Annotated in this window: 31 protein-coding genes; 18 read left to right on the top strand and 13 right to left on the bottom strand. The window is 74.9% G+C overall.

Features of this window, described 5'->3' with window-relative positions; genetic code table 11:
• Positions 1–67 precede the first annotated feature (67 nt).
• From mnmA to ACSNOB_RS18075, 4 genes are all read left to right on the top strand, one after another.
• Complete coding sequence (gene mnmA / locus ACSNOB_RS18060; protein ID WP_436687718.1) at positions 68–1141, top strand: tRNA 2-thiouridine(34) synthase MnmA; 1074 nt, start codon at positions 68–70, stop codon at positions 1139–1141.
• Between the two features lie 37 nt (positions 1142–1178).
• Positions 1179–2183, top strand: coding sequence for a methionine synthase (locus ACSNOB_RS18065; RefSeq protein WP_436687719.1), 1005 nt, complete (start codon positions 1179–1181; stop codon positions 2181–2183).
• Between the two features lie 36 nt (positions 2184–2219).
• The gene (locus tag ACSNOB_RS18070) at positions 2220–2579 is read left to right on the top strand and encodes a VOC family protein (RefSeq protein ID WP_436687720.1); all 360 of its coding nucleotides are present in this window, start codon (positions 2220–2222) and stop codon (positions 2577–2579) included.
• A 153-nt stretch (positions 2580–2732) separates the two neighbouring features.
• Complete coding sequence (locus ACSNOB_RS18075; protein WP_436687721.1) at positions 2733–3734, top strand: ADP-ribosylglycohydrolase family protein; 1002 nt, start codon at positions 2733–2735, stop codon at positions 3732–3734.
• A 118-nt stretch (positions 3735–3852) separates the two neighbouring features.
• Here ACSNOB_RS18075 and ACSNOB_RS18080 read toward each other — a convergent pair whose 3' ends face one another.
• Entirely contained in the window at positions 3853–4386 is a 534-nt protein-coding gene (locus tag ACSNOB_RS18080; RefSeq protein ID WP_436687722.1) for a type II toxin-antitoxin system PemK/MazF family toxin, read from the bottom strand.
• A gap of 200 nt (positions 4387–4586) precedes the next feature.
• Here ACSNOB_RS18080 and ligA point away from each other — a divergent pair, with 200 nt between their 5' ends.
• The 6 genes from ligA to ACSNOB_RS18110 all read left to right on the top strand — a co-directional run bounded on the left by ligA (position 4587) and on the right by ACSNOB_RS18110 (position 15836).
• Positions 4587–6722, top strand: a complete 2136-nt coding sequence (gene ligA / locus ACSNOB_RS18085; RefSeq protein ID WP_436687723.1) for an NAD-dependent DNA ligase LigA — start codon at positions 4587–4589, stop codon at positions 6720–6722.
• 262 nt (positions 6723–6984) lie between these two features.
• Positions 6985–9786, top strand: coding sequence for an EAL domain-containing protein (locus tag ACSNOB_RS18090; protein WP_436687724.1), 2802 nt, complete (start codon positions 6985–6987; stop codon positions 9784–9786).
• Between the two features lie 230 nt (positions 9787–10016).
• Entirely contained in the window at positions 10017–10322 is a 306-nt protein-coding gene (gene gatC, locus ACSNOB_RS18095; RefSeq protein WP_091096942.1) for an Asp-tRNA(Asn)/Glu-tRNA(Gln) amidotransferase subunit GatC, read from the top strand.
• On the top strand, positions 10319–11800 hold the full coding sequence (gene gatA, locus ACSNOB_RS18100) for an Asp-tRNA(Asn)/Glu-tRNA(Gln) amidotransferase subunit GatA (RefSeq protein ID WP_436687725.1): 1482 nt from the start codon (positions 10319–10321) through the stop codon (positions 11798–11800). The genes gatC and gatA overlap by 4 nt, the downstream gene beginning before the upstream one ends.
• A gap of 13 nt (positions 11801–11813) precedes the next feature.
• Positions 11814–13313, top strand: a complete 1500-nt coding sequence (gene gatB / locus ACSNOB_RS18105) for an Asp-tRNA(Asn)/Glu-tRNA(Gln) amidotransferase subunit GatB (protein WP_393105166.1) — start codon at positions 11814–11816, stop codon at positions 13311–13313.
• Positions 13314–13466: 153 nt separating this feature from the next.
• Positions 13467–15836 carry a transketolase-like TK C-terminal-containing protein gene (locus tag ACSNOB_RS18110; protein WP_436687726.1) on the top strand — a complete coding sequence of 790 codons (2370 nt, stop codon included), beginning with the start codon at positions 13467–13469 and terminating at the stop codon, positions 15834–15836.
• Positions 15837–15933: 97 nt separating this feature from the next.
• On the opposite strand, the gene ACSNOB_RS18115 is transcribed toward ACSNOB_RS18110, so the two are convergent.
• From ACSNOB_RS18115 to ACSNOB_RS18125, 3 genes are all read right to left on the bottom strand, one after another.
• Entirely contained in the window at positions 15934–17502 is a 1569-nt protein-coding gene (locus tag ACSNOB_RS18115) for a metallophosphoesterase (protein ID WP_436687727.1), read from the bottom strand.
• A gap of 58 nt (positions 17503–17560) precedes the next feature.
• Positions 17561–18736 carry a PQQ-dependent sugar dehydrogenase gene (locus tag ACSNOB_RS18120; protein WP_436687728.1) on the bottom strand — a complete coding sequence of 392 codons (1176 nt, stop codon included), beginning with the start codon at positions 18734–18736 and terminating at the stop codon, positions 17561–17563.
• Positions 18737–18804: 68 nt separating this feature from the next.
• A complete protein-coding gene (locus tag ACSNOB_RS18125; protein WP_436687729.1) occupies positions 18805–20619 on the bottom strand; it encodes a GAF domain-containing SpoIIE family protein phosphatase in 1815 nt (604 codons plus the stop codon).
• Between the two features lie 195 nt (positions 20620–20814).
• On the opposite strand from ACSNOB_RS18125, the gene ACSNOB_RS18130 reads away from it, so the two are divergent.
• Complete coding sequence (locus tag ACSNOB_RS18130) at positions 20815–21741, top strand: 2-hydroxyacid dehydrogenase (RefSeq protein WP_436687730.1); 927 nt, start codon at positions 20815–20817, stop codon at positions 21739–21741.
• A gap of 15 nt (positions 21742–21756) precedes the next feature.
• On the opposite strand, the gene ACSNOB_RS18135 is transcribed toward ACSNOB_RS18130, so the two are convergent.
• The gene (locus tag ACSNOB_RS18135) at positions 21757–22134 is read right to left on the bottom strand and encodes a PH domain-containing protein (protein ID WP_436687731.1); all 378 of its coding nucleotides are present in this window, start codon (positions 22132–22134) and stop codon (positions 21757–21759) included.
• Between the two features lie 204 nt (positions 22135–22338).
• Here ACSNOB_RS18135 and ACSNOB_RS18140 point away from each other — a divergent pair, with 204 nt between their 5' ends.
• Positions 22339–24666 (top strand): EAL domain-containing protein, encoded by a 2328-nt coding sequence (locus ACSNOB_RS18140; RefSeq protein ID WP_436687732.1) that lies wholly within the window; start codon positions 22339–22341, stop codon positions 24664–24666.
• A 28-nt stretch (positions 24667–24694) separates the two neighbouring features.
• On the opposite strand, the gene ACSNOB_RS18145 is transcribed toward ACSNOB_RS18140, so the two are convergent.
• Positions 24695–25714, bottom strand: a complete 1020-nt coding sequence (locus ACSNOB_RS18145; protein ID WP_436687733.1) for a LacI family DNA-binding transcriptional regulator — start codon at positions 25712–25714, stop codon at positions 24695–24697.
• Positions 25715–26087: 373 nt separating this feature from the next.
• On the opposite strand from ACSNOB_RS18145, the gene ACSNOB_RS18150 reads away from it, so the two are divergent.
• The 4 genes from ACSNOB_RS18150 (at position 26088) to ACSNOB_RS18165 (ending at position 31926) form a co-directional block, all read left to right on the top strand.
• A complete protein-coding gene (locus ACSNOB_RS18150) occupies positions 26088–27377 on the top strand; it encodes an ABC transporter substrate-binding protein (protein WP_436687734.1) in 1290 nt (429 codons plus the stop codon).
• Between the two features lie 88 nt (positions 27378–27465).
• Positions 27466–28482 (top strand): carbohydrate ABC transporter permease, encoded by a 1017-nt coding sequence (locus ACSNOB_RS18155; RefSeq protein WP_436687735.1) that lies wholly within the window; start codon positions 27466–27468, stop codon positions 28480–28482.
• Positions 28483–28624: 142 nt separating this feature from the next.
• Positions 28625–29479: a carbohydrate ABC transporter permease gene (locus ACSNOB_RS18160; RefSeq protein WP_436687743.1), complete on the top strand. Its 855-nt coding sequence runs from the start codon at positions 28625–28627 to the stop codon at positions 29477–29479.
• Positions 29476–31926, top strand: a complete 2451-nt coding sequence (locus tag ACSNOB_RS18165) for a glycoside hydrolase family 2 protein (RefSeq protein ID WP_436687736.1) — start codon at positions 29476–29478, stop codon at positions 31924–31926. Before ACSNOB_RS18160 ends, ACSNOB_RS18165 begins: the two co-directional genes overlap by 4 nt.
• A gap of 160 nt (positions 31927–32086) precedes the next feature.
• Here ACSNOB_RS18165 and ACSNOB_RS18170 read toward each other — a convergent pair whose 3' ends face one another.
• Genes ACSNOB_RS18170 through ACSNOB_RS18195 form a run of 6 tightly spaced genes read right to left on the bottom strand, consistent with a single transcriptional unit; the run spans position 32087 to position 37072 of the window.
• The gene (locus tag ACSNOB_RS18170; protein ID WP_436687737.1) at positions 32087–32830 is read right to left on the bottom strand and encodes a copper homeostasis protein CutC; all 744 of its coding nucleotides are present in this window, start codon (positions 32828–32830) and stop codon (positions 32087–32089) included.
• The gene (locus ACSNOB_RS18175) at positions 32830–33852 is read right to left on the bottom strand and encodes an asparaginase (protein WP_436687738.1); all 1023 of its coding nucleotides are present in this window, start codon (positions 33850–33852) and stop codon (positions 32830–32832) included. Before ACSNOB_RS18175 ends, ACSNOB_RS18170 begins: the two co-directional genes overlap by 1 nt.
• On the bottom strand, positions 33849–34721 hold the full coding sequence (locus ACSNOB_RS18180) for an amino acid ABC transporter permease (RefSeq protein WP_436687739.1): 873 nt from the start codon (positions 34719–34721) through the stop codon (positions 33849–33851). The genes ACSNOB_RS18175 and ACSNOB_RS18180 overlap by 4 nt, the downstream gene beginning before the upstream one ends.
• The gene (locus ACSNOB_RS18185; RefSeq protein WP_393105139.1) at positions 34718–35362 is read right to left on the bottom strand and encodes an amino acid ABC transporter permease; all 645 of its coding nucleotides are present in this window, start codon (positions 35360–35362) and stop codon (positions 34718–34720) included. The genes ACSNOB_RS18180 and ACSNOB_RS18185 overlap by 4 nt, the downstream gene beginning before the upstream one ends.
• Positions 35363–35377: 15 nt before the next feature.
• Entirely contained in the window at positions 35378–36325 is a 948-nt protein-coding gene (locus ACSNOB_RS18190) for a glutamate ABC transporter substrate-binding protein (protein ID WP_436687740.1), read from the bottom strand.
• An 18-nt stretch (positions 36326–36343) separates the two neighbouring features.
• The gene (locus tag ACSNOB_RS18195; RefSeq protein ID WP_436687741.1) at positions 36344–37072 is read right to left on the bottom strand and encodes an amino acid ABC transporter ATP-binding protein; all 729 of its coding nucleotides are present in this window, start codon (positions 37070–37072) and stop codon (positions 36344–36346) included.
• A gap of 190 nt (positions 37073–37262) precedes the next feature.
• Between ACSNOB_RS18195 and ACSNOB_RS18200 the strand changes: the two genes are divergently transcribed.
• Positions 37263–38453, top strand: a complete 1191-nt coding sequence (locus ACSNOB_RS18200) for an ROK family transcriptional regulator (protein WP_393105134.1) — start codon at positions 37263–37265, stop codon at positions 38451–38453.
• A gap of 33 nt (positions 38454–38486) precedes the next feature.
• Here ACSNOB_RS18200 and ilvD read toward each other — a convergent pair whose 3' ends face one another.
• Entirely contained in the window at positions 38487–40334 is a 1848-nt protein-coding gene (gene ilvD, locus ACSNOB_RS18205; RefSeq protein ID WP_436687742.1) for a dihydroxy-acid dehydratase, read from the bottom strand.
• A gap of 129 nt (positions 40335–40463) precedes the next feature.
• Between ilvD and ACSNOB_RS18210 the strand changes: the two genes are divergently transcribed.
• Positions 40464–42560, top strand: a 2097-nt coding sequence (locus ACSNOB_RS18210; RefSeq protein ID WP_436687744.1) for a putative bifunctional diguanylate cyclase/phosphodiesterase, incomplete at its 3' end; no start/stop codon positions are given.

Genomic DNA, 42560 nt, shown 5'->3' on the forward strand with positions numbered 1-42560 from the left:
GGGTGGGCGGGGAGGTCGGGTGGGGGCGGGGCGCGGATAGGCTCGGTGGGATGAAGGGAGTGGGCCGGTGAGGGTGTTGGCGGCGATGTCCGGTGGGGTCGACTCCGCCGTGGCGGCGGCGCGGGCCGTGGAGGCGGGGCACGACGTGACCGGCGTGCACCTGGCGCTGGCCCGCAACCCGCAGACGTACCGGACGGGCGCGCGCGGCTGCTGCACGCTGGAGGACTCCCGCGACGCCCGGCGGGCCGCCGACGTGATCGGCATCCCGTTCTACGTCTGGGACATGGCCGACCGGTTCCACGAAGACGTGGTCGACGACTTCGTCGCCGAGTACGCGGCCGGCCGTACGCCGAACCCCTGCCTGCGCTGCAACGAGAAGATCAAGTTCGCCGCGGTGCTGGACCGGGCCGTGGCCCTGGGCTTCGACGCCGTGGTCACCGGCCACCACGCCCGGCTCGGCGCGGACGGGCTGCTGCGCCGCAGCGTCGACGAGGCCAAGGACCAGTCGTACGTGCTCGCGGTGCTCACCCGCGAGCAGCTGGATCGGTCCATCTTCCCGCTCGGCGACTCGACGAAGGCACAGGTCCGCGAGGAGGCCGCCCGGCGAGGGCTGGCGGTGGCCGACAAGCCCGACTCGCACGACATCTGCTTCATCGCCGACGGCGACACCCGCGGCTTCCTGGCCCAGCGGCTCGGCGAGTCCCCCGGCGACGTGGTGGACGCGACCACCGGGGCCGTGGTGGGCAGCCACACCGGCGCGTACGCGTACACCGTCGGGCAGCGGCGCGGCCTGCACCTGGACCGCCCGGCGCCGGACGGGCGCCCACGGTACGTGCTCTCGATCACGCCGAAGACCAACACGGTGACGGTCGGCCCGGCCGAGGCGCTGGAGGTCTCCCGGGTGCGCGCCGAGCGTCCCGTGTGGACGGGCGGGCCGAGGCCGGACGCGCCGCTGGAGTGCGAGGTGCAGCTGCGCGCGCACGGCGACGTGGTGCCGGCGACCGTCGAGCTGACCACCGACGGTCTCCGCGCCGAGCTGCGCCGCCCGGTGCGCGGGGTCGCCGCCGGCCAGGCGATCGTCGCCTACCGGCCGGACCCGGCCGGCGACGTCGTGCTCGGCTCCGCCACCATCGCCGGCTGAGCGGTCCGACCGCCCGGCGGCCGGATAGTCTTCGCCCGTGACAGATCAGGCGTGGCCCTGGCCGGCCGGCGCGGCGACCGGCATCGGTTCGCTTCCCGGCACCGACATCGCGGAGGCGCAGCGGATCGCCCTCGGCGAGCTTCCCGCGCTGCCCCACCTGCCGGAACTGCCGGCCCGGGGTCCCGGCGCCGACCTGATCGGCCGGACCGCCGGCCTGCTGGTCGAGCTGCCGGTGGAGCTGTACGCCGCCCGTTGGCGGATCGCGCCGCGCCCGGGGCGGGACCTGCGCCGCGCCCGCGACCTGATGGAACGCGATCTCGACCAGCTCGCCGAGCAGGCCGAGGAGTACGCCGGACCGGTCAAGATCCAGGCCGGCGGCCCGCTCACCCTGGCCGCCGCCCTGGAGCTGCCGATCGGGGGTCGGATGCTGCGCGACCCCGGCGCGGTCCGGGACCTCACCGCCTCGCTCGCCGACGGGCTCCGGGCGCATGTCGCGGCGGTCGCCCGCCGGCTGCCGCGGGCCACCGTGCTGCTCCAGCTCGACGAGCCGTCGCTGCCGACGGTGCTCGCCGGACGGGTGCCCACCGAGAGCGGGCTCGGCGCGTACCGCGCCGTGGAGCCGGGCGTCGCCGCGTCGCTGCTGCGCACGGTCGTCGAGGCGGCCGGGGTGCCGACCCTGGTGCACTGCTGCGCGCCGGACGTGCCGCTGGAGCTGATCCGCTCGACCGGCGCCGTCGGCGTGGCTCTCGACCTCGGCCTCGTCACCGACCTGGACCCGCTGGGCGAGGCGATCGACGCCGGGCTCGGCCTGCTCGCCGGCGCCGCGCCGACCCGGCCGCCGGCCGCCGGCCGCGCGCCCACCTCGGCCGAGGTCGCCGACCGGGTACGCCAGCTCTGGGACCGCCTCGGTTTCCCGCGCCGGCAACTGGCCGAGCAGGTCGTGGTCACCCCGGCCTGCGGCCTCGCCAACGCCACCGGACAGTACGCCCGCGCGGTGCTCGCCGCCTGCCGGGACGCCGGGCGGCGGCTCGCCGAGGACTGAGGTTTCCCGTCGTACGGGCGGGGCAGGATGGTCGGCATGATTGGACAGCTGCGCACCGTGGTCATCGACTGCCCCGACCCCCGGGCACTGGCCGACTTCTACGCCGAGCTGCTGGGCCTCTCGCTGGACGCCGACGCCAGTGACGACGGCTGGGTGGTCATCTCCGGCTCCGGGCACCGGCTCGCCTTCCAGAAGGCGCTCGACCTGCGCCCGCCGGCGTGGCCCGACCCGGCGCGCCCCCAGCAGTTCCACCTCGACGTGCAGGTCGAGGACGTCGAGGTGGCCGAGAAGCGGGTGCTGGCCCTCGGCGCCCGACGGTTGCCGGGGCAGGGCGACGACTTCCGGGTCTACGCCGACCCCGCCGGCCACCCGTTCTGCCTGGTCTTCTCCGACTGAGCCGCCCGCCGGCCGCCGGGGACGTTCGGCAGGAGAGCCTCGCCCAGCCGCCCGCCGGTGACCGGGGACGCCCAGCAGGAGAGCCTCGCCCGGCGAAGGCCGGTGCGGGCGCCGCGGTGGTGCGGGTTGCGGTCGGGCGGCATGATCGCGGGAATGATCGACACCTCGCTCCGGCGGGCCGCCGGCTCCCTCTTCGGCCTCGCCTACGGTGACGCGCTGGGCAAGCCGACCGAGTTCCTGACCGTCGCCGAGATCGTCCGCCGCTACGGCCCGGCCGGGCCGCGCGAGCTCGACGGCGATCCCGCACCGGTGACCGACGACACCCAGATGGCGCTGGCCGTCGGCTGGGCGCTGCACGACGCCACGGCGCTGACGCCCGAGGTCGTCGAGCCGTTGCTGCGGCGACGCTTCCTCGACTGGGCGACCAGCCCCGAGAACAACCGGGCGCCGGGCATGACCTGCCTGCGCGCCTGCGCGGAACTGGGGCGCGGCGTCCGCTGGCAGGAGGCGACGGTGGCCGGCTCCAAGGGCTGCGGGGCCAACATGCGGGTCACCCCGGTCGGCCTGGTCGACGTCGATCTGGACACCCTCGCCGGGCTGGCCCAGCTCCAGGCGGGGCTCACCCACGGGCACCCGACCGGCCTGGCGGCCAGCGAGCTGACCGCGTACGCCGTGCGGCTGCTGCGCACCGGGGCGGCGCTGGCGGAGCTGCCCCGGCTGCTCGCGGACCGGGCCCGCGAGCAGCGGCGGGTCTACCGCGCCGACTGGCTCGGTGATCTCTGGCAGCGCCCGGGCGTGGACACCCCGCACGACTTCATCGCGCGGGGCTGGGACGAGTGCCTGGCGGTCCTCGGTCGCCTCGACGCCGCGCTCGCCGGCCCGGACGACGGCGGCGACCCGTGCCGGCACACCGGCGAGGGCTGGGTCGCCGAGGAGGCGCTGGCCACCGCCCTGTTCTGCGCGATCCGGCACGCCGACGACCCGGTCGCCGCGCTGGCCCGGGGCGCCACCACCGCCGGTGACTCCGACTCGATCGCCGCGCTGGCGGGGGCCTTCGTCGGCGCGGCCCTGGGCATGCCGGCCTGGCCCGCCGCCTGGTCCACCCGCATCGAGTACGCCGACCAGCTCGGCACCCTCGCCCGGGCCTGGGACTGACCGGCGCGCCCGCCCGGAGGGGTATCCCCGGCCGGCGACCCGACCCACGGCGCCCCTCCGCGCGGGCGGGGGAGGCGGCCGACTCGCGGCGCTCCCTGTCGCGCGGGCGCCGGGCGGGTCAGGCGCCGGGGAGGTGGGGCAGGCGGCGGATGCGCCGCCACAGGGCGGGGTCGCAGGCCCCGGCGCGGCGGGAGAAGTCCGTCAGCGGGACCCGGACCGGCTCGGCCAGGTCGACGAAGCTGTCGTGGTCCGCGTCGGGGTCCCACTCCCGGGTCGGGATGCGCACGTGGTCGTCCCGGGCGCTCTTGTCCTGGCTGGTGATCTTCAAGACGTCGGCGCCCCGGGCGTCGGCCCGCAGCACCAGGCAGGGCCGCACCTTCGAGCCGGTGCCGTCGGCGTACGGGACGTCGGCCCACCAGACCTCGCCCGGGCGCGGCGCGTCGGCGGGCGCCCGCTCGCCGACCCGCGGCCGGGGCGGCGCGGTGGACCGGCCCGGGCCGCCCGGGGGCGCCGTGCCGCGGCCGGGCCGGGTGCGCGGGCGCTCCGGTCGGCGCACCGTGCCACCACGGGCACCGCGCCGCCACTCGCTCCACGTCCAGCCGGCCGCCACGGCCAGCACGACCGCCGCCGCCCAGAGCAGCCATTCGGGCATTCGTACCCCCGCCTCGCCAGTGGGTGCGGCGCGGACGCCGCGGGTCTCGACGGCGCGGCGGGCCACCCGGCCCCGCCCCGCCGTCCGGCGATCCTCGCACGTCAGCGGCCCTGCCGCCGCTCGGGCGCGGCGGGTGGCCGGCGGAGTGTCCCACCGGCCCGATACGGTGCCGGGGTAGCGGAATCACGGGAGGTCGCACGGTGTCCGAGGAAGCCATCCCCCAGCAGGTCACTCCGGCGCAGGAGAAGGCGGCGGGCGCCGAGCCGACCCCGGAGGCGCGGGAGCGGCACGCCACGCTCAGCCAGGAGCTGACGGAGCACCAGTACCGCTACTACGTGCTGGACGCGCCGACCATCTCCGACGGCGAGTTCGACCGGCAGCTGCGGGAGCTGGAGGCGCTGGAGGAGCAGTTCCCCGCGCTGCGCACCCCCGAGTCGCCGACCCAGCGGGTCGGCGGCACGTTCTCCACCGACTTCACCCCGGTCGCCCACGCCGAGCGGATGTTCTCGCTGGACAACGCCTTCGCCGACGAGGAGCTGGCGGCCTGGGCCGAGCGGGTCGAGCGCGACGCGGGCGGGCCCGTGCCCTACCTCTGCGAGCTGAAGGTCGACGGGCTCGCCATCAACCTCACCTACGAGCGCGGGCGGCTGGTCCGGGCGGCGACCCGAGGCGACGGCCGCACCGGCGAGGACGTCACCGCCAACGTGCGCAGCATCCGTGACGTGCCGGGCCAGCTGACCCCGTCGGCGGAGTTCCCCGACGTGCCGGAGTTCGTCGAGGTCCGCGGCGAGATCTACTTCCCGGTGGCGGCCTTCGCCGACCTCAACGCGGGGCTGGTCGAGCAGGGCAAGGCCCCCTTCGCCAACCCGCGCAACGCCGCCGCCGGCAGCCTGCGCCAGAAGGACCCGCGGATCACCGCGTCCCGCCCGCTGCGGCTGGTGGTGCACGGCATCGGCGCCCGCCGCGGCTTCCAGCCGACGGCGCAGTCCGAGTCCTACGCGGCCCTCAAGGCGTGGGGGCTGCCGACCAGCGACCGCTGGCGGGTGGTGCCCGACCTGGCCGGCGTCGCGGAGTTCATCGCCTACTACGCCGAGCACCGCCACGACGTCGAGCACGAGATCGACGGCGTGGTGGTCAAGGTGGACCCGGTCGCCATCCAGGGCCGGCTCGGCTCGACCAGCCGGGCGCCGCGCTGGGCGATCGCCTTCAAGTACCCGCCGGAGGAGGTGACCACGAAGCTGCTCGACATCGACGTCAACGTCGGGCGGACGGGCCGGGTCACCCCGTTCGCCGTGCTGGAGCCGGTCCGGGTGGCGGGCTCCACCGTCGCCCTGGCCACCCTGCACAACGCGCGGGAGGTGGAGCGCAAGGGCGTCCTGATCGGCGACACCGTGGTGCTGCGCAAGGCCGGCGACGTCATCCCCGAGGTGCTCGGCCCGGTGGTCGACCTGCGCCCCGCCGACGCCCGGCCGTTCGTCATGCCCACCACCTGCCCGGCCTGCGGCTCGCCGCTGGCGCCGGCCAAGGAGGGCGACGTCGACATCCGCTGCCCCAATTCCCGCACCTGCCCCGGTCAGCTACGGGAACGGGTCTTCCACCTCGCCGGCCGCAAGGTGTTCGACATCGAGGCGCTCGGCTACAAGAGCGCCGCGGCGCTGCTCGACGCCCAGATCATCACCGACGAGGGCGACCTGTTCGCCCTCGACGCCGACCAGCTCGCCCGCTCCCCGTTCTTCGTCAACAAGGACGGCAGCCTCGGCAGCAACGCCACCAAGCTGCTGGACAACCTCGCCGTGGCCAAGGAACGTGACCTGTGGCGGGTGCTGGTGGGGCTCTCCATCCGGCACGTCGGGCCGACGGCCGCGCAGGCCCTCGCCCGGCACTTCCGCTCGGTCGAGGCGATCGACAAGGCCAGCGAGGAGGAGCTTTCCTCGGTCGACGGGGTGGGGCCGACGATCGCGGCGAGCATCCGGGAGTGGTTCGCCGTCGACTGGCACCGCGAGGTGGTCCGCAAGTGGGCCGAGGCCGGCGTACGGATGGCCGAGGAGGCGGTCGACGAGGGGCCGCGCCCGCTGGAGGGGGTCACCGTGGTGGTGACCGGGACGCTCGCCGGGTTCAGCCGCGACCAGGCCGCCGAGGCGATCCAGAGCCGGGGCGGCAAGGTCAGCGGCTCGGTCTCCAAGAAGACCTCTTTCGTCGTGGTGGGCGACAACCCCGGCTCCAAGGCGGACAAGGCGGCCAGCCTCAAGCTCCCCGTCCTCGACGAGGAGGGATTCCGGGTGCTGCTCGACGCGGGCCCGGACGCGGCCCGGGAGGTCGCCCGCACCGAAGCCTGACGACCGGCCGAGCGGGGTGACCGACCCGAGGGGGTGACCGACCCGACCGTGGAGCCGACCCGGGCGGGAGCCCGGTCCGGGCGTGGGAGTGGGCGGCGCCGCCGGGAGAGGCTTGCGGGGGAGTGGCCCGGATACCAACTTAATTACGACTACGACCGATTCGCGACTGTCGTGTCGGGCATTGCGCCCTGGAGGGCGTTTCATTGACGGCACGGCGTGCCAGTGGGTCACGCCCTCGTGGACCGAGCCCTCGGGAGGTGTGATGGAGGCCGCCGACCTGCGAAACTCCGTTCCGCCCGGCCGGGGGCGGCCCTTCTTCGCCTTCGTCTGGTCGGTCGTCGCGCTGGCCGTGCTGCTCAACGTACGCCCGCTGCTCGCCCTGCCGGCCGAGCTGCCGGAGCTGCCGGCGGCGTTCTGGGTGATGGCGGCTCTCGCCGTCGGCTGCGACGCGCGCCCGTTCGTGCCGCCCGGGCGCCGGCAGACCTCGGCGGTCTTCCCGTCCACCTGCTTCACCTTCGCGATCCTGCTCGGCTGGGGGTTGGGCCCGGCGGTCGCCGTGCAGGCGGTGGCCGTCGTCGTCTCCGGCTGGCGGATGGGGCACGCCCCCTGGCGGACCGCCTTCAACGCCGGCCAGTACGCCTGCGCCCTGGCCGCCGCGTACGCCGTCACCTGGCTGGGGCCCGGCGGCATCTTCGACGGCGGCCCGCTGCGCTGGACGGACGTGGCCGCGGTGGGCGGCGCGACGGTGGCCTGGTTCGCCGTCAACTACGCGCTGGTCAGCGCGGCCGTCCGGCTGCGCTTCGGCGACCGCTGGTGGCCCAGCCTGCGGCAGGGGCTGGGCTTCGAGCTGCTGTCCACCGGCTCGCTGCTGCTCCTCGCCCCGGTGCTGGTCGCCGCGGCGCGGGCCAGCGCGGCGCTGATCCCGCTGGTGCTGGTGCCGCTGTTCGCCGTCTACCGGATGGCCCGGCTCAGCCTGGAGCAGCAGCAGCTCGCCTCCCTGGACCCGCTCACCGGCCTGCCGAACCGCAAGGCGCTGCTGGCCGAGGTCGGCGAGCAGGTGCACCTGCACGCCGAACGGGCGGCCCGCGGCGAACCGGGCGCGCACCTGGCACTGCTCCTGATCGACCTCGACCGGTTCAAGAACGTCAACGACGCCCTCGGGCACGCGGTGGGCGACCGGCTGCTGGTCGAGGTGAGCGCGCGGCTGACCACGGTCGTCGGCGACGACATGGTGGCCCGGCTGGGCGGCGACGAGTTCGCCATCGTGATGACCGGGCTGGCCGACGCCGGCGAGGCCCGGGATGTCGCCGACCGGGTGGTCCGCGCCCTGGCCGAACCGGTGTCGCTGGACGGGCTGCCGCTCGACGTGGGCGGCTCCATCGGCATCGCGATCTTCCCGGAGCACGGCGAGGACTTCGCGACCCTGATGCGCCACGCCGACGTGGCGATGTACGACGCCAAGCACCGCAACGACACCGTGGCGGTCTACGCGGCCGAGTCCGACCACAACTCGGCCGAGCGGCTCGGCCTCCTCGCGGACCTGCGCCGGGTGCTGGAGGCGGGCCGCCGGCCCGGCGCCCCGGCCCGGGCGGGCGCGGGAACCGCGCCGGACCCGGCCGGCCCGTCGGCGACGGACGCCGGGACCCCGCCGGGCGTGGTCGGCCCGGCGGGGGTGGACGCCGCCAGCGCGGCGGCCGGCGCACCCCCGGGGGACGGCGCGGTCGCCCGCGACGGGTTGCCGGGAGCGGGCGCCGGGGCCGTGGCGGGCATGGGCGGCGCCGCCGTGGCGGGCGAGCAGACCGTGGCGGCCGTGACGGGACTGGGGGCCGCGGAGGGCCTGCCGGGTGGCGCGCGGACCGGCGGCACCCGGGGCGGGGACGGTGCCGAACTCCCGGCCGACCCCGCGGCCCTGCGTCCCGACGCCGGATCCGGCCGCTGGCGGTTGCGCCGCCGCCGGCAGCGGAGCGAACCGCCGCACGCCGACGAGTTGATCAACCAGATCGTCACGGCCGCCGACCCGATCCGCCGCCGGGCGGCGGCGTACCCGGAGGCCGGCCCGGACCGGGGCGACGGCCCCGGCCGCCGCGACCGCCTGGGGCCGCCCGGCGGGGAGGCCGGCACGGGCGTACGCCGGCAGGGCACGGCGGGCGACGGCGCGGGCGGTCGCCGCGGCGACCGCGACCCGGCGGTGCGGCGGGCCGCCCGGCAGGACGCGCCACGGCGGCGGGGCGCGGACCCCGAGCCGACCCGCCGGCGCGGCGCGGACCCGGACCCGGCCGCCGACGCGGGCGAGATCACGATGTACTACCAGCCGCAGGTCGCCATCGCGACGGGCGAGGTGGTCGGCGTGGAGGCGCTGCTGCGCTGGCGGCATCCCCGCCGGGGCATGGTCGACCCGGAGGAGTTGATCCGGGTCGCCGAGCAGAGCGCGGTCATGCGGCTGCTGACCCGGCGGGTGGTGGACGACGTGGTGGAACAGCTCGCCAGGTGGTCGGCCGCCGGGATCGGCCTGCCGGCGGCGCTCAACGTCAGCGTGCGGGACCTGCACACCGGCGAGATCGCCGACCAGATCGCCGACCGCCTCGCCCGGCACGGCGTGCCGCCGCAGCGGCTGCAACTGGAGATCACCGAGGGCGCCCTGATGGCCGACCCCCGCCGCGTGCTGGCCACCATCACCCGGCTGCACCGCATCGGGGTGGGCATCGCGCTGGACGACTTCGGCACCGGGTACTCCTCCCTGCAACACCTGCGCCGGCTGCCGCTGTCCGAGGTGAAGGTGGACCGCTCCTTCGTGCTGGGGATGGCCGAGGACGCCGACGACGCCGCGATCGTGAAGTCGACGATCGAGCTGGCCAAGGCGCTCGGGCTGCGGGTGGTCGCCGAGGGCGTGGAGGACGAGCGCACCTGGCGGATGCTGTACGCCGCCGGCTGCGACGCCGCGCAGGGCTGGTTCTACGCCCGGCCGATGCCGGCCGAGGAACTCGTCGCCTGGCTGGCCCGCTACCGCCCGGTCCGCCCGACGCCCACCCCGGACGCCGAGATCCCCCGCCGGCACGCCCGCTGAGCCCACCACCCGTCCGTCGGGCCCGCACCGCCGGCCGGGACCGCCCCGGCGTGCCGGCCGCGCGGTGCGGGTGACCGGCGGAGGCCCGGCGCGCCGCGCCCGGAGGGGGAGTCGGGGACGCGCCGCCGGGACGGAACAATAGACTCGCTCCGGTCACCGCGCGTCACGCACCAACCGACCGCGCGGCGGCACCCGGCCCGACCAGCAGCACCGTCACGAAGGGGGCACCGATGGCCGCCATCTCCCGCGAGGAGGTCGCGCACCTGGCGCGACTGTCGCGGCTCGCCGTCACGGAGGAGGAGCTGGACACCTTCGCCGGCCAGCTCGACGTGATCCTCCAGGCGGTCGCGCAGGTCGGCGAGGTCGCCGCGGCGGACATCCCGCCGACCTCGCACTCGGTGCCGCTGACCAACGTCCTGCGCGACGACGTCGTGGTGCCCGGCCTGACCCCGGAGGAGGCGCTGTCGGGCGCGCCCGACGCCGAGGAGCAGCGGTTCCGCGTACCGCGGATCCTGGATGAGGATGTGGCGTCATGACCCAGACCGACCTGACCAGACTGACCGCGACGGAGATCGCGGGGCTCGTCGCCGCCGGCGAGACCTCCGCCGTCGAGGTCACCCAGGCGCACCTGGACCGGATCGCCGCGGTCGACGACCGGGTGAACGCGTTCCTGCACGTCGACGGCGAGGGCGCGCTGGCGGCCGCCCGCGCGGTGGACGCCCGCCGCGCCGCCGGCGAGGAGCTGGGCCCGCTGGCCGGCGTGCCGGTCGCGGTGAAGGACGTGCTGACCACCAAGGGCGTGCCGACGACCGTCGGGTCGAAGATCCTTCAGGGCTGGCGCCCGCCGTACGACTCGACGATCGTGCGGCGGCTGCGCGAGGCCGGCACGGTGATGCTCGGCAAGACCAACATGGACGAGTTCGCTATGGGCTCCTCCACGGAGTACTCGGCGTACGGGCCGACGCACAACCCGTGGGACCTGAGCCGCATCCCGGGCGGCTCGGGCGGCGGCAGCGCCGCGGCGCTGGCCGCGTACGAGGCGCCGCTGGCGATCGGCTCCGACACCGGCGGCTCGATCCGCCAGCCGGGCGCGGTCACCGGCACGGTCGGCGCGAAGCCCACCTACGGCGGTACCTCCCGCTACGGCCTGGTGGCGTTCTCCTCCTCGCTGGACACCCCCGGCCCGTGCGCCCGCACGGTGCTGGACGCCGCGCTGCTGCACGAGGTGATCGGCGGGCACGACCCGCGCGACTCCACCTCGATCCCGCAGCCGGTGCCGGACGTGGTGGCCGCCGCGAGGCGGGGCGCGACCGGTGACCTGACCGGCGTGAGGCTCGGCATCGTCAGCGAGTTCACCGGCGAGGGAGCCGAGCCGGGCGTGCTGGCCGCGTTCCGGGAGTCGGTCGACACGCTGACCAAGCTGGGCGCCGAGATCGTCGAGGTGTCCTGCCCGAACTTCAAGTACGCGCTGCCCGCGTACTACCTGATCGCCCCGAGCGAGTGCTCCTCAAACCTGGCCCGGTTCGACGGCGTCCGGTTCGGCCTGCGGGTCGGCGACGACGGCAACCGGTCGCTGGAGGAGGTCATGTCGCTGACCCGGGAGGCCGGCTTCGGCCCCGAGGTCAAGCGGCGCCTCATGATCGGCACGTACGCGCTCTCGTCGGGCTACTACGACGCCTACTACGGGCAGGCGCAGAAGGTGCGCACGCTGATCAGCCGCGACTTCGCCGCCGCGTTCGAGCGGGTCGACGCGCTGATCTCGCCGACCACCCCGTTCGTGGCGTTCCCGATCGGGGCGCGCACCGCCGACCCGTACCAGATGTACCTGGCCGACCTGTTCACCATCCCGACCAACCTGTACGGCGGCCCCGGCATCTCGGTGCCGTGCGGGCTCTCGGACGGGCTGCCGGTCGGTCTGCAGGTCATGGCCCCGACGATGGCCGACGACCGGATGTACCGGGTCGCCGCCGCGCTGGAGAGCGCCGTCGGCACGTTCACCCCACCGGCACTGTGAGGCAGGAGCTCAGATGACGACGACACTGCCCGCGTACGACGAGGTCGTCGCGCGCTACGAACCGGTGATCGGCCTGGAGACCCACGTCGAGCTGGGCACGAACACCAAGATGTTCTGCGGCTGCCCGACGGACTTCGGCGGCGCGCCGAACACCCGGGTCTGCCCGGTCTGCCTGGGCCTGCCCGGCTCGCTGCCGGTGGCCAACAAGGCGGCCATCGAGGCGACCATCCGGATCGGCCTGGCGCTGAACTGCTCGATCGCCGAGTGGTGCCGGTTCGCCCGGAAGAACTACTTCTACCCGGACATGCCGAAGAACTTCCAGATCAGCCAGTACGACGAGCCGCTCTGCGTGGACGGCTACCTGGACGTCGAGGTGAACGGCGAGCTGGTGCGGATCGGTATCGAGCGGGTGCACCTGGAGGAGGACACCGGCAAGACGCTGCACGTCGGCGGCGCCACCGGCCGCATCCACGGCGCGACCGAGTCGCTGGTCGACTACAACCGGGCCGGCATCCCGCTGGTGGAGATCGTCACCAAGCCGGTCGCCGGCACCGGCGCGCTCGCGCCGGAGGTGGCCCGCGCGTACGTCACCGAGCTGCGCGACGTGATCCGCTCCCTGGGCGTCTCCGACGTGCGGATGGAGGAGGGGTCGCTGCGCTGCGACGTCAACACCTCCCTGAACCTGCCCGGCCAGGAGTGGGGCACCCGCACCGAGACCAAGAACGTCAACTCGCTGCGCTCGGTCGAGCGGGCGGTCCGGTCGGAGATCATCCGGCAGGCGTCCGTGCTCGACGCGGGCGGCCGGATCACGCAGGAGACCCGGCACTTCCACGAGGACACCGGCGACACCACGCCGGGCCGGTCCAAGGAGACCGCGACCGACTACCGGTACTTCCCGGAGCCGGACCTGGTGCCGCTCGCGCCGGACACCGCCTGGGTCGCCGAGCTGAAGGCCGCCCTGCCCGAGCTGCCCCGGCTGCACCGGCGCCGCCTCCAGGAGCAGTGGGGCCTGTCGGAGGCGGACATGCAGTCGGTGCTCAACGCCGGCGCGGTCGAGCTGATCGAGCGGACCGTGGCCGCCGGCGCCTCCCCGGCCGCCGCCCGCAAGTGGTGGCTGGGCGAGCTGTCCCGGCGGGCCAACGAGACCGGCGTGGAACTGGCCGACGTCGGGGCCACCCCGGCGCAGGTCGCCGAGCTGCAGGGCCTGGTCGACGCCGGCAAGCTCAACGACAAGCTGGCCCGCACCGTCCTGGAGGGCGTGGTGGCCGGCGAGGGCTCGCCGACCGAGATCATGACCAACCGGGGCCTGGAGGTCGTCTCCGACACCGGCGCGCTCACCGCCGCCGTCGACGAGGCGATCGCCGCCAACCCGGGTATCGCCGAGAAGGTGCGCAGCGGCAAGGTCGCCGCGGCCGGTGCGCTGGTCGGCGCGGTCATGAAGACCACGCGCGGCCAGGCCGACGCGAAGACCGTCCGCGAGCTGATCCTGGAGCGCCTCGGCGCCCAGGGCTGACCACCCACCCCCGCCGGCCGGTGTGATCACGAGGTTGGCGGCAGTCCTCGATCTCCGACTGCCGCCAACCTCGTGGTCGATCCACGCGGGCCGGCGTAGCGCCACCCCCCACCCCTCGCGAGGCGTCAACGGCGACGCCTGGATGGAGCCACCGTGAACGAGCAGCCGTCCCGCACCGACCTCGAGGTCCTCGACGAGATCCAGCGGCGGGTGCTCTGGCTCGCCACCCGGATCGTGGACGCGGCCAACCACGACCGCGACACCGGCGACGGGGTGAAGGTCGGCGGGCACCAGGCCTCCAGCGCCTCGCTGGTCACGGCGATGACGGCGCTGTGGTTCGCGCACCTGGACGCCGAGGACCGGGTGGCGGTGAAGCCGCACGCCTCGCCGGTCTTCCACGCCATCCAGTACCTGCTGGGCAACCTCGACCGCTCCTACCTGACCCGGCTGCGGGCCCGGGGCGGGCTCCAGTCGTACCCGTCGCGCACCAAGGACCCGGACGAGGTGGACTTCTCCACCGGCTCCGTCGGGCTCGGCGCGGCGGCGCCGCTGTTCGCCGCCGCGACCCGGCGCTACGTCGACGCGCACTTCGGCGCCCGCCCGCACTCCCGGTTCGTCGCGCTGATCGGCGACGCCGAGCTGGACGAGGGGAACATCTGGGAGGCGGTCGCCGACCCGGCCACCACGGGTCTGGGCAACGTGATGTGGCTGGTCGACTTCAACCGGCAGTCGCTCGACCGGGTGGTGCCGGGGGTGCGGATCAACCAGTGGCGGGGCCAGTTCGAGGCCGCCGGCTGGCACGTGGTCGAGGTCAAGTACGGCCGCAAGCTCGCCGAGGCGTACGCCCGGCCGGGCGGGGAGCGGCTGCGCGACTGGATCGACGCGATGCCCAACGAGCAGTACCAGTCGCTGTTCGGGCTCGCCGGGGCGGCGCTGCGCAAGCAGTTCCTCGACGGCGCGCCCGACGGGATCGAGGCGTTCATCGCCGACATCGGCGACGACGAGCTGGGGCCGCTGGTCACCGACCTGGGCGGGCACGACATGGCGGCCATGCTCGACGCGTACGCCCAGTGCGACGCGGTCACCGACCGGCCCAGCGTCGTGTTCGCGTACACGGTGAAGGGGTGGGGGCTCCCGATCGCCGGCAACCCCCGCAACCATTCGGCGCTGCTCACCACGGAGCAGGTGGAGGCGCTGCGCGCCGCGCACGGGCTGACGCCGGAGACCGAGTGGGACCGCCTCGACCCGGCGTCCCCGGCCGGCATCCGGGCCGGCGAGCGCCGGGAGGCGCTGTCGCGCGCGCCCCGCGAGCGGGCGCTCGGGGTCACCGTCCCGGAGAGCACGCGGGTACGCGCCAACAAGCCGATCTCGACCCAGGAGATCTTCGGCCGGGTGCTGGTCGAGCTGGCCCGCAACCCGGAGGTCGGGCGCTACCTGGTGACCACCGCACCGGACGTGGCCACCTCCACCAACCTCGCCGGCTTCATCAACAAGACCGGCGTCTTCGCGCCCACCGAGCAGCGGTCCTGGACCGAGGACCGGATGCTGCGCTGGACGGAGAGCCCCGCCGGGCAGCACATCGAGCTGGGCATCTCGGAGATGAACCTGTTCCTGCTGCTCGGCCAGCTCGGCCTGGCCTGGGACCTGTCGGCCCAGCCGCTGCTGCCGGTCGGCACGGTCTACGACCCGTTCGTGCTGCGCGGGCTGGACGCGTTCCTCTACGGCACCTACTCCGGCTCCCGGTTCGTGGTCGCCGGCACCCCGTCGGGCATCACGCTCGCCCCGGAGGGCGGCGCCCACCAGTCCACCATCACCGCCTCGGTCGGCCTGGAACTGCCCGGGGTGACGTTCCTCGAACCGGCGTACGCAACCTCCCTGGACTGGCTGCTCTGCGACGCGCTGGGCCAGATCGCGGGCGGGTCCACCCCGTCGGCGACGGCGGCGCCGGCCGAGGACGGGGCGTACTACTTCCGGCTCAGCACGCGCCCGATCGACCAGGCGCCCTTCGAGGCGGCCCGGGCCCGGCTCGGCGACGCGGTGCTGCGCCGGCAGGCGGTCGCCGGGGCGTACCGGTTGGTCGACGCCCACCAGGCGTACCCGCACCTGGCCGACGCGCCGGTGGTGCAGCTCGCCGCCTCGGGCGCGGTGCTGCCGGAGGTGCTCGCCGCGGCGGCGGAACTCGCCGAGGAGGGCATCGCCGCCCACGTGGTGGACGTGACGAGCCTGGACCGGCTCTACCGGGCCTGGCAGCGCACCCTGCGGCAGGGCGTCCGTACGGCGACCGTGCCGAGCGTGCCGGGCGCGCTGCGCTCGGCGTTCGCGGACCGGGTGCCGGTGGTGACCGTGCACGACGCCGCCTCGCACGCGATGGCGTGGCTCGGCTCGGCGGTCGGCGCCCCGGCGGTGCCGCTGGGGGTGGACGAGTTCGGCCAGTCCGGCAGCGTCCACGAGCTGTACGAGCTGCACGACCTGCTGCCCGGCAGCATCGTCAACGCCGCCCTGGCGGCCCTGTCCCTGCGCTGAGCCGTCCCGGCATCGGCCGTCGGCGGACCGCCGTCCGGCGGTGTACGGCGGTCGCCCGGCCGTCGCCCGGCGCGGTGGTGCCCTGCGGGTCAGCGGGTCAGCGGGTCGGGGTGGGAGTGACGGGGGCCGGGACGCCCGCCTTCGGGTTCTCCACGACGTGCCGCTCCAGGTTGACCTGCGCCTGCCCGGTGCCACCCACGGTGATGTCGTCGTACGCCTGGAGCAGCTTGTTCTCGTCGAAGTAGAGCACGCTCATCGACAGCGGGGTGGGCTTCTCGCCCTCCAGCCCGCGCAGCCCGGCGCCGCCGGTGGACCCCTGGACCATGAGCTGGGTCGGCGTCTGGCCGGGTGCCTCCGGCAGCTTCGACACCTGCCGGTTGTGGGTGTGCCCGGCGAGCACCAGCGGGCAGGTGCCCGACAGCGGGCCGGCGGAGGCCGGGTCGTGCACCAGCGCGATGTTCACCGGCCGCGGCGAGCTGCGCACCGTGGCGGCGAGCTGGTCGCCGACGCCGATCACCTGGTCGGCGACCTGCTTGGTGAGGCCGCTGCCCGCCGGCGAGGTGTTCTTGTCGGGGGTGAAGCGCGGGTCGCCGATGCCGGCGATGGTCAGCCCGGCGACCGTGGTGGTGGTGTTGTTGAGCACGATCGCGTTCGGCTGGCGGGCCACGGCCGCCGCGGTGCGGCCGGAGTCGTGGTTGCCCCGGATGTAGACGTACGGCTTCTTGAGCAGGCCGATCGAGCCGACGTAGGAGGCCTCCGGCTCGCTGCCCCAGTCCGTGATGTCCCCGGTGTCGATCACCACGTCGATGCCGAACTGCTCCACGATGGTGCGGATGAGCTGCCAGCCGGTCGGGTTCAGGTGCATGTCGGAGACGTGCAGCACCCGGGTCGTGCCGGGGGCCGGCTCGTAGACGGGCAGGGACGACACGGTCGTGTAGAGCTGGCTGACGTTGCCGACGATGCGCTGGAGCTGCTCGGCGTATCGGGTGTAGTCGTTGGCGATCCGCCGGGCGTCGCCGACGATCGCGGGGGCGTTGACCAGCAGCCCCTCGTAGCGTGGCTCCTCGATGGCCTGCGGCCGCATGGTCGCCGCGGCGGTGCCGAGGCTGCCGGCGGTGATCACCAGCGCCAGCCCGCCGGCCCAGGCCGCCCGGCGGGCGTCGCGGAAGACCAGCAGGGCCAGTAGCAGGGTGACCAGCACGGCCGACGCGAGCGTCCGCAGGCCGAGCCGCAGCACGCCCTCGCGGACGTCCTCGACGGCCGACTGGCTGGCCCGGTTGATGCTGGCCGGGTCGTCGATGAGCGCCTCGGTGCGGCTCTGGTCCAGCGCGCCCAGCTCGACCGTCAGGTGGGTCGGGCCGTCGTGGCTGTCGAGCAGCAGCGCGCCCAGCGGCGGGACGTCGACGGTGGTGCTGCCGCTGACCGCCGGCGCCACCGTGAGGTCGGCCTGGAACGGGCCGATGTCGGTGCTCACCCGGCCGCCGGCGAGCACGCCGAGCACCACGCCGACCAGGGTGACGACCAGGACCGCCAGCGTCACCCCGGTCGCGCGGAGCACACGCCGGCCACCCCGGTCGGTGCCGCCCCGGCGGAGGCGCGGGGCACGACCGGCCGCCGGGGCGTCCTCGCCCCGGCGGCCGTGCTGCTCGTTCTCCTGCCCGTCCATGCTGAGATTCTGACCTGCCCAGTGAGGGATCTTGGGAAACCTGGGCGGACCGGCCGCGTCAGCTCCGGCCGGCCCCGCCGCCGGCGAAGACCAGACGCAGCAGCCGGTCGTCCTCGGGCGCCGGGTCGCCCCGCCCGTCGTGGTTGGAGGTGCTCACCCAGATCGAGCCGTCGGGGGCGGCGGCCACGGCGCGCAGCCGCCCGAACCGGCCGGTCAGCAGCTCGCGCGGCTGCCCGAGCACCGTGCCGGTGTCGGTCAGCTCGACCAGCCACAGCCGCTTGCCGCGCAGGCAGGCGGTGACCAGCAGCCGGTCCGTGGCGGTCAGCCCGGAGCAGGAGGCGTCCGACGTCGGCCACTGGGTGATCGGGTTGACGTAGCGCTTGTCGTCGTCGCGCCCCTCGACCTGCGGCCACCCGTAGTTGCGCCCCTTGGCGACCTGGTTGATCTCGTCCCAGGCGTTCTGGCCGAACTCGACGGCGTACATCCGCTTGCCGGCGTCCCAGGCGAGGCCCTGGACGTTGCGGTGGCCCAGGGACCACACCGGGGAGTTCGGGAACGGGTTGCCGGGCGCCGGCTTGCCGTCCCTGGTGATCCGCAGGATCTTCCCGCCGAGTCGCTTGACGTCCTGCGCCTGCGGCCGGTCGCCGGCGTCCCCGGTGCTCGCGTAGAGCAGGCCGTCCGGGCCGAAGGCGAGGCCGCCGCCGTTGTGGATGCCCGCCTTGGGGATGCCGGTGAGGATCGGGGTGGGCGTGCCGCCCAGCTCCAGCCGGGCGATCCGGTTGTCGCGCTCGGTGGTGTAGTAGACGAAGACCGACTTGTCGCGCTGGTAGTCGGGCGAGACGGCGATGCCCATCAGCCCGCCTTCGCCGGCCGCCGCCACGTCGGGGACGGTCTGCACCGGGGCGACCTTCAGCCCGTCGGGCCCCGACTCCGGGCCGACGCGCAGGATCCGGCCGCTGTCCCGCTCCGTGACCAGCGCCGCGCCGTCGGGCAGGAAGGCGATGCCCCACGGCACCCGCAGGCCCTTGGCCAGCACGGTGGTGACCACTTCCTGGCCGGCGGCGCCGGCGCTCGCCGTCGTGGAGGGGGTGGGGAAGGTGGGCGGCTCACCCGCCGGGTCCGGCTCGGGCTCGCCGAAGCTGCAACCGGCGGTCGCGAGCAGCAGCGCCGCGCACGACGCCGCCAGGGCCGCCCGGAGGCGACGGGTGCGAGGGTACGGGGGACGGGCGCTCACCCGGCCCAGGGTAGCCCGCCGAGGCGTCGTAGCGGGGCCGACGGATCGGACCGGTCGCCGTGGCGGGGTCAGCGGGCCCGGACGGCGAGCAGCGCGACGTCGTCCTCGCGGTGGCGCGCGGCGGTCAGCAGCATGTCGCACAGCTCGCCCAGCGGCAGCCGGTCCGTGCCGCCCAGCCGTCCGGCCAGCTCCGCCATCCCCTCGTCGATGCTCCGGTCCCGCCGCTCGACGAGGCCGTCGGTGTAGAGCAGCAGGGTGTCGCCCGCGGCCAGGTGGGCGTGCCGACTGGTGCGGCGCACCGGCCGGCTCAGCCCGAGCAGCGGCTCCGGCGCGCCGCCGAGCACCTGCACCGCGCCCCCGGCCCGCACCACGAGCGGCGCGGGGTGACCCGCGTTGCACCAGGTGACCTGCTGGCCGCCGGCGTCGTCGGCGCGCAGCCGCACCAGGGCGGCGGTGGCCGCGGCGGGGATGCGCAACCCCCGGATCGTCTCGTCCAGGCGGCTCATCAGCTCCCCGACCGCGTCCGGGCGGCCGTACGCGTTGCCCCGCACGAGGTTGCGCAGCTGCCCCATGATCGCGGCGGCCTCGATGTCGTGGCCGGCCACGTCGCCGATCGCCGCGATCAGGTCCCCGCCCGGCTGGCGGAAGGCGTCGTACCAGTCGCCGCCGACCTCGACCCGGTCCGCCGCCGGCTGGTAGCGCGCGGCCAGCTCCAGGTCGTCGGTGGCGGGCAGCTGCGGGAGCATGCTGTGCTGCAACACGTGCGCGACGTGCCGCTGCTCGCCGTACCTGCGGCTGTTGCCGATCGCCTGCCCGGCCCGGCGGCCGACGTCTTCGGCGATGAGCAGGTCGCTGTCGTCGAAGTGCCGCCGCGCCGGGCCGTTGATCAGGGTGATGCAGCCGAGCACCCGCCCGGCGTCGGTGATCGGCACGCTGAGGTGCGACGAGAAGCCCAGCCGGGCGGCGATCTCCGGCATCTCCGGCCCGACCGTGCCCCGCCGCACGTCGGCGAGCGTGCCCGCGCTGCCCAGCACGGGCCGGCCGGTCCGCAGCACCGCCCGGGTGATCGAGTCGCGGCTCAGCCCGGTCCGCATCAGCTCGGCGAAGCGGGCGACGTCCGTGGCGCGGGCCGGGTCGTGGTGCGCGGCGGTCACGTCCCGGGGCGATCCGTCGGGCCCGACCAGGGTGACCAGGGACCAGTCGGCCAGCAGCGGCACCATGGTGTCGCGGACGTGCCGCAGCACGGTGGTCACGTCGAGGGTCCCCGCCAGCGTCCCGGCCAGCCCGGCGAGCAGCTCCAGCCGGCCGTTGGCCTCCTCGGCGCGCCGGCGCGCCTCCTCGGCTCCGTCGAGGGCGATCCGCAGTCGCAGCTCCGACGAGCAGGCGGCGGCAAGGTCGGCGAGCGTCCGCAACTGCTCGGCGGTCCAGTCGCGCGGCTTGTCGTCGATCGCGCAGAGCGACCCGAGGACCCGGCCCTCCAGGTCGGTCAGCGGCATCCCGGCGTACGCCACCACGCCGAGGTCGGGCACGGCGAGGTTGTCCCGGAGGGTGGGGTGAAGCCGGGCGTCCGGCAGCACCATCGGCGTCCCGAGGTCGACGACGTGCTGGCAGAACGAGTGGCTCAACGGGGTCTGCCGCCGGGCTGCCCACGGCGGGGACAGGCCCACCTCGCCGGGGAAGAACTGGCGGTCGGCGTCGACGAGGGAGACCAGCGCGACCGGCACGTCGAGCAGATCCCCGACCAGCCGGGCGAACCGGTCGAACGCCTCGTCGGGGGCGGCTGCCAGCCCGGTCTCGGCGAGGGAGCGCAGCCGGTCGGGGTCGCGCAGCGCCGGGATCGGGGCGGCGCGCCCCGGGGCGTCGTCGCGGGAACCGTCGGTCATCGACCACCTGTCTGTGCCGGTCGGAGGCCGACCGGCGCTCCGGTCCCCCTTATACCCCGTCCGGGCCGGCACCGACCCGGTCCGCGGGCAGTCATCCCGGTCACGCTGCGCTGTCCGGCGGGCGGCCGCTCGTTCGGGTGCCGGGGCCCGCCCCGCCCGGCCGACCAGGCCGCCGTGGGCCTATCGTCGGCGGGCGTGAAGGTATGGATCCCGCACGAGGCCGGCCGGACGCTCCTCGGGGAGTTGCCCCCGGAGGTCACGGTCGAGGTGGCCGAGGACCCCACCCGGCTCCCCTCCGAGGTGGCCGGCGTCCGGTTCTGGGTGCCGCCCTTCCTGGCCGGCGGCGACGCCCCCGCGCTGCTGCGCGAGCTGCCCGACCTGGCGGTGGTGCAGCTCCTCTCCGCCGGGGCGGACGCGTGGACCGGCCGGGTCCCCGAGGGGGTGACGCTCTGCGACGCCCGGGGCGTGCACGACCCGTCCACCGCCGAGTGGGTGGTCGCGGCGATCCTGTCCCAGCTGCGGGCCTTCCCGGCCCTCGCCCGCGCCCAGGCCCGGCGCGAGTGGGCGTACGACGAGGTCGCCCCGACCGACGAGCTGGCCGGCAAGCGGGTGCTGATCGTCGGGGCGGGCTCGATCGGGACGGCGGTACGGGACCGGCTCGCGCCGTTCGGGGTGAGCTTCACCCTGGTGGCCCGGACCGCCCGCCCGGCGCAGGGGGTGCACGGCGTCGGGGAGCTGCCGGGGCTGCTGCCCGAGGCCGACGTGGTGGTGCTGCTGGTGCCGTTGACCGAGCAGACCCGCGGGCTGGTCGACGAGAGGTTCCTCGCCGCGATGCGGGACGGCGCGCTGCTGGTGAACGCCGCGCGCGGGCCGGTCGCCCGGACGGAGGCGCTGGTCGCCGAGCTGCGGACCGGCCGGATCTCGGCCGCGTTGGACGTCACCGACCCGGAGCCCCTGCCCGCCGACCACCCGCTCTGGACGATGCCGAACGTGCTGCTCACCCCGCACGTGGCGGGTTCGGTGCGCGGCCTGCTGCCCCGGGCGTACCGGCTGGTCGGGGACCAGGTGCGGCGGTTCGCGGCCGGCGAGCCGCTGATCAACGCGGTGGTGGACGGCTACTGAGCGCGGCCCGGCGGGTCAGCCGGCCGCGTCGGGCAGGGTCTGGCCGGTGGCTTCGACCAGGCGGGGCAGGTCGGTGCCGCGCACGGCCGGCAGCGGCACCGCCTGGCCGTCGTCGAGCCGGGCGACCGCCCGGCCGCGCGGGTCGGCGGCCAGCTCGACGACGCGGTCCCAGCTGATCCGGCGCTGTCCGAAGAGCGCCCGCAGGCGCAGTTCGCGGGCGTCCGCGTCGGTGCCGGCCCGCCACGCCCAGACCCCGACGCCGAGCGGGACGAGCAGCACCGGCAGCAGGTACCACCGGGCGCCGGCCAGCGGCAGGGCGCCGATGAAGGCGATGATCGCGGCCGCCAGGATCGCCTGGTTGTGCCGGAAGCGGACGGTGTCGGAGCTGCTCACCCCCCGATGATCCCACTCCCGCCGGCCCCGGTACGCGCCGGGCGGGGCCGGCATGGCCCCCGCTGCTGGCGGTGACGAGCGTCACTGTCGACTCGGCGTCACCGCCGTCGTGCGCGCTCGTTCCCCAGAGATGGGCAGCGGACCCACCATGTCCGGCGCCCCGCACCGCCGCACCGCCCGTGCCCCCTCACGAAGGCGACCGCCGTGCCCCTCGCGTACCCGTCCCGCGCCCGCCGTCCCGCCGTGCCGGAGGTCGTCGTCCTCGCCGCCGTCGCGCTGCTTCTGCTCGCCGGCGCGGCCGGTCGGGCGCCGACCCCGGCCGTGGTGGCGCTGGCGGGCGCCGCCGGCTCCGCGCTGGCCGGCACGCGCCTGTCCCGGCTGGCCGCCGGCCCGCCGCCCGTGCCGGCGCCCACCCGTTCCCGGGCGGCCCGCCGGCGCGCGGCGCCGCCCCGTCGCGTCGCCGTGCTGCTCGACGCCGCCGTGGTGGTGGCGGGACTGGCCGCCGCCGTCCTGCCGCTCGCCGGCCCGACCCGCCGGTCCGTCGTCGCGGTGGCGGGGCTGGCCGTCGCCGCCCCGCTCTTCGCCGCCGGCCTGCCCCCGTGGGCGCGGGCGCCGCGCCCCGCCGCCCGGGTCCGGCTGCGTCGTGCCCTCGACGCGACCGCCGCGGGCGTCGGGCTGGTCCTCACCGGTTGGCTGCTGCTGCCCCGCGACCGCCTCGACCCGCCGGCCCGGCTCGCGGCGGCGGTGGCCCTCGGCGGGCTCGCGGTCGGGGTGCTCGCCGCGCTGACCGGGCCGCACCGGCGGTCCGGCGCCGCCCGGTGCCGAGCCGGCGTCGCGCTCACCCTCCTCGGGCTGGTGGGGCTGGCCGCGCTTCCCGTCGGGACGCCGCCGGACCGGGCGGGGCTGCTGGCCGTACCTCCGCTGGTGGGCGGCGTGCTGCTGACCGCGGCGGGGGCGCGGCGGGCGGCCCGGCCGGAGCCCGACCCGCCCGGCCTGCCGACCCTGGTGTGGCCCCGGGCGGTGATCCCGGCCCTCGCGGCCGTGACGGCCACCGGCTGGCAGCTCCGTTCCGGCGGGCCGCCGGACCTCACCGCCGTGCTGCTCGCGCTCGCGGTGGCGCCGCCGCTCGTGCTCCGCGACCTGCTCCGGCCGGCCGACCCGTCCCCGGCCCCCGCCGACGCCGATCCGCGCCTCGTCGAGGCTCCCGCGACGACCCGGGCCGAGGGCCCGCCGGCCTGCGCCGAGGCGCCCCCGGTCCGGCACCGCTCGCCGGAGCCCGGCCGGTCCGGCGAGCCGGCGGACCGCGCCGGGCTGCTGCGGGCACTCGCCGCGCTGCGGACCGCGCCGTCACCCGGCGGCGCGCTGCTCGTCGTCGACCTGCACGGCCTCGGCGGTGCCGGCGACGGGGCCGGCGACGCCGCCGGGGAGAGCGTCCTGGCCGAGGTCGACCGTCGCGCCCGCGCCGTCGTCGGCCCCCGGGACCTGCTCGCCGACCTCACCGCCACCGGCTTCGCCGTGGTCACCGGAACCGGCCCGGTGCTGGCATACGCGCTGGGCACCCGGCTGCTCGCCGCCCTCACCCAGCCCTACCAGGTGCCGGACGGGGTGCTGCGGCTGCGGGCCAGCGTCGGGCTGGCGGAGGTCGCCGGCGCCGCGCCGGAGGACGTGCTGCGCCAGGCGGACCTGGCCCGGCGGCGCGCCGTCCAGCTCGGCCGGGACCGGGTCGAGTGGTACGACGCCTACCTGGAGGAGCAGCTCGTCCGCCGGCTGGACCTGGAGCGGGAGCTGCCCGGGGCGGTCGCCCGGGGCGAGCTGGACCTCGTCTACCAGCCGGTGCTCGACCTGGCCGACCGGCAGCCGGTCGGCACGGAGGCGTTGCTGCGCTGGCGCAGCCCGGTGCTCGGCACGGTGCTCCCGGCCGAGTTCCTGCCGGTGGCCGAGGACCTCGACGTCGTGGGCGAGCTGGGCTGCTGGGTGCTGGACCGGGCCTGCCGGCAGCTCGCCGCCTGGTCGCTGGGCAGCCGGCAACTGTGGATGGCGGTCAACGTCACCGTCCGGGAGTTGGCCGCGCCCGACTTCGTGCCCCGCGTGGCGGCCGTGCTGGAGGCGTACGGGGTGCCGCCGGACCGGCTGGTGGTGGAGGTGGCGGAGCCGAGGGTGGCGGCCGAGCTGTCGACCGTGGTGGCCCGGCTGGCCGGGCTCCGGTCGCTGGGCGTCCGCACTGCGCTGGACGACTTCCGGGCCGAGCACGCCTCGCTGGCGCAGCTCCGTCGCCTGCCGATAGACCTGCTCAAGGTCGGCCCCCAGCTCGTGGACCCGGCGGACCCGCGCCGCCCGCTGATCGACGTGGTGGTGAACGTGGGGGACCGGCTGGGCCTGGACATCGTCGCCGAGGAGCTGGAGTCGCCGGCCCTGGTCGAGGGCGCGCGGCGGGCCGGCTGCCGGTACGGGCAGGGCTTCGCGCTGGCCCGCCCGGCGACGGCGGAACGGGTGGAGGCGTACTTCGAGGAGTTCCCGTCAGCCTCGCGCTGACCGGCGCGGGCCGGGATCCTGAACCGGTTCACCTCTCCCGGGGCGGCGCGGTGCTGCCCCGCGGGGTGAGGTGCGCCGTCTCGTCCTGGATGCCGCCCGCCGGCCCGCCGCCGATCACCGCGAGCAACTGCCGGGCGGCGTGCGCGCCGTACGCCGGGATGTCCCGGCCGAGCGCGGTCAGCGGCGGGTGCACCAGCTGGCACAGCGGGGAGTCGTCCCACGCCACGATGGACAGGTCGCCCGGCACCGCGAGCCCCATCTCCTGGGCCACCGACAGGCCCGCTATCGCCATCACGTCGTTGTCGTAGATGACGGCGGTGGGACGGCCGGCGGAGCTGAGCAGTCGGCGGGTGGCCCGCGCGCCCTCCTCGCCGGTGTAGTCCGACGGCACGGTGACCGCGTCGGCCAGCCCGAGCCGCCGGCACACGCCGGCGAACGCCTCCGTGCGGATCTCGGTGTGCAGCAGGTCCGGCAGCCCGCCGACGCGGGCGATCCGGCGGTGGCCGAGGGCGACCAGGTACTCCACGGTCTCCACCAGGGCCGCCGCGTCGTCGGACCAGACGCTGGCCAGCCCGCCGGTGCCCCGGGGGCCGCCGATCACGACCGCGGGCAGCCCCAGCTCCTCCAGCGCCGGCACCCGCCGGTCGTCCGTGCGCAGGTCGCAGACGAGGACGCCGTCGACCCGCCGCTCGCCCCACCACCGGCGGTAGACCGCGATCTCCGCCTCCTGGTCGGCCACCATCTGGAGGGTGAGCGCGTACGACCGGGCGGAGAGTTCGGCCTCGACGCCACTGATCAGCTCCATGAAGAACGGCTCGATGCCGAGCGTGCGGGCCGGGCGGCACAGGGCCAGGCCCACCGCCTCGGCGGTGGAACCGGAGAGGGCGCGGGCGGCGCGGCTGGGGTTGAAGCCGATCTCCGCGGCGATGGCGAGGATCCGCTGCCGGGTGGCCTCGGAGACCCCGGGCTGGCCGTTCAGCGCGTAGGACACCGCGCCCTTGGACACCCCGGCACGTCGGGCGACGTCGGCGATCGTGGGCCGCTTCACCGGCGTACTCCTCCACTCTCCCGCCCGTTGGCGGGTTGCCTCGGCGCCGGGGTGACCGGCGGCGATCCACGCTACTGCACGCGCGGCCCCCGGCCGTGCCGGCGGCCGACCGTTCCCGGTCGGCGGCGGGCTTTCCCGGTTAAGCCTTGCGATCCCGGCCCCGCGTGGTCGGGTTCGGAGCTGCGCCGCAGTGTGTCAGGAAGCGCTCTACCACCCATGATCGCGCTCCCATGGCGGTCGAAGGTTACCGGATGGTTGCGGTGCTGACCGCCCGTTGACACTGCCGGGGTCGGCCCGTACGGTGGCGTCACTTATCCGGTTCAGTCAACGCTCCTCGATGTCAGGAGCGTTCCCATCTTGCGCGGAGGATGACATGGCACGGTCCTTGACGCACTGGGTCCGGGCGACCGCCGTCGGTGCGGTCAGCCTGGTCCTGGTGGCGGCGTGCAGCGGCAACAGCGGCGGTGGCGGCGGCTCGGAACCGGGCGGCCCCGTCACGCTGAAAATCAACTTCTGGGGCGACTTCGGCCTCGACGAGCTCAAGGCGAAGTACGAGGCCGCCCACCCGAACGTGAAGATCAGCCTGAACACCGGCGAGTACAACGCCCAGCACGAGGACCTGCAGAAGAAGCTCATCGCCGGCTCCGGCGCGCCGGACATCGCCGCCATCGACGAGGGCTTCGTCGTCCAGTTCCGCGGCCAGGCCGACAAGTTCGTCAACCTGCTCGACAAGGGCGCCGGCGCGTACGAGCAGAAGTACCTGCCGTGGAAGTGGAAGCAGACCCTCACGCCGGACGGCAAGACGCAGATCGGCCTCGGCACGGACGTGGGCGGCCTGGCCATGTGCTACCGCACCGACCTGTTCAAGGCCGCCGGGCTGCCCACCGAGCGCGACCAGGTCTCCGCGCTCTGGCCCACCTGGGACCGGTTCGTCCAGGTCGGCCAGCAGTACACCGCCAAGAGCGGGAAGAAGTTCATCGACTCCGGCACCAACATCTTCAACCCGGTCCTCGGCCAGCAGCCCGTCGGCTTCTACGACGAGAGCGACACGCTGAAGATGGACGGCGGCCCGAAGGTCGCGTTCGACGTGGCGGCCAAGATGATCACCGCCGACCTCTCGGCCAACCTGGCCGCGTTCTCGCCCGAGTGGAACAGCGGCTTCGTCAAGGGCAACTTCGCCGTGCTCGCCTGCCCGGCCTGGATGCAGGGGCACATCAAGAACACCGCCCCCGGCACCAGCGGCAGGTGGGACGTGGCCGCGATCCCCGGCGGCGGCGGCAACTGGGGCGGCTCGTTCCTGACCATCCCCAAGCAGGGCAAGAACGTCGACGAGGCGTACCGGTTCCTGGAGTGGCTGGTCCAGCCCGAGCAGCAGATCGAGATCTTCAAGAAGGTCGGCAACCTGCCCTCGCAGCCGGCGCTCTACCAGGACCCGGCGATCCGGGACTTCACGAACCCGTTCTTCAACAACGCCCCGGTGGGCCAGATCTTCTCCAGGACGGCCGAGAGCCTCACCCCGCAGTACCTGGGCAGGAAGAACGGCCCGACCCGGGTGGCGGTGGAGAACGTGCTCAACCGCCTGGCCACCGGCAACCTCAAGGGCAGGCCCGACCAGGCGTGGACCGAGGCGGTCAAGGAAGCCGAGAAGGCCGCCAAGTCCTGACCGCGCCGGCGAGCGGCCGGGGCGGGGTCGCGTCCCCGCCCCGGCTCGCCGACCGACCGACCCCCCTTCGGTCCCTGGAGGTCCCCCGATGTCCACCACCCGTGCCGCCCCCGCGGCGCCCCCGCCCGGTCGGCACGCCGGCGCGGCGGGCCGTGCCGCCGGCCGCCCGCCCGAGCCGCGCGGCTGGCGCGACCGGCTGTACCGCTTCGACGTGCGCTACGTCCCGTACCTGCTGATCGCCCCGTTCTTCCTGCTCTTCGCGGTCTTCGGGCTCTTCCCGATCGTCTTCAACGGCGTCGTCGCGCTGCGCCACTGGCGACTCGACGACCCGACGCTGACCGGCTGGGCCGGGCTGGAGAACTTCCGCCGCCTGTTCACCGACGACGACTTCTTCAACGCGCTCCAGAACACCTTCGGCATCTTCGTGCTCTCCACGGTGCCGCAGCTGCTGCTGGCGCTGATCGTCGCGTCGCTGCTGAACCGGAAGCTGCGGGCCCAGACCTGGTTCCGCGTCGGCGTGCTGCTGCCGTACATCACCCCGGTGACCGCCTCCACGCTGATCTTCTCGGTGGTCTTCGCGCGGGACACCGGCATCGCCAACTGGGCGCTGTCGCTGCTCGGCATCGGCGAGACCGAGCCGATCGACTGGCGGTCCGCCAAGTGGTCCTCCTGGATCGCCATCGCCACCATGGTCAACTGGAAGTGGATCGGCTACAACGCGCTGCTCTACCTGGCCGCCATGCAGTCCATCCCGCGCGACGTCTACGAGGCCGCCGCCGTCGACGGCGCCGGGCCGTGGCGCCAGCTCTGGCGGATCACCGTGCCGATGATCCGGCCGGTGGTCATCTTCACCGTCGTGCTCTCCACCATCGGCGGCCTGCAACTCTTCACCGAGCCGATGCTCTTCGACTCCAACCCGGCGTTGGGCCTCGGCGGCGACGACGGGCAGTGGCAGACCGTCGCGCAGCTCATCTACAAGGTCGGCTGGCGGGACCTGAACCTCGGCTACGCCGCCGCGATGTCCTGGGTGCTCTTCCTGATCATCCTGATCGTCGCGGCGGTCAACGCCCTGGTCACCAACCGCCTGGGCGGTGGGAAGCGGTGAGCGCGAGGAGCGGGCTTGCGAGCCCGGCGGTCGCGAACGGAAGGAGGGGCCCGGTGAGCGCGAGGAGCGAGCTTGCGAGCCCCGCAGTCGCGAACGAAAGGAGGGCCCGGTGAGCGTCCCGAATCCCCGGCGGGCGGCCCTGATGGGCCGGGCACCGCAGCACATGCCCGGCAGCGTCTGGACCTACCTGTTCCTGAGCGCGGTGATCGCGTTCTCGGCGTTCCCGCTCTACTGGATGTTCGTCATCGCCACGAACACCGACGAGGCGCTGGCGAAGATCCCGCCGCAGGTGCTGCCCGGCGGGCAACTGCTCACCAACCTGCGCGAGGTCTTCTCCATGCAGGACGTGTTCTTCCTCCAGTCCCTCGGCAACAGCGTGATCGTGTCGTCGGTGGTGACGGCGTCGGTGCTCTTCTTCTGCTCGCTGGCCGGCTTCGCCTTCGCCAAGCTGCGGTTCAGGGGGCGCAACGCGCTGATGGTGATGGTCATCCTGACCATGACGGTGCCGAACCAGCTCGGCGTCGTCGCGCTCTACATCCTGATGGGCCACATGCCGGGCGAGGGCGGCTGGAACGGCACCCTCCTCGCGGTGATCGTGCCCGGCCTGGTGAGCGCGTTCGGTGTCTTCTACATGCGCCAGTTCATCCTCGACGCGGTGCCCGACGAGCTGGTCGAGGCCGGGCGGATGGACGGCGCGAGCACCATGCGGATCTTCTGGAGCGTCGTGGTGCCGGCCGTCCGGCCCGCGATGGCGGTGCTCGGCCTGCTGACCTTCGTCGCCACCTGGAACGAGTTCCAGTGGCCGCTGATCACGCTCGGCGGCACCGACTACCCGACCTCGATGGTTGCGCTGTCCGACCTCGCCAGCGGCAACTACGTGCTGTACCGGCGGGTGCTGGCCGGCGCCCTGGTCGCCACCCTCCCACTATTGGTGATGCTCTTCATCGGCGGCCGTCAGATCGTCCGCGGAATCATGGAAGGTGCGGTGAAGTCGTGATCCGGCAAGCGTTGCACGAGGGCTGGACGCTGCGGGCGGTGCCCGGCCCGCAGGTCCCGGCGGGGATCGCCGACCGCGCGGTGCCGGCGACCGTCCCCGGCTGCGTGCACACCGACCTGCTCGCCGCCGGCCTGATCCCCGACCCCTACCTCGACGACAACGAGACGGGGCTGGCCTGGATCGGCCGGACCGACTGGGTCTACGAGACCACCTTCGACCACGAGCCGGGCGACGACGAGCGGATCGACCTGGTCTGCGCCGGCCTCGACACCGTCGCCACGCTCACCCTCAACGGCGTCGAGCTCGGCCGCACCGAGAACATGCACCGCGGCCACCGCTTCGACGTCCGGTCGCCGCTGGTCGCCGGGTCCAACACCCTGGTCGTACGCTTCGACTCCGCCTACCGCTACGCGCAGGCGCAGCGGGACCGGCTCGGGGACCGGCCGAACGCCTACCCGGAGCCGTTCCCGTTCATCCGCAAGATGGCCTGCAACTTCGGCTGGGACTGGGGGCCGACCCTGGTCACCGCCGGCATCTGGCAGGAGATCGGGCTGCACGCGTGGTCCACCGCCCGGCTGGCCGTCGTGCGTCCGCTGGTGACCGTCGCGGCCGGCGACGGCCGGGTAAGGGTGCACGTCGAGGTCGAGCGGGCCGGGGACGGGCCGCTCACCGTGCGGGCGACCGTCGCCGACGCGCGCGCCGAGGCGACGATCCCGGCCGGGCAGCGCACCGCCGTGCTGTCCCTCACCGTCCGCGACCCCGCGCTGTGGTGGCCACGGGGGTACGGCGCGCAGCCGCTCCACCCGCTGGAGGTGACCCTGTCCAGCGGGGACGGCCGGCCGCTGGACGCCTGGTCCCGACGGATCGGCTTCCGGTCCGTGCGCGTCGACACCACCCCCGACGCGCACGGCACGCCCTTCGCCCTGCGCGTCAACGAGACTCCCGTCTTCGTCCGGGGGATCAACTGGATCCCCGACGACGCGTTCCCGACCCGGATCACCCGGGACCGGCTGGCCCGGCGACTGGGCCAGGCCGCCGACGCGAACATCAACCTGCTGCGCGTGTGGGGCGGCGGCCGGTACGAGTCGGACGACTTCTACGACCTCGCCGACGAGCTGGGCCTGCTGGTGCAGCAGGACTTCCTCTTCGCGTGCGCCGCGTACCCCGAGGAGGAGCCGTTCCGCGCCGAGGTGGCCGCCGAGGCCGCCGAACAGGTGGTCCGGCTGGCACCGCACCCGTCGCTGGTGCTCTGGACCGGCAACAACGAGAACATCTGGGGCTGGCACGACTGGGACTGGCAGGAGCCCCTGGCCGGGCGCACCTGGGGGCGCGGCTACTACCTGGAGCTGCTGCCCCGCATCGTCGGCGAGCTGGACCCGACGCGGCCGTACTGGCCCGGCAGCCCCTGGTCGGGCAGCGAGGAGATCCACCCGAACGACCCGGCGCACGGCACCACGCACATCTGGGACGTCTGGAACACCGACGACTACACGAGGTACCGCGACTACGTGCCGCGCTTCGTCGCGGAGTTCGGCTACCAGGCGCCGCCCGCGTACGCCACGCTGCGCCGGGCGCTGTCGGACGACCCGCTGGCCCCCGACTCGCCCGGGATGGCGCACCACCAGAAGGCGACCGACGGGGACGCCAAGCTCCGGCGAGGGCTCGACGCGCACCTGCCGGCGCCGGCGGACTTCGACGACTGGCACTGGCTGACCCAGCTCAACCAGGCGCGGGCGATCCAGCTCGGGGTGGAGCACTTCCGCTCCCACCGCGACGTCTGCGCTGGCACCATCGTCTGGCAGCTCAACGACTGCTGGCCGGTGACCTCCTGGTCGGCCGTCGACGGCGACGGTCGCCGCAAGCCGCTGTGGTACGCGCTGCGCCGCGCGTACGCGGACCGGCTGCTCACGGTCCAGCCCCGGCGGGACGGCCTGGCCGTGGTCGCGGTCAACGACGGCCCGGTCCCGTGGCGGGCGGCAGTGTCGGTGACCCGGCTGGCCCTGACCGGGGAGCCGCGCGCGAAGACGACGCTGGAACTGGACGTCCCCGCGTACGGGAAGGTCGAGCTGGCGCTGCCGGCGGAGCTGGCGCGGCCGGCGGAGGCCCGGCGCGAGCTGCTGGTCGCGGAGGCGGGGGACACGGCGGAGCGGGCGCTCTGGTTCTTCGCCGAGGACCGCGACGTCGACTGGCCGGCGGCCGGGTACGACGCGGCGGTCGAGCCGGTCGACGGCGGGCGGCGGGTCCGGGTCACCGCCCGGACGGTCCTGCGCGACCTCGCCCTCTTCCCCGACCGGCTCGACCCGGCGGCCGAGGTCGACGAGGCGCTGGTCACCCTGCTGCCGGGGGAGTCGGTGACCTTCACGGTGCGCGCGGAGGCCCCGCTGGACCCGGCGGCGCTGACCGCCCGGCCGGTGCTGCGCTGCGTCAACGACCTCGCCGCCGGCTGACCGGCCGACCCTGCCCCGCCTCCCGCGGGGCAGGGTCCGCCGGCCGACCGCGACGACGGCGCCGGCCGCCTCCTCGGTCAGCCGGCGCCGCGCCGACCGGGCCCCGTACCGCGACAGCGGTGACAGGGCCCGGGACGACGGCGGGAACTGCGCGTGGCGGTCAGGCCCGGGCGGCGGCGAGCACCTGGCCGACCAGCTCGCCGGAGGTGCCCGAGCGCTGGTACTCCGGGCGGTGCAGCGTGCCACCCATCAGGGGCGCCGGGTTCCGGTGCACCGCCGGGCTGTCCGACGTGACCAGCGCCGCGAAGTGGTACTCCTCGGCCTTCGTCGCCTCGATGATCCGGGCGATGTTGCGCGGGGTGATGCCGCCGCCCGGCATGACCACGATCCGGCGCTGCGCCCGGCGGACCAGCTCGGCGATGAGCGGGGCCCCCTCCAGCACGCTCACCTCCTGGCCCGAGGTGAGCACCCGGTCCACCCCCAGCTCGATGAGCTGCTCCAGGGCCTGGAACGGGTCCCGGACCATGTCGAACGCCCGGTGGAAGGTGATGCTCGCGGTACCGGCCGCCTCGATCAGCTTCCGGGTGGTCGGCACGTCGACGTCGCCCTCGGCGGTCAGCGCCCCGACGACCACGCCGTGCGCCCCGGCGGCCACCGCCGCCTGCACGTCGCGCACCATGGCGTCGACCTCGGCCGGCGAGTAGATGAAGTCCCCCGCCCGCGGCCGGACGATGACGTGCACCCGGATCCGGTCGACGCTGCGCAGCGCCGTCTCGATGGTGCCGATGCTCGGCGTCAGCCCACCCTCGAAGAGCGCGGAGCAGAGCTCCACCCGGTCGGCGCCGGCCTCCTCGGCGGCGACCGCGCCCTCGACGCTGTCGATGCAGATCTCGAATGTCGTCATCAGTCTTCCCTCTCCGTGCGGGTCCGTCCCGCGGTCCAATCGATGGCGGCGGTGACGGCGCCGACCGGTTCGCCGCCGCCGAGCACCGGCACCCGGCGCAGCTCGCCGGCGCCCTCCACCGGCGCGCCGGCCGCCGCCAGGGCGCTGAGCGCGATGGCGGTGGTGGCCCGGGGGCTGCCGTCGATCACCTTCACGGCGACCGCGTACCCCTCGGGGGTCGCCACCCCGAGCACGCCCTCGGCGCCACCCTTGGCGAGCACGCCCGGCAGCGCCCGCATCAGGTCGGTGTTGGGGTGGCCGTGCCAGCCCCCGACGTGCTCGGGGTACCGGCGCATCGCCTCGGCCACCCGGGCCTCGGGGCTGCCGGGCTCCGCCCGCACCAGGGCCTGGAAGGCGCGGGCCAGGCCGGTGAGCGGCAGACCGAACAGCGGCGCGCCGCAGCCGTCCACGGCGACGGTGGCGACCGGGGTGCCGGCCAACCGGGCTACGGCGGCGGCGGTGTGCCGTTGCAGCGGATGCGCCGGGTCGAGGTAGTCGTGCGTGGACCAGGAGCGGGCGGCACAGGCGAGCAGCATCGCGGCGTGCTTGCCCGAGCAGTTCATCCGAATCCGCCGCCGTTGCTCGCCGGCGCGGATGAGCCGCTCCCGGGTGGGCTCGTCCTCGGGCCAGTCGGGAGGGCAGGCGAGCGCGTCCTCGCCCAGCCCGGCGGCGGTGAGCAGGTCGCGCACCACGGCCACGTGCCGGTCGTCGCCGGTGTGGCTGCCGGCCGCGATGGCCAGCGCGGCCCCGGTCAGCGCCCGGCCGGCCGGCGAGCCGGCGCCGGCCGCGTCCACGGCGGTCAGGCAGGCCAGCGCCTGCGCCGGCTTCAGGGTGGACCGCGGTAGCACGGGCTCGTCGGGCACGCCGGCGCGCAGCGCGACCGCGCCGGACGGGTCGAGCACCACGACGCTGCCGAGGTGTCGACTCTCCACGAAGCCGCTGCGCGTCACCCGCGCGAGTTCGGCGTACGGGACGGTGGTCACCGGGCGGTACCCCCTTGGGTGAGCAGTGGCGCCGCCGGGTCCGCGTCGGCCGACCGGCCGCGACCGGTGCGGCGACCGTTGCGGGCCTGCAGGACGCGGGCGACCTTCGACAGCGAGGCGTTGACCACCAGGTAGATCAGCGCCACCACGAGGAACGTCTGGATCAGCAGGTTGGTGTACGAGGAGAGCACCTGACCGCTGTAGAGCAGCTCGGTGTAGCTCACCACGAAGCCGAGCGAGGTGTCCTTGAGCAGGCCGACGAGCTGGCTGACCAGGGACGGGGCGAGCTGGAGCAGGGCCTGGGGCAGCACCACCAGCCGCATGACCTGGCCGCGCCGCAGGCCGACCGCCAGGCCGGCCTCCGTCTGCCCCCGGTCCAGCGCCTTGATGCCGGCCCGGAAGATCTCGGCGAAGGCCGCCGAGTTGGAGACCACCAGCGGCACCACGAGCTTCCAGAACAGCGGGAAGTTCAGGCCGTACTGGGGGAGCGCGAAGAGCGTCACGTAGATCAGCAGCAGCGCGGGCACGGTCCGGAAGACCTCCACGTACGCGCCGGCCAACCAGCGTACGGGCCGGCGCGCCGAGAGCCGGCCGAGCGCGAGCAGCAGCCCGAGCGCGGCGCTGAGCACGGCGGTCGCGGCGGCGGCGCGCAGCGTCGCCCAGAGGCCGTCGAGCAGGTAGCGCCAGATCGGCCAGGTGGTGAAGGGCTGCCACCGGTCGGCGGCCAGCTCGCCGTAGCTGGCGAAGCGGTGGACCGCCCAGACGAGTCCGCCGACCACGGCGAGCGTGCCGAGCACGGTGGCGATCCGGATCCGCCGCTTCGCGCGGGGACCGGGCTCGTCGAAGAGGATCTGCTGGGTCGGGTTCATCGGACGATCGCCAGCCTTCGTTCCAGCGTGCCGGTGACCCGGCCGATCAGCAGCGCGAGCAGCATGTAGGCGAGGCCGGCGCCGGTGAAGACGGTGATCGGCTGCGCCTCGACGAGGTTGACGTTGTTGGCGGCCTGGGTCAGCTCGACCACGCCGACGGCGGCGGCCAGCGAGGTGTTCATCAGCAACGCGATGCAGATGTTGCCCATCGGCTGGATCACCGCGCGCAGTCCCTGCGGCAGGATGACGTACCGCAGGGACTGGCTGAAGGTGAGCCCGATGGCGCGCGCCGCCTCGGCCTGCCCCACGCCCACCGTGTTGATCCCGGCCCGGATCGCCTCGGCCAGGTACGCCCCCTCGTAGGCGGCGATCACGATGGCCGCCGAGGTGAACAGCGGGAACGAGATGCCGATCGTCGGCAGCGCGAAGACGAAGAGCACCAGCAGGGCCAGCAGCGGCAGGTTCTGCAGCACCTCGACGTAGACGGTGCCGACGGTACGCAGCAGCGGTACCGGGCAGATCCGCAACGTCGCCACGACGATGCCCAGCAGCATCGCGCCGAGGGTGGTCACGACGGTCAACTGGACCGTCGTGACCAGCCCGTGCCCGAGTGCGCCGAGGTGAGCGGTGAGGGCGTCCATGTCGGGGAGGGATCCTCAGGAGCCTTCGACGGAACCGATCGCCGGCGGCGTCGGCGCGTCGCCCTCCACCACCGAGCCGAGGGTGCTCTTCCAGACCTTGCCCCAGGTGCCGTCGGCCTGGATCTTCCTGAGCCAGTTGTTGACGAACTCCTTGAACTGGGCGTCCTCGCGGTTGAGCCCGATGCCGTACGCCTCCGTGGTGAACGGCTCGCCGACGACCTTCATGCCCGGGTTGGCCTTGGCGCCCGAGGCGAGCAGGGTGAAGTCCTGCACGTACGCGTCACCGCGGTTCTGCAGCAGCGCCTGCACCGCCTGGGGGTCGGTGGCGAAGGCGACCTGCTTCGAGCCGGGGGCGGCGGTGGGCAGCGCGGTGACCGCCGGGGTGTTCGCGCCCACGATGACGGTCTTGCCGGCCAGGTCCTTGACGCTCTTGATGCCCGTCTCGTCCTTGCGGACCGCGACGGCGAGGCCGGAGGTCAGGTAGGGCCCGGCGAAGGCGACCTGGGTGGCCCGCTGCGGGGTGATGGTGTACGTCTGGAAGACCGCGTCGACCGACTTCGCCTGGAGCATCGCCTCCCGGGTCTGGGTGCCGATGGTCACCGTCTTCACCTCGGGCTTGCCGATGATGTACTTGGCGAGCAGCTTGGCCATGTCGGCGTCGAAGCCCTCGATCTGGCCGCTGACCGGGTTCTGCTGGGACAGCAGCGGGGCGTCCAGCGACCCGCCGACGGTCAGGTATCCGCGCTTGCGGATCGCGTCCATGGTGGAGCCGGCCGGGATCTCGGCGTCGGAGGCGACCGGGGCGGCGTCGTACACCGACTGGTCGACCTTCTCCCCGCCGGCCTTGCCGGGCAGGGGCGTGGAGCCGCCGTCGCCGCAGCCCGCGGCGGCCAGCGCGACGGCCACGGCGGCGGCCATCGTCACCGCGCCGCGCCGTGTGAGGTTCTTGTGCCACATCGACATGTCACCCTCCTCGGGGGATCAGTGCTGGAGGATCTTGGAAAGGAAGTCGCGCGCCCGGTCCGTGCGGGGGGCGGCGAAGAACTCGTCGGGGGTGCCGGACTCGACGATCCGGCCGTCGTCCATGAAGACGACCCGGTCGGCGGCGCGGCGGGCGAAGCCCATCTCGTGGGTGACGACGACCATGGTCATCCCCTCGGCGGCCAGGGAGACCATCACGTCCAGCACCTCGTTGACCATCTCCGGGTCCAGGGCGGAGGTTGGCTCGTCGAAGAGCAGCACCTTCGGCCGCATGGCGAGGGCGCGGGCGATGGCCGCCCGCTGCTGCTGGCCGCCGGAGAGCTGCGCCGGGAAGCGGTCGGCCTTGTCGGCGATGCCGACCCGGTCCAGCAGGGCCAACGCCTGGTCGCGAGCCTCGGCCTTCGGCACGCGGCGGACCCGGATCGGGCCGAGCGTGACGTTGTCCAGGATCGTGCGGTGGCCGAACAGGTTGAACGACTGGAAGACCATGCCGACGTCGGCGCGCAGCCGGGCGAGTGCGCGGCCCTCGGCGGGCAGCGGCTCACCGTCGATCTCGATGCTGCCGGCCCCGGCGATCTCCAGCCGGTTGAGGCAGCGGCAGAGGGTCGACTTGCCGGAGCCGGACGGCCCGACCACGACCACCACCTCGCCGGCGGCCACGGTCAGGTCGATGTCCTTGAGGACGTGCAGCGGGCCGAACCACTTCTGCAGGCCGCGGACGGCCACCATCGGCCGGCCCGGGCGCGTCGGCCCGGTCCGTCCCGCGAGGTCGGGTGCCGTCGGTGTCACAGCTCGCCCCACTTTCTACGATGATCGAACAAAGATTTGCATCAGCCGAACCAACGCGGCTCATCTAATGCGAGACACCGAACCAAGTCAACTGGTTGCCGGAAGGAAGTTCGGATGCTAAGAACCTCGCGTGACGATTGACGACGCCCCGCGTGACGGCCTCCGCGGTGGCCCACGCGATCTGCTCCGACTGGTGGCCAGCGGAGCGGCGGTCAGTCGTGCGGATCTCGCCCGGCTCTCCGGGCTCTCCCCGTCGACGGTCTCCCAGCGGGTCGAGGCTCTGATCAGCGAGGGACTGCTCCAGGAGACGGGCGCCGGCAAGTCACGGGGCGGGCGACGACCCCGCCAGCTCGCGGTGCCCACCGGTGGCGCGCTGATCGGCGCGATCGACCTCGGCGCGCACCACGCGCGCATCGCCACCCTCGACCTGTCCGCGCGGGTGCTCCAGGTCCGGGACCGGCCGGTCCGCATCGAGGACGGCCCGGAGGCCGTGCTCGGCGCCCTGCTCGACGACGTCGCCGCGCTGGTGCCGGCCGGCGACGGCGCGGTGCCCGGCCAGCGCGGCGCCGCTCGGGGCGTGGACGCCCTGCGCGGCATCGGCATCGGCATCCCCGGGCCCGTGCAGTACGGCACCGGCCGGATCGTCAGCCCCTCCCGGATGCCCGGCTGGAACGGCTTCGACGTCGCCGCCTTCTGTGCACAGCGGACGGACGTGCCGGTCGTCGTGGACAACGACGCGAACCTGATGGCGCTCGGCGCGCACCGGGCCTCGCACGCCGCCCTGGACCACGCGGTCTACGTCAAGGCCGGCACCGGCATCGGCGCCGGGGTCATCTCCGGCGGCCGGCTGCACCGGGGTGCCCAGGGCTCCGCCGGGGACATCAGCCACTGCCGGGTGCTGGCCGAGCCCGCGCCGCTGTGCAGCTGCGGCAACACCGGCTGCCTGGAGGCGGTGGCCAGCGGCGCGGCCCTGGTCGCCGCGCTGCGGGAACAGGGCGTCGGGGTCGACGACCTGACCGGCGTGATGCGGTTGATCGACGACGGCGACCGGCACGCCACGGCGCTGGCCCGCCGGGCCGGCCGGTCGATCGGCGAGATCCTCGCCGTCGTGGTCAACTTCTTCAACCCGCAGGTGGTCGCGATCGGCGGCCGGCTCGCCGAGTGCGAGCCGCTGCTGGCCAGCATGCGCGCCACCCTCTACGAGCGCTGCCTGCCCCTGGCCACCCAGGCCCTGCTGATCGAGCGGGTGGACGCCGGCCCGGACGTCGGCGTCACGGGCGCGGCGCACCTGGTCGTCGACCGGGTCGTAGACCCGGCCTGACCCGTCGCGTTCCCGGCGGGCCGGGAACGCCCGTCAGTCGGGGACCCGGCGGTAGGCGCCGTCGCTGGCCGAGGTCGCCATCGAGGCGTACGCGCGCAGCGCCGCGGACACCGGCCGCTGCCGGTCCGCCGGCGTGTACGGCTTGTCGCGCTTCTCCTCGGCGACCCGGCGGGCCTGGAGCACGTCCTCGGGCACGTTCAGCTCGACCGAGCGGCCCGGGATGTCGATGACGATCTCGTCGCCCTCGCGGACCAGGGCGATCAGCCCGCCGGAGGCGGCCTCGGGGGAGACGTGCCCGATGGAGAGCCCGGAGGTGCCGCCGGAGAAGCGCCCGTCGGTGAGCAGCGCGCAGGCCCGGCCCAGCCCCCGGCCCTTGAGGAAGGAGGTGGGGTAGAGCATCTCCTGCATGCCGGGGCCGCCCTTCGGCCCCTCGTACCGGATCACCACCACGTCGCCGGCGACGACCCGCTTGTTGAGGATCGCCTCGACCGCCGCGTCCTGGGACTCGTAGACCTTGGCCGGGCCGCGGAACGTCAGGCACTCCTCGGGCACCCCGGCGGTCTTCACCACGCAGCCGTCCGGGGCGAGGTTGCCGTGCAGGATGGCCAGCCCGCCGTCGGCCGAGTACGCGTGCGCGCGGTCCCGGACGCAGCCGCCGGCCGCGTCGGTGTCCAGCGACGACCAGCGGTTGGCGGTGGAGAACGGCTCCGTGGTGCGCACCCCGCCCGGGGCGGCGTGGAACAGCTCGACCGCCTCCGGCGTCGCCGAGCCACCCCGGACGTCCCAGTCGGCCAGCCAGCGCTCCAGGCTGGGGGAGTGCACCGCGTGCACGTCCCGGTTGAGCAGGCCGGCGCGGTCCAGCTCGCCGAGGATCGCCGGGATGCCGCCGGCCCGGTGCACGTCCTCCATGTGGTACTGCGGGGAGTTCGGCGCGACCTTGGCCAGGCAGGGCACCCGGCGGGAGATCTCGTCGATGTCGGCGACGTGGAAGTCCAGCTCGGCCTCGCGGGCGGCGGCGAGCAGGTGCAGGATCGTGTTCGTCGAGCCGCCCATCGCCACGTCCAGGGCGACCGCGTTCTCGAACGCGGCCCGGTTGGCGATCGCGCGGGGCAGCACGGAGGCGTCGTCGCCGTCGTACCACCGCTTGGCGATCTCCACGACGGTGCGGCCGGCCTCGACGAAGAGCGACCGACGCGCGGCGTGGGTGGCCAGCGTCGAGCCGTTGCCCGGCAGCGCCAGCCCGATCGCCTCGGTGAGACAGTTCATCGAGTTGGCGGTGAACATGCCCGAGCAGGAACCGCAGGTCGGGCAGGCGGAACGCTCGATCTCGCCGAGCTGGGCGTCGGTGACCGCCTCGTTGGAAGAGGCGATCATGGCGTCGACCAGATCGATCTTGGAATGCACGACGCCCTCGATCGCCACCGTCTTGCCGGCCTCCATCGGCCCGCCGGAGACGAAGACGGTCGGGATGTTCAGCCGCAGCGCGGCCAGCAGCATCCCGGGGGTGATCTTGTCGCAGTTCGAGATGCAGACCAGGGCGTCCGCGCAGTGCGCGTTGACCATGTACTCCACGGCGTCGGCGATCAGCTCGCGGCTGGGCAGCGAGTAGAGCATCCCGCCGTGGCCCATCGCGATGCCGTCGTCCACGGCGATCGTGTTGAACTCGCGGCCCACCCCGCCGGCCTCGGCCACCGCCTCGGCGACCAGGCCGCCGAGGTCCTTGAGGTGCACGTGACCGGGTACGAACTGGGTGAAGCTGTTGGCGATGGCGACGATCGGCTTGCCGAAGTCGTCGTCGGTCATCCCGGTGGCCCGCCAGAGGGCCCGGGCGCCGGCCATCGTCCGACCGTGCGTGGAGGTCTTCGACCGCAGCTCAGGCATGCCTACCAGTGTGGCACCGCCGCCGGGGCACCCGTCGGGCGTGCGTGCCGTGTCCCAACAGATGCACACCCGGTCCCCCACGGGGAGCCCTCATCCGGCACAGTTGAGGACGTGCATCTCCCCCCGGGCATGGTCGCGGCAGCGGTGCTGTGCGGGCTGGTCGCGGCGGCGGCCACCGCGCTGTCGGCCGTCGACGCCCGGCGGCGGTCCGGGCCGCACCGGCGGGCGCACGCGCTGCTCGCCCTGGCGTCCGCGGTCGGGCTCGCCAGCCTGCTGGTCGGGGTCGCCGTGGCGCTCGCCGTGGCCGGGCACGGGGCGCACGGGCCGGGCCGGAGCACGGGCTGGGCCACCGTCGTCGGGGTCGGCACGGCGGTCAGCGGTCTGCTCTTCGCCGCCGGGCTGCTCCGGCTCCCCGGCGTGGCCGCGTCGGCGGCGGCCACGGTCCGACTGGCGCTCGACGGGCTGGTGATGGCCGCCGCGTTCTGGTTCGTCGGCTGGGTGCTGTTCTCCGAGCCCACCCGGCTGCTCGGCGACGCCACCCCGATGGCCTGCCCGCCGATCCTGCTGGCCACGGTCAGCGCGGCCCTGACCGCCGGGATCGCCCTCATCGTGGCGTTCCGCGCCGCACCGCCGCGCCGGCTCCTCGCCGGCCTCGGCGCCGGGGCCACCGCGGTGACCGGCGGCGGGCTCGGCGTCGCCACCGGCCTCTGCCAGGCCGGGCCGGGCGTCGCGCTGGCCGGGGCGGGGGCGCTCGCCGCCGGCCTGTTCGTCGCCGCCCTGACCGCCCGGGGGGTCGGCCCGACCGGCCAGACCGACCTCGACCTGATCCGCCGTGACGGCGACCACGCGTTCGTCCCGATGTTCGCGATGGCCGCCTCGGCGATGTACCACCTCCTCCAGGACGGCCGGTTCGACGCGCTCGGCATCGTCGCCGGCAGCGTGGAGGGCTTCGCCCTGGTGGCCCGGCAGTACCTGACGCTGCACGACGTGCGCGGCTACGCCCGGCGGCTCGCCGAGCGCGAGGCGCACTTCCGCGAGCTGGCGCACACCGACCCGCTGACCGGCCTGGCCAACCGGCGCGGCCTGCTGCGGGCGCTGCACCGCTGCGCCGGGGCCGGCACGCCCTGCGTGCTGCTCGGCCTCGACCTCGACGGCTTCAAGAACGTCAACGACATGCGCGGGCACGACGTCGGTGACGCGGTGCTGGCCGAGGTGGGCCGGCGGCTGCGCGCCAACCTGCGCCCGGGCGACGTGGCGGCCCGGCTCGGCGGCGACGAGTTCGCGGTGCTGATGCACGGGCGCCCGGCCGACGCCGACCGGGTCGCCGAGCGGCTGCTCGGGGTGCTCGGCCGCGCCTACGACCAGCCCGAGGGGGCGGTCTTCCTGTCCGTGAGCATCGGGCTGGCCGGGTGGGCCGGCGAGCCCGACGTCGAGCTGCTGCTGCGCCACGCCGACCTGGCGCTGCGCTACGCCAAGCAGCGCGGCAAGAACCGGATCGAGCGCTACGACGCCGCGTACGACCAGCTGCTGCGCCGCCGCACCACCCTCGAACACGAGCTGCGCGGGGCGATCGAGCGCGACGAGCTGCGCCTGGCCTTCCAGCCGGTGGCCTCCCTGCCGTCGGTGCGCCCGGTCGGCGCGGAGGCGCTGCTGCGCTGGCGCCACCCGGCGCTGGGCAACGTCCGCCCGGACGAGTTCATCCCGCTCGCCGAGGAGTGCGGGATGATCGCCAAGCTGGGCGCCTGGGTGCTGCACCAGGCCTGCTACCAGCTCTCCCGCTGGCTGGCCGACGGCCACGACGTCTGGGTCTCGGTCAACGTCTCGCCGCGCGAGCTGCACGCCCCGGAGTACGTGGTCCAGGTCGCCGAGGCGCTGCGCGCCCACCACGTGCCGCCGCAGCGGCTGGTGCTCGAGGTGACCGAGCACGCCGTGGCGACGGACCTGGACGAGCTGATCCGGCGGCTGACCGCGCTGCGGCTGACCGGCGTCCGGATCGCGCTGGACGACTTCGGCGCGGGCTACTCCTCCCTCGGGCAGCTGCGACGCCTGCCGATCGACATCCTCAAGATCGACCACAGCCTGGTCGCCGAGCACGAGCCGGTGCGGCCGGTGGGCCGCGACGGCCCGGCCTTCGCGCCGATGGTCGACATCGTCATGCGGCTCGGCCACCAGCTCGGCCTGGAGGTCATCGCCGAGGGGGTGACCACGCCCACGGAGCTGGCCGCC

Origin of the sequence: Micromonospora sp. URMC 106 (assembly GCF_051386395.1) — a bacterium.
Taxonomy (GTDB): Bacteria; Actinomycetota; Actinomycetes; order Mycobacteriales; family Micromonosporaceae; genus Micromonospora.

Coding starts and splice junctions, on each gene's coding strand:
- ACSNOB_RS18070 (WP_436687720.1), top strand. CDS start 2,220: ATGATTGGACAGCTGCGCACCGTGGTCATCGACTGCCCCGACCCCCGG.
- ACSNOB_RS18075 (WP_436687721.1), top strand. CDS start 2,733: ATGATCGACACCTCGCTCCGGCGGGCCGCCGGCTCCCTCTTCGGCCTC.
- ACSNOB_RS18080 (WP_436687722.1), bottom strand. CDS start 4,386: ATGCCCGAATGGCTGCTCTGGGCGGCGGCGGTCGTGCTGGCCGTGGCG.
- ACSNOB_RS18090 (WP_436687724.1), top strand. CDS start 6,985: ATGGAGGCCGCCGACCTGCGAAACTCCGTTCCGCCCGGCCGGGGGCGG.
- gatC (WP_091096942.1), top strand. CDS start 10,017: ATGGCCGCCATCTCCCGCGAGGAGGTCGCGCACCTGGCGCGACTGTCG.
- gatA (WP_436687725.1), top strand. CDS start 10,319: ATGACCCAGACCGACCTGACCAGACTGACCGCGACGGAGATCGCGGGG.
- gatB (WP_393105166.1), top strand. CDS start 11,814: ATGACGACGACACTGCCCGCGTACGACGAGGTCGTCGCGCGCTACGAA.
- ACSNOB_RS18115 (WP_436687727.1), bottom strand. CDS start 17,502: ATGGACGGGCAGGAGAACGAGCAGCACGGCCGCCGGGGCGAGGACGCC.
- ACSNOB_RS18125 (WP_436687729.1), bottom strand. CDS start 20,619: ATGACCGACGGTTCCCGCGACGACGCCCCGGGGCGCGCCGCCCCGATC.
- ACSNOB_RS18150 (WP_436687734.1), top strand. CDS start 26,088: ATGGCACGGTCCTTGACGCACTGGGTCCGGGCGACCGCCGTCGGTGCG.
- ACSNOB_RS18155 (WP_436687735.1), top strand. CDS start 27,466: ATGTCCACCACCCGTGCCGCCCCCGCGGCGCCCCCGCCCGGTCGGCAC.
- ACSNOB_RS18160 (WP_436687743.1), top strand. CDS start 28,625: ATGGGCCGGGCACCGCAGCACATGCCCGGCAGCGTCTGGACCTACCTG.
- ACSNOB_RS18170 (WP_436687737.1), bottom strand. CDS start 32,830: ATGACGACATTCGAGATCTGCATCGACAGCGTCGAGGGCGCGGTCGCC.
- ACSNOB_RS18180 (WP_436687739.1), bottom strand. CDS start 34,721: ATGAACCCGACCCAGCAGATCCTCTTCGACGAGCCCGGTCCCCGCGCG.
- ACSNOB_RS18185 (WP_393105139.1), bottom strand. CDS start 35,362: ATGGACGCCCTCACCGCTCACCTCGGCGCACTCGGGCACGGGCTGGTC.
- ACSNOB_RS18190 (WP_436687740.1), bottom strand. CDS start 36,325: ATGTCGATGTGGCACAAGAACCTCACACGGCGCGGCGCGGTGACGATG.
- ACSNOB_RS18195 (WP_436687741.1), bottom strand. CDS start 37,072: ATGGTGGCCGTCCGCGGCCTGCAGAAGTGGTTCGGCCCGCTGCACGTC.
- ilvD (WP_436687742.1), bottom strand. CDS start 40,334: ATGCCTGAGCTGCGGTCGAAGACCTCCACGCACGGTCGGACGATGGCC.